The organism is Kitasatospora phosalacinea, from assembly GCF_000717185.1.
GTDB lineage: Bacteria > Actinomycetota > Actinomycetes > Streptomycetales > Streptomycetaceae > Kitasatospora > Kitasatospora phosalacinea_A.
In genome coordinates this window covers 1-56,424 of record NZ_JNYE01000027.1, presented here as the reverse complement: position 1 = coordinate 56,424, position 56,424 = coordinate 1, and the positions used below count along the sequence as shown (strand labels likewise).

Genomic DNA, 56,424 nt, shown 5'->3' with positions numbered 1-56,424 from the left:
GGCGGACCGCAGCCCTCCCACCGGAAGGGTCGCACGGAGCGGCAACCGCGGCGCGGCGAAGGCGAGTTCGACGCTCATCCGACTCGCACCCGGGGGTCGAGCGCGGCGTGCAGGGCGTCGGCGAGGAGGCCCGCGGCGAGGACCACCACGGCGGCGAAGAGGTTGACCGCGGCCACCGAGTTGACGTCCTGTTCGTTGACGGCCTGGATGAACCACTCGCCCATGCCGTGCCAGCCGAAGATGGTCTCGGTGAAGGCGGCGCCGGTGAACAGGCCGAGGAAGGCGTAGGCGAACATGGTGGTCATCGGGATGACGGCGGTACGCAGGCCGTGCTTGAGCAGGGCGCGGCCGCGGGTGAGCCCCTTGGCCTCGGCGGTGCGCAGGTAGTCCGCGCCGAGCACGTCGAGCATGGTGGCGCGCTGGTAGCGGCTGTAGGTGGCGAGGCCGCCGAGGGCGAGCGAGAGGGTGGGCAGCAGCAGGTGCAGCGCCCAGTCGGCGAGGTGGGCGCCGATCCCGCCGGCCAGGTTGGGCGTCTCGTAGCCGGTGAACGGGACGACCTCGTGCCCGGCGGCGTTCTTGGCGGCGATCGCGCCGTTCTTGAGCAGCAGGGCGAACAGGAAGACGGGGGTGGAGAGCAGGACGAAGGAGAGCACGGTCAGCGTCCGGTCGGAGAGCCGGTACTGGCGCACCGCGCTCCAGGCCCCGGCGGCGACGCCGAGCAGCATGCCGAGCAGGCTGCCGACCAGCAGGAGCCGCAGCGAGACCCAGATCCGGCGGCCGAACTCCTCGTTGACGGAGGTGCCGTGGATGGTGCGGCCGAGGTCGCCGTGGAGCAGGCCGTTCGCCCAGGTGCCGAAGCGTTCGACGACGGGGGTGCGGTCGTTGAGGTTGAGCGCGGTCAGCTGCCGGTCGACGGAGGCGGCGGAGGGTCGCGGCTGCTTGGCCTCGAAGTAGGCGCGGGGGCCGAGCGCGGTGCCGGTGAGGGCGTACGAGAGGAACACCGCTGCGGTGAGCAGGGCGGCGTAGTAGCCGAGCCGCCCCGCGAGGTATCGCGTCACGGCCTGCCCCCGGTGTGGTTCGCACACCTTCGGAACATGGTCTTTTGCCTTCGCTAGTACGGGTTTTGACGCACTTTCGCGCAGCAGTTGTACGCCACGCCGGGCGGTCCGTCCAGGGCCCGTCGGGTCGACGGACCCGTCCGGTCCGGCGAACCCGCTGGTCACAGCTGATCAGACGGGTGCGGACGGGGTGTTGCGGCGGTGTTGCGCCGCGTTTCGTTTCGATCAGTTCTGCGCACGACCCCCTGGTGGGTCGGCTGACGGGCTGTTACGTTCGGCCCGCCGGCACCGACTTGGCTGCCCACCATCAAGTGTCGCCACACCCGGCGGCCCCCGACTCTTCGAAATCCGAGGACTCCCCGATGCGCACTCCGCCCGCCACCCGCCGGACCGGCCGCGCCGCCGCCGCGGCCCTCGCCGCCCTCCTCGCCGCGACCGCCTGCAGCTCGGCGGGGGGATCCGGCGGAGACGTGGCCAAGACCGTGGCGCCCACCGTGGACGCCGAGGACAACAACCCGCAGCCGCCGGAGAACGTCAAGGACGGCGGCGAGCTGCGCCTTCCGCTCCAGCAGTGGATCACCCAGTGGAACCCTTACCAGGTCGACGGCCGGTACGGGGACGCGGTGGAGATCATGACCTACACCGAGGCCAAGCTCTTCCGGGTCGACGCCAAGGGCGTCTTCCACCCCGACCCCTCGTACCTGGTCTCCGCCGAGGTCACCTCCACCTCGCCGCAGGTGGTGACGTACAAGCTCAACCCGAAGGCGGTCTGGTCGGACGGCACCCCGATCGGTTACCGCGACTTCGCGGCGGTCTGGAAGTCCTCCAACGGCAAGGACCCGGCCTACAACATCGCCGACCCCTCCGGCTACGAGCAGATCTCCGCCGTCGAGCAGGGCGCGGACGCGAGCGAGGTCAAGGTCACCTTCGCCGATCCGTACGCCGACTGGCAGAACCTGTTCAACCCGCTGCTGCCCGCCTCCGGGCTCTCCACCCCGCAGGACTTCAACGAGGGCTGGGTGGAGAAGACCCCGGTCTTCGGCGGCCCGTTCGTGGTCTCGAACGCCGACAAGACCGCGCAGACCATCACCCTGACGCCCAACCCCCGCTGGTGGGGCCCGAAGCCCAAGCTGGACCGGATCACCTACCGGGTGCTGGACGCCGCCGCGATCACCCAGGCGTTCCTGAACAACGAGATCGACCTGGCCTCGGCGGGCAGCGCCGCCTCGTACGGCCAGCTCAAGGACGCCCCCGACGCGGCGATCCGCACCGGCACCCCGTGGGACGAGGTGCACATCTCCTTCGGCGGCAACGGCCCGCTCGCCGACCAGAAGGTCCGCCAGGCGCTCGGCCGGGCGCTGGACCGCGCCTCGCTGATCAAGATCGCCAACAAGGGCGTCCCGGTGGAGTTCAAGCCGCTGGACAACCACCTGTTCATGACCAACCAGAACGGCTACCGCAACAACTCCGCCGACTGGGCCGGCTACGACCCGGCCACCGCGAAGAAGTGGCTGGACGAGGCCGGGTGGAAGGACGCGGGCGGCAGCCGCAGCAAGGACGGGCAGCCGCTGGAGCTGCACTACGTGCTGAACGACGCCTCCAACCAGGCGCAGGTCGACCTGGCCACCGCCGTGCAGAACATGCTCCAGCAGGTCGGCGTCAAGCTGGTCGTCGACAAGGTGCCCAGCAAGGAGTACTTCACCAAGTACGTCAACCAAGGGAAGTTCGACCTGGCCAGCTGGCGCAACACCGACTCCTTCCCGCTCTCCCAGACGGTGGCGATCTACCGCGCCCCGCAGGGCGACAACGTGTTCGGCAACTACTCGAAGCTCAGCACCCCCGAGATCGACACCCTGCTGCGCAAGGCCGCCGCCACCCTCGACCCGGCGCAGGCCGCCGAGCTGTACAACCAGGCCGACGCGAAGATCTGGGAGCTCGGCCACACCCTGGAGCTCTACCAGCGCCCCAGCATCGTCGCCGTCCGCAAGGGCCTGGCCAACTTCGGCGCCGGCAGCCTGGCCAGCACCGTGATCACCTCGGTCGGCTGGCAGAAGTGACCGCTCCAGCCCCGGCTCCGGCCCCGACCCCGGCCCCCGGAGGGCTCAACGGTGCTTGAACTCCTCCAGGGCCTCCAGCACCGTCCGGCGCGCATAGGCGGCCGGCAGGGCGTACACGTCGCCGTCCCGGACGTGTTCGGGGACGGCGGCCCGGAAGCGGTCCCACGCCTCGGGCCTGAAGGCCGAGACCCGGTGGTGGAGCCAGTCGGTCTCGGCCCGACGGGTGGTGGTGACCGTCTGGAGGACGATCTCGCCGACCCGCTCCGGGGGCTGCTGCGCGTACGCGGGGATCAGCGTGGAGCCCCAGGAGGCGCCGTCCAGCAGCCAGCGTTCGACGCCCAGGTGCACGCGCAGCCGCTCCAGGTCGTCGACCAGGTGCGGACCGGATCGCGCACCGTCCCGACTCGCCCCGCGCGCCCCGCGCGCACCGCGGTCAGTGCCTCAGGCGGCACCCGCCCGCACGTCCGCCGCCGCCCGCACGTCCGCGGTCGCCCAGCGGAAGCCGTCCGGGTCGGTGAACGCCTCCGTGCCCGCGGCGTGGGCCGTCAGCCGGTGCGAGCCGCCGCCCTCCGGGGCCACCCCCAGGTCCTTGGCCAGCGCCTTGCGGCGGTAGAGCGCGAGCTTCACCCGGCCCTCCCCCGCCGCGAACTCGGCGTACACCCGGCCGAAGCCCTTCGCCACGGTGAAGCCCCGCTCGACGTAGTACCGCTTGGTCGCCGCGAAGTCCGCCACCCCGATCAGCAGCACGACCTCCTCGACCTTGCGGGTGGCCGGTCCGGTGCTCTTCTTCGCCGAGGTCGCCAGCTTCCAGATCGCCCCGTCCGGGGCCTGCACCACCGCGCCGTAGCCCCACAGCGACTTGGCGGCGGCCTTGAGCACCTCCGCCCCGGCGGCCACCGCCGAGGCGACGAAGCTGTCCACGTCGGCGGGCTCGGGCACGGTCAGGGCGAGCGTGAAGCCGCGGAACCCCTCGGAGGGCTCGGTCGCGGCCCGCAGCCGCAGCAGGTCCTCGTCGAGGTCGAACGCGTCGGCGTAGAAACGGGCGGCGGCCTCGGGGTCGGCCGCGTCCAGGGTGATGCTCTCGATGTCTGCCATGCCCGCAACGCTAGGCGCCACCGCCCGCCCGGGGCTTCTCGATTCCTGACCGGTGCGGCCGGGGCGCCGCCGTGCTCCCCGCCCGGGGCCGGGCGGCCCGCAGCGCGGGCGCCGGTGGCGGCGCGTGTCAGCGTCGGTGGCGCCACGTCAGGACGGCGTGGGTGGCCAGCCCCAGCAGCAGGCCCCAGAACGGGGCGCCGATGCCGAACAGGGTCATGCCGGAGGCGGTGGCCAGGAAGGTGACCACCGCGCCGTCGCGGCCCCGCTCCTCCGCGACCGCGGTGGCCAGGCTGCCCTGGAAGGAGGCCAGCAGGGCGACACCCGCGATCACCGCGATCAGGGCGTGCGGCAGGCCGGTGAACAGGCTGACCAGGACCCCGCCGAAGCTGCCGACCAGCAGGTAGAGCACCCCCGTGGCCATCCCGGCCACGTACCGTCGGCGGGGGTCGGGGTGGCTCTCGGGGCTGGTGCAGATCGCGGCGGTGATCGCCGCCAGGTTGACGCCGGGCGAGCCGAACGGGGCCAGCAGCACCGACAGGCCGCCGGTCGCGCCGACCAGCAGCCGGTCGTCCGGCCGGTAGCCGGAGGCCCGCATGATGCCGAGCCCGGGGGCGTTCTGCGAGGCCAGCGCAACGATGGTGAGCGGCAGCGCCAGGCCGACGGCGGCCGACCAGGAGAACGCGGGGGTGGTCCAGACGGGGCGGGTGGGGCCGCCGGAGCCGAGGTGCAGCGGGAGTCCGACGGTGGCCGCGGCCAGCAGCGCACCTGCGAGCAGCGCCAGTGGGACGGCGTAGCGCGGCACGAGGCGCTTGGCCAGCAGGAAGACGGCGAAGCTGCCCAGCACCAGGGCGGGGGCGGCGCGCAGTTCGGCGAAGACGCCCGCGCCGAAGGCGAACAGGATCCCGGCCAGCATGGCGTTGACGATGGCGGTCGGGATCGCCCTGATCAGCCGCCCGAACAGGCCGGTGGCGCCGAACAGCATGACGGCGACCGCGCTGAGCAGGAAGGCCCCGACCGCCTCCGGGTAGGGGTACGCGCCGAGGCTGCCGACCAGCAGCGCCGCGCCGGGGGTCGACCAGGCGGTGATCACGGGGGTGCGGGTCCACCAGCTGAGCAGCAGGCAGGACAGTCCGCTGCCGATCGACACCGCCCAGATCCAGGAGGCGGTGTGCGCCCGGTCCAGGTGCCCGGCGGCGGCCGCGGCGAGCACGACGACCAGCGGGCCGGAGAAGGACACGGCGATGCACACCAGGCCGGCCAGCAAGGCGGGCAGCGAGGCGTCCCGCCGCAGCGAGGGCCGGCCCGGCGGCAGGGCGGGGGGCTCGACCGGAGCGAGCCCAACGGACGTGGTGGTCCGATGATCTGACATTGCAGCAGTATCCCGTCCTCCCGGAACCCGACGGCCGGTCCCGCCCGGTGAGCAGGGCGACCGCGCGTGCGCCGCCCACTGGCTCGCTCGCTGGCAGGAATCCGGCAGCACCTGCGACTGCGCTCCTGCGGACCGGGGAGGAGACCTGCTGTCCCCGACGCGTCAACCGCGTCGTGGCCCACGCAGCTCTCCTCGCCGCCCCCCGGCACCCGGCCCGGCACCCGCGGAACCGACCTCCGTCCCCCGGGCCCCGGGCCCTCCGGGGACGCCGCCCCCGACCGACAGCCGCCGAGGCGGTCGGCCGACCTGTCGCCGCGCCCGGGGCGTCCGCTCAGCGCCGGGCCAGGACGCGGGCGCGGCAGGGTGCGCAGGCGTGGACGCCGCGGGGGCCGTAGCGGTTGATCGGGGCGCCGCAGCCCGCGCAGGGGCCGACGTCGGCGACGTGGCAGTCGAGCGCGGCGGCGGCCCGGTGGCGCTGCTCGGGGGTGACGGCCAGGCCGCGGCGGGCCTGGCGGGGGACGGTGAGCAACCGTTCCGGGACGGTGTCGCGGGTGTGCAGGGCGACCGCGTCGGCGTGGCCGTCCCGCGGCCGGGCGCGGCGGCGGGTGCGGGGGCGCGGGTCGTCGTAGGCGAAGTCCTCCTCGCCGTAGCGGCAGACCGGGTCCAGCTCCTCGCCGGAGTAGCTGACGCCCGCGTCCGGGGCGGGGTCGGGAGCGGCGGGGTCGGGTGCGGGGGCGGCAGGGGCCGCGGCGGGCGGGTCGTCCGCGGCGAAGGTCTCCCGCCAGCGGTCCCGGTCCGCGGCCGGGACCCACATCCGGGCGACGGCGGAGGCGTCGGACTGCAACGGCACCCGCATCGGGACGAGTTCCCCGGCCGCGCTCGCCCCCACCAGTTCGTCCACCTCGGTGGGCGGCCGGCTCGGCAGGCACAGCGCGGGCAGGTACCAGCCGGTGTGCAGCCGGCCGCACCAGGAGCCGTTCAGCGGGCAGGCGCGGGCGCTGCCGCGCAGGCACTTCCACTGCTGCAGGTGCCGCACGCCCGCGCGCACCGCCATCGGCGCGCGGGAGGCGATCCGCTGCCACGGCAGGTCGTCGACCCGGGCCCACGGCGCCCGGTCGACCGGTGCGGCCCGCTCGTCGCAGGTCACCCAGAGCGGCACGATGCCGTGCTCGGCGGCGGCCCGCGAGCGGCGGCGCACCGTCTCGGCGGTGACCTGCGCGCACGGGGCCGCCCAGCCGATCCGCAGGCCGCCCGGCCCGGTGACCAGCACGTCGCTGCGGGCCCGGCCGCCGCCGGTGCGGGCACCGACCTCGTACCGGCAGCCGTGCCGGTCGGCGGCGCGGGCGATGCGCTCCTGGAGGGCCTTGCGCCGGTCGTCCTCCCCCGCGGTCGGGGGGCGGCGGGCGGGCAGGTGCGCGGCGACCCAGGTGGTGCGGGTACCGACGGTGCTCCGCCGGACGTGCATCCACGGGGAGCGCTCCCCGCCCTGTTCCTCCGCCCCGCAGCGGCCTTCGCGGTGGTGCTGGAGGCACTGCAGGAGTTCGCGGTCCCGCCGGTCGACCGGTGCGGTGATCTCCGCGAGCAGGCCGGGGCGGTCGGGGTGGCCCAGGTCGGGCCGGGTGAGGTTGATCTCGATGCCATACACGGTGTGGAACACGCCGTTCGCCATGGCACGAGGCTAGGGCGCTTTTCCCCGATTCCGGCCCGGAATCGGGAAAAGGCATTCCACGTTCGACGGAATTGCTTTCCCAAACCTCGGAAATGCAACGAGATCGCGCCATTGTGGGGCCGCCCCGGGCGGGCCGGTACGGTTTCCGGCGCCGCTTTCCGGGGCCGCTTTCCGGGACTGGTTCCGGGACCGGTTCCGGGAGCGCTTTCCGGGCGGGTTCAGTCGCGCGGCGGCGCCTGCCCCAGTGCGGCGCGCAGCCGTCCGCGGGTGGCGGCGGCGGCCTCCCGGGTGACGGGGTCGTCGCTGCCGAGGGCGTCGCCGAGCAGCAGGTCGGCGGCGGCGACCACGGCGGCGGGCAGCACGACCTCGCGCAGGCCGAGCAGTTGGGCGGCGGCCTGGTGTCCGAGCGACGGCGGTCCGGCGGGTCGGCCGTGCGGGTCGGCCGGTTCGGGGACGCGCGGGGGCGCCGCTGCCGGGTGGCCGCCCTGCGGGCGGCGCGGTTCGTTGATCACGGGCATGTTCCGTCCAACGGGTCACGGCCCGCGACGGTTACGCGGGCGGGCCGGTCAGGTGGTCAGGAGGCGTGCCGGTCCCGGACGGCGGCGGGTGCGGGACCGCCGAGGGCGGGACGTTCGGGGCGCGGGGCGAGCGTGCGGACGGCGGCGGGCGGCCGGGCGGGCCCGGCGGTGTGCGCGGCCCGGATCCACCGGGCCAGGGCGTGGGCGAACTCCGGTCCGATCGCGGCGGCGTGCTGCAACTGGTCCAGGTCCCCGGGCCGGAGGGGCACCCCGGCTTCGGAGAGGGCGGCCAGCAGGGGTTGCAGCATCGTCCACTGGAGGCGGACCACGGGCAGCGGGCTGGTATGCGCAGGCTCTGTCACGCCCGGTCCAACTTCCCGCCCCGGCCGGGGTCACGGCCCGCCCGCCCGGTTCCACCGCAGGGTGCAACGGCGCCCCCGCGGGCACCGCCACCAGCCCGGGAGCGGCCCTCCGGCCCGGCGCGGCCCGCCCGTCCAGGCACGGCTCCCGGTCCCGGCGCGGCCCGCCCGTCCAGGCACAGCCCGCCGCCCCGGCACAGCCCTCCACCCCGGCCCGGCCCCGGCTCAGCCGTCGGCCTCGGTGTGCCCCCGGTGCGCCCCCGGCGCGGCCCTCAGCCCAGCCGCAGCCCGGCCAGCCTGCGCAGCGCGAGCGCGTCCAGCAGTGCGGCCCCGGCGGCGAGCAGCGCGGCCGCGAGCGGCTGCGGGCCGCCCGCCCCGGCCCACAGCGCCCCGGCGGCCGTCAGGACGGCGAGCAGGGCGACCGCGGCGACGAGCGGGCGCGGGCGGTGGGCGAGCCGGACGGCCCGCCCGGGCGGGTGGTCGAGCCGCCGGTCCAGCCGGGGGTCGGCCCGGCGCAGGTGGTGCTCGATCTCGGCGAGCAGGACGCGTTCCCGTGGGGTCAGTCGGGTGTCCATCGGGTCTGCCACCTCTCCGGGCGGGGGTACGGCGCACCGCGGATACCCGTCCCTCCCCGTCCGTACCCTTCCCCGTCCGTACCCTTCCCCGTCCGCTTCCCCTTCCCCGTCCGCTTCCCCTTCCCCGTCCGCTTCCCCTTCCCCGTCCGCTTCGTCCTCCCTCCCATCCGTCCCGGGCGCGGCTCCGAATGCCGGTCGTCGTACCCGTGAGCGAAGAAGAGGCCCGGGAGGCCCGGAGGAGGCCCGAGTGATCGAGGTGGTGCGGGAGATGCGGACGGTGCGCCCGGCGGACGGGGTGCTGGAGTACCTGGCGGACTTCGCGCACGCCGCCGAGTGGGACCCGGGCACCGCGGAGTGCGTCCACCTGGGGCCCGGCCCGCGGTGGCGGAACGTGTCGGTGTTCCGGGGGCGGCGCACCGAGCTGGTGTACGAGCTGGTGGCCCGGGAGTCGGACCGGCTGGTGTTCGTCGGGCGCAACCGGACGGTCACCGCCACCGACGAGATCGTGGTGGACCCGGCCCCGGGCGGCACCGGCGCGGTGGTCCGCTACCGGGCCCGGCTGCGCTTCCACGGGTTGGCGCGGCTGGCGGAGCCGTTCCTGCGGCGGGAGTTCGCGCGGCTGGCCGACGCGGTGGAGCAGCGGCTGCCCGCGGTGCTGGACCGGCCCTGACCCGTGAGCGGAGCAGCGGGCCGGGGCCGCGGTCCGGGTCTCCCGTTCGGAGCAATCCGCGCGGACGGCGGCTCCGAATCGGCGGTACGAGGGCCGCCGAGGGCGGCCCGGGAGCAGTGGGGAGGACGCACGTGACGACACTCGACACCGTTTCCACCGGGGGTCCCGTCCCGTCGCCGCCGCACCGCCGGTCGGCGGGAGTGCGGCGGGTGGCCGTGGTGGGGGCCGGGGTGGCGGGGTTGAGCGCGGCGTACGCGTTGGCGCGGGCCGGGGTGGAGGTGGAGCTGTTCGAGGCCGACGGGCGGTTGGGCGGGCACGCGCACACCCAGCGGACCACGGCGGCGGACGGCCGGGAGCTGGCGCTGGACACCGGCTTCCTGGTGCACAACACCCGGACGTATCCGGAACTGGTGGGCCTGTTCGGCGAGTTGGGGGTGCGCACCCAGGACAGCGACATGAGCATGTCGGTGCGCTGCGAGGGCTGCGGGCTGGAGTACGCGGGGTCGCGCGGCCCGGTCGGGCTGCTGGCCACGCCGGGCGCGCTGCTGCGCGGGCGGTACCTGCGGATGCTCGGCGAGGTGCCGCGCTTCCACCGGCTGGCGCGCGCCCTGCTGGCCGATCCGGGGCCGGGCGACCCGAGCCTGCGCGACTTCCTGGAGCAGCACGGCTTCTCGCCGTACTTCGCGGCGCACTTCGTGACGCCGGTGGTGTCCGCGGTCTGGTCCTGCGCGCCGGACCTCGCGGGGGACTACCCGGCCCGCTACCTGTTCGCGTTCCTGGCCAACCACGGCCTGCTGAGCGTCACCGGCTCGCCGACCTGGCGCACCGTGGTCGGCGGCTCGGCCGCGTACGTGGCGCGGATCGCCGAGCACGTCACCGCCCGCGCGGGCACCGTGCACCACTCGGCGCCGGTGCGGGCGGTGCGCCGCCACCCGGACGGCGTCACGGTGGTCACCGAGGACGGGCGGCGGACGAGGGCGGACGCCGTGGTGGTGGCCACCCACGCCGACCAGGCGCTGCGGCTGCTGGCCGACCCGACCCGGGCCGAGCGGGAGGTGCTGGGCGCGTTCGCGTACTCCCGCAACCCGACGGTGCTGCACCGGGACGCCTCGGTGCTGCCCCGGGCGGCCTGGGCGCGCGCCTCCTGGAACTACCGGATGCCGGGCTGCGACGCCCCGTCCGACCGGGTCCGGGTCAGCTACCACCTGAACCGGCTGCTGCGGCTGGGCGGTTCGGAGGACTACCTGGTGACGCTGAACGAGGACGAGCGCTCCCCCGTCCCCGAGGAGCTGGTGGTCTCCCGCACCGTCTACGAGCACCCGGTGTACACCGCCCGCACGGTCGCCGCGCAGCGGCGGCTGCCCGAACTGGCCACCGGCCGCACCGCGTTCGCGGGCGCCTACCACGGCTGGGGGTTCCACGAGGACGGCTGCCGCTCCGGCCTGGCCGCCGCCGACCGGCTGCTCGCGGCGGTCGCCCCGTGAGCCTGAACGACCCCTCCCTCGCTCCGCGGAGCACCCTGCCCGGCCGGTGGGGCGCGCTGCTGTACGAGGCCCGCACCACGCACGTCCGCGCCGAGCCGCGCCGGGTGTTCCGCCACCGCTTCCCGCTCTGGCTGGTCGACCTCGACGCGCTGCCGCAACTGCCGCGGCCGCTGCGCCCGTTGGCCCGCTTCCTGCCCCGCGACCACGTCCTGCGCCCCGGCTCCCCCACCATCCGCCGCGACCTGGAGCGCGAACTCGCCGCGCACGGCCTGCGGCTGGACGGCGGCCGGGTGCTGATGCTCGCCCAGGCCCGCTCGCTCGGGTACGTGTTCAACCCGCTCACGGTGTACTGGTGCCGGGACGCGGCGGGCGCGCCGCTGTGCACCGTCGCCGAGGTCCACAACACCTACGGCGGGCGGCACCGCTACCTGCTGCACCCGGACGCCGCCGGGCTGGCCGGGGCCGCCAAGGCCTTCCACGTCTCGCCGTTCCTGCCGTCCGAGGGCCGCTACCGCCTGCTGCTGCCCGAGCCCGCCCCGGACGGCGCCCGCCTGCACCTGTCGGTGCGCCTGGAGCTGCCCGACGGCCCGGCCCTCACCGCGACCGTCTCCGGCACCGGCCGCCCCGCGGGCCCGGCCGCGCTGCTGCGCACCACCCTGCGGTACCCGCTGGCGACCTTCGCCGTCAGCCTGCGGATCCGCGCCCAGGGCGTCCGGCTGTGGCTGCGCGGCCTGCCCGTCCGTCCCTGCCCGCCCGCCGCGCGGGCCCCCCGCCCGTGACCACCGAACCGCTCCGGAGAGGCCCCGCCCCGATGACCACCGCCGCCACCACCGCCGCCGTCCCGTTCCCGCTGCCCGCCGTCGACCCGCTGCGCTGGCCGGACGTCGCCCGGGTGCCGCACGCCCCGCTGCGGGCCGCGGCGGCCCGGCGGCTGCTGCACCGGGCGGCGGCCCTCCGCGGGCTGCGGGTGGAGCTGCCGGGCGGGCGGGTGCTGCGGCCCGCGCCGCCGGGGGCGCCGGTGCTGCGGCTGCACCGGCCGGAGGCGTTCGCGCACCGGGTCGGCGCGGGCGGCCTGATCGGCTTCGGCGAGTCCTACCAGGCGGGCGACTGGGACAGCCCGGACCTGGTCCGCCTGCTGACCGCGCTGGCCGCCCGCCCGGAGACCCTGGTGCCGCCCGGCACGGCGGCGCTGCGGCGGCTTTACGTGCGCCGGACCCCGGCGGAGGAGCTCTCCACCACCGCCAACGCCCGGCGCAACGTCCACCGGCACTACGACCTGTCGAACGAACTGTTCGCACTGTTCCTCGACCCGACCATGTCGTACTCCTCGGCGCTGTTCTCCGCCCCGTCCCCCGCCACCCCGCGCAGCGCCCTGGTGCCCGCCCAGCACCGCAAGATCGACCGGCTGCTCGACCTGGCCCGGGTCGGCCCCGGCACCCGGCTGCTGGAGGTCGGCACCGGCTGGGGCGAACTCGCCCTGCGCGCCGCCGCCCGCGGCGCCGAGGTGGTCACCGTGACGCTCTCCGCCGAACAGCTCGCCCTGGCCCGCCGCCGGATCGCCGGGGCCGGGCAGTCCGCCCGGGTCGACGTCCGGCTGTGCGACTACCGGGACGTGCGGGGCGAGTTCGACGCCATCGTCAGCGTGGAGATGATCGAGGCCGTCGGACGCCCGTTCTGGCCTGCGTACTTCACCGCCCTGGACCGGCTGCTCGCCCCCGGCGGCCGGGTCGCCCTGCAGGCCATCACCATGCCGCACGAACGGATGCTGGCCAGCAGCGGCACGTACACCTGGATCCTGAAGTACGTGTTCCCCGGCGGGCAGATCCCCTCGCTGCGGGCGATCGCCGACACCGCCGCCGCGCACACCCGGCTGCGGACGGTCGGCGCGGACGCGTACGGGCCGCACTACGCGGAGACGCTGCGGCTGTGGCGGGAGCGGTTCGCCGAGCGCGCGGAGCAGGTCGCGGCGCTGGGCTTCGACGAGGTGTTCCGGCGGACGTGGGAGCTGTACCTGGCGTACTCGGAGGCCGGGTTCCGCGCCGGCTACCTGGACGTCCACCAGGTGCTGCTGAGCCGGGACGGCCTGCGGTGAACGCCGCCGCGTTCGCCACCGGCGCGGCCGCCGCCGCCGCCGCGGTCCTCGCCGTGATGCTGGCCGCCTTCGCGGTCGGGGTGCGCACCGGCCGCCACCGCGGCGTGGACGTCGCCTGGGGCCTGGCCTTCACTGCCGCCGCCCTGACCGGCTGCGCCCTGTCCGCCGGGTACGGCGACGGGGGCCGCCGCGCCCTGGCCACCGCCCTGGTGACGGTCTGGGGCCTGCGCCTGGCCGCCCACCTGTGGTGGCGGGCCCGCGGCCTGCCCGAGGACCCGCGCTACGCCCGGATGCTCGCGAAGGCGCCCGCCGGGGCGCCCCGCACCCGGTACGCGCTGCGGATCGTCTACCTGCTGCAGGCCGCCCTGGTCTGGTTCGTCGCCCTCCCCGTCCTGGCCGCCCAGTACCTCCCCGACCCGCCCGGCCCGACCGCCTGGGCGGGCGCCGCCCTCTGGGCCGTCGGCCTGTTCTTCGAGGCCGTCGGCGACGCCCAGCTCGCCCGCTTCAAGGCCGACCCGGCCCACCGCGGCCGGGTCATGGACCGCGGCCTGTGGCGCTACACCCGCCACCCCAACTACTTCGGCGACGCCTGCGTCTGGTGGGGCCTGTTCCTCCTGGCCGCCGACCACCCGATCGGCTGGGCGTTCGTCGGCAGCCCGCTCCTGATGACCTGGCTGCTCGCCTTCGGCAGCGGCAAACCCATGCTGGAACGCCACCTCACCACCACCCCCCGCCCCGGCTGGCCGGAGTACGCCGCCCGCACCAGCCCGTTCCTCCCCCTCCCGCCCCGCCGCCGCTAGGGCGCCTCCCGCCGCCGACCCCGGGGCCGTCCGGCGCGATCACCGGCACCCACGCCTCACCGGCCTCCCCGGTCCGGCTCTCGCTCTCGTCCAGCCGCGGGGGATGCGGCTCCTCGGCGGTCCCGTCGCACGGCGGGGAGCGGGACGGCTCCGACGCTCTCGCGGAGCCGTCCCGCTCGCCGTCCGTCGACCCGTGGTCCCGGGCCCCGCTCAGCTGAACGGCAGCAGCAGGACCGGCGCGCCGGTCGGGTGCGGGGAGCCGCCCGCCGGTTCGAGGGTGACGCCGACGCCCGCAGCGCCGTCGAGCGGGCCGGTGAGCAGCAGGGTGCCGTTGCCGGTGGGGAGCAGGCCGGCCGGGCGCATGGTGCCCGCGTCGTCGTACCAGAGCTGGTAGGTGCGGCCGGGGCCCGGGGCGGGGAGGCCGGCGGCGAGGAAGCCGGCCCGGCCGCGGGCGGCGGACCAGACGACGGTGCCGGTGCCGCCGCCGGTGGTGGCGGTCGCGGTGCGGGCGTCGGGTGCGGTGAGGAGGGCGGCGACGGTCTCCTGCTGGCGGGCGAGGGCGGCGGCCCGGTCGCGGGCCCGGTCGGCCTCGCGGTGCTGCTGGACGGCGACCGCGCCCGCGCCGAGGGCCAGTGCGAGGCAGGCGGCGAGGGCGAACTTCGGTGCGCTGCGGGCGAGTCGGCGGCGGGGCGGGGCGGCGCGGACCAGTTGCGGGGCCTCCTGCCGGACGGCGGGCAGCGCGGCCAGCACCCGGGCCTTCAGCTCCGGCGGCGGGGTGAGCGCCTCGGCCGCCCCGAGCCGGGCCAGGGTGGCGGCGAACTCGGCGGTCTCCTGCGCGCAGGGCGGGCAGTGCTCCAGGTGGCGTTCGAAGGCATCGTGTTCCTCGGGGTCGAGGGCGTGGGCGGCGTACGCGCCGGTCAGGGTGTGCGGGTCGAGGGCGGTCACGCGCCCACCCCCAGGCAGTCGCGCATCCGGATCAGGGCGTCGCGCATCCGGGTCTTGACGGTGCCGAGCGGCGCGCCGAGCACCTGGGCGACCTCGGGGTAGCTGTAGCCGCGGTAGTACGCGAGCGTCAGCGACTCGCGCTGGAGCTCGGTGAGCGTCCGCAGGCAGCGCCGGACCTGCTCCCGCTCCAACCGGCCCTCGACCTGTTCGGCGACCTCGTCGTACGGGCTGCCGCCGTGCGAGGCGGCCGCGGCCCGCCGGTCGCGGTCGGCGGCGGCCTGCGCGGAGCGGACCCGGTCGACGGCCCGCCGGTGCGCGATGGTCAGCACCCAGGGCAGCACCTCGCCGCGCTCGGCCCGGTAGCGGGCCGCGGTGCGCCACACCTCCAGCAGCACCTCCTGGGCAACCTCCTCGGACTGCGCGGCGTCCCGCACCACCCGTCGCACCAGGCCGAGCACCGGCCCGGCGACGGCGTCGTACAGCGCGGCGAACGCCTCCTGGTCGCCGCGCACCACCCGCGACAGCAGCTCCCGCAGGTCGGGCCCGGGCCGGCGCGGCGGGGCCAGCGACACCACGTGGCTCATCCCGCCGCCCCGCGACGGACGTTCCTGCACTGCACCACCGGCACCGGGGCCTCCCCTACGACGGCCGGAACCCCCGGCCGCGACGAATCGGACAACACGTCTCCACCCCTCTTCGACACGGCCGCCCGCCCGGATTGCCCCACCGGGCCGTGAATTTCACCACCGCCCCGTCCGCAACTCGCACCAATCCGCGGCCCGCGGCCCCCCGAATGCCGGGTGTGAGCAACGAGAACCCCGCGCCGACGCAGCCGACGCAGCCGCAGCGCCGCGTCCTGCCCGCCGGAGCCGCCCTCGGCCCGGCCGCGGCGGTCGCGGCGTCGGGCGCTGCCGACCGGGTCGGCGACCTCGCCGGTGGTGGCGGTGGGCGCGGCGGCCGTGCCCGCGCCGGGCGCGGGCGTGCTGACCCTGCGTCGGCCCGCCGCGGGCGCCGCCGGGCCCGACCTGTGGCGGCAGTGGTCGTACGCCTGGACGGGCGCGACCCCCGGCACCCACCGGATCGTGGTGCGCGCCACCGACGCGACCGGCGCCGTGCAGCCCGGGCGGCGCACCGGTCCCTTCCCCGCGGGGGGGGACGGGCCGGCACAGCACCGTCGTCACCGTGCTCTGAGACCGAACCGATTCCCGTTCCGTACCAACCACTCCAGAAGAGGCACGTCCATGCGCATCTCCCTGCACCGCTCCCGCCCGTTCGCCGCCCTGGTCACCGCGGGCGCCCTCGCGCTGGCCCTGGGCGCGTGCGGCAGTTCCGGCAGCGGCTCCGACACCGCGGCCCCGGCCGCCGCTTCCTCCCCCGCCCCCTCCCCCTCCCCCTCCTCCGCCGCCGCCGCCGAGGGGCCGTTCGGTGCGGCCTGCGCGGCGGTGCCCGCGGACGGGGCGGGGTCGTTCGCCGGGATGGCGTCGGACCCGGTGGCGACCGCGGCCTCGCACAACCCGCTGCTGTCCACCCTGGTCGCGGCCGTCAAGCAGGCCGGGCTGGTCGACACCCTCAACTCCGCGCAGAACGTCACCGTCTTCGCCCCCACCGACGACGCCTTCGCCAAGATCCCCAAGGCCGACCTGGACGCGCTGCTGGCCGACAAGGCCAAGCTCACCAAGGTCCTCACCTACCACGTGTCGCCGGACCGCCTGGCCCCGGCCGCGCTGGCCGGTACGCACCCGTCGCTGGAGGGCGGCGACCTGACCGCCAGCGGTGCGGGCCGGGACTTCACCGTGAACGGCGGCGCCAAGGTGCTGTGCGGGAACGTGCAGACCGCCAACGCCACCGTCTACATCGTCGACACCGTCCTGATGCCCGCCTCCTGACGCCTCACCGGCTCACCGAACCACCGGCTGACCGGCTCACCGCCTCACCGGCTCTCCAGCACGCGGGCGATCAGGCCGTCGACGTCCAGGTGCTCGTGCTCGTGCCCGGCCGGGACGAGCGCGTAGCACTCGACCAGGAAGCCGGTGACGATCTCGGCCGGGACGTTGACCACCGCCGCCCCGGTGCCGCCGTGCAGGGTGACCAGCACCTCGCCGTCGGCGCCGGGGCGGACGGTGACGTCGCCGTGTCCGGCGGGGGCGAGGCGGCCCTCGTTGAGCAGGTCGCGGCCGAAGACCCACTCCACGGCGTCGACCCGGCCGACCGGCGGGAACACCAGCCGCACGGCGTACGGCAGCGAGGTGTCGAAGTGCAGCCCGGCCTCGACGGCGAGGTCGGGGTGCGGGCTGTGCGGGAGGGTGACGGCGGTGGACCAGCAGGTGGCGACGGCCATGTGGGGCGGCCTTCCTTCCAGACGGCGGCGGGCGGTGCCCGGGGGCGGGCGGTACCGGGATGCCCGGGGGCGGGTGGTACCGGGATGCCGACGGTGTCGAAAGCCGGCGGCAGGAGCCCGACTACCCGTCCGGCCGGCGGATCCGCACATCGACGCAGAACCTTCACGGATGCCGTGCGCCCACCACACGAACGGCCGAACCCGCTGTCGGTGGCGCGTGCTGGAGTGGGAGCCCGCGATCGTGACGTGACGGAGGGGCCGGGGTGCGCGTGGACCGGGTGCAGTGGCGGGAGTTCCTGGAGCTGTTGAGCGCCGAGTGGATCACGGTGCAGCGGGCCGGGCCGTCCGGCCGTCCGCTGGATCCGGAGGTGCTGCGGTCGGGCTGGCTCGGCTTCTCCCCGGCGTCCGCGGCGGAGGTCGCCGCCGCCGAGGCCCGGCTGGGCCGCCCGCTGCCGCCCTCGCTGCGGGAGTTCCTGCTGGTCAGCAACGGCTGGCGGGACGTCGGCCTGTTCATCGAACGCCTGGCCGGCACCGAGGAGTTGGCCTGGCTGCGGGACACCCCGGACCGCAGCTGGATCGAGGCCTGGCAGGACCTCGCCGCCGACGAGGCGCTCGGGGACGCGACGGGGGCGGCCGAGGCCCGGGTGCTGGCCCGCTCGCTGCGGCTGTCGCTGGCGGGGGACGCGGCGGTGATGCTGCTCGACCCGGACGACGTCGACGCCGACGGCGAGTGGGCGGCCTACTGGCTGGCGTCCTGGTCCGGCCTCGGGCCGGAGCGCCACGCCTCCTTCGCCGCGCTGGTGCACCACCTGTGGCGGTGCCTGCACGGGATGCGCCGCCCGCCCGGGGCGACCCGCGACCACTGGGACGGCGAGGTGGAGCGCGGCCGCCGGGCCGCGCTCGCGGGCGAACTCGACACCGCCCTGGCCCTGTTGGAGGAGGCCGCGGCGTTCGGACGACCGCGCGCCACGCTGCTGGCGGTGCAGTTGCGGGCCCTGCTACACGGCTGGGAGCGCGAACTGCCCGGCGCCTTCCGGGGGGTGCGGGACCGGGACGTCCTGCTGGCCGAGCCGCTGTTCAGCCGCGAGTTCCTGCCGGTCCTGCTCCGGCACGAGCGGGAGGCGCACCACCACTCGCTGCTCCCGCTGCCCGAGCTGCGGGAGAGCGCCCCGGAGCCGGTCCGGGCGGCGATCGCCGGGTACGAGGCCGCGTCGGCCGAACCGGGTTTCCGGCTCCGCTTCGGGCCGCCGGAGTTCGACGCGGCCGTGCACGCGCTGGTCGAACGGCTGGCCGCGCACCGGGCCGCCGCCCGGGAGGCGCAGCAGCGGCCCGCCGTCCCGACGGCGCAGGGGACGGTGCTGATGTGGTCGAGCCTGACCGAACCGGTCGACGGGCAGCGGCTCCCCGCCCCGGCCCGGGAGCCGCGCTTCCCACCGGAGTTCGCGGAGCGGGCCTGGACGGACCTGCTGGCGGCCCTCCCGCTGTGGCGCCCGCTGGACGGGAACCACCTGGCCCCGCTCTCCCTCCTGGCCGAACCCCTGCTCGCCGAACTGCTCACCCCCGAGCGCGCCCGCGCCCTGCTCGCCCTCCCCCGCGGCTGACCCCTTCCCGTCTCCGCCCCTCCCGCCCTCGCCCCTCCCGCCGGGGCGTCGTGCGTGCCGCCGCTCCGAACGGGCGACTTCCCCGCTGAAAGCGCGTAAGTTCGCTGCTGGGCGGCGTCCAGTGCCGGGCGCCGCCGTTGATCGAGTGAGGACGGGTACCGAAGATGGCTCAGGTTGTCCGGGGTGTGATCGCGCGTGCGAAGGGGGCGCCGGTGGAGGTGGTGCCCGTCGTGGTGCCGGATCCGGGGCCGGGTGAGGCGGTGGTGCGGGTGCAGGCGTGCGGGGTGTGCCACACGGACCTGCACTACCGGGAGGGCGGGATCAACGACGAGTTCCCGTTCCTGCTGGGGCACGAGGCGGCGGGCGTGGTGGAGTCGGTGGGCACGGGCGTGGAGGACCTCTCCCCGGGCGACTTCGTCATCCTGAACTGGCGTGCGGTGTGCGGCCGTTGCCGGGCCTGCAAGCGCGGTCGGCCGTGGTACTGCTTCGCCACCCACAACGCGAAGCAGAAGATGACGCTGGAGGACGGCACCGAGCTGTCCCCGGCGCTGGGCATCGGCGCGTTCGCGGAGAAGACGCTGGTCGCGGCGGGCCAGTGCACCAAGGTCGACCCGGCGGCGTCCCCGGCGGCGGCGGGCCTGCTGGGCTGCGGGGTGATGGCGGGCCTGGGTGCGGCGATCAACACCGGCCAGGTGGGCCGGGGCGACAGCGTCGCGGTGATCGGCTGCGGCGGCGTGGGCAACGCGGCGGTGGTGGGCTCCCGGCTGGCCGGGGCCGGCACGATCATCGCGGTGGACGTGGACGACCGCAAGCTGGCGACCGCGCAGCGCCTGGGCGCCACCCACACCGTCAACTCCCGCGCGGTGGACGCGGTGGAGACGATCCGCAGCCTGACCGGCGGCAACGGGGCGGACGTGGTGATCGAGGCGGTCGGCCGCCCGGAGACGTACCGGCAGGCGTTCTACGCCCGCGACCTGGCGGGCACGGTGGTGCTGGTGGGCGTGCCGACGCCGGAGATGAAGCTGGAGCTGCCGCTGCTGGACGTGTTCGGGCGCGGCGGCGCGCTCAAGTCGTCCTGGTACGGGGACTGCCTGCCGGAGCGGGACTTCCCGATGCTGGTCGACCTGTACCTGCAGGGGCGGCTGGACCTGGACGCGTTCGTCAGCGAGACCGTCCCGCCGGACGGCGTGGAGGAGGCGTTCGCCCGGATGCAGCGCGGCGAGGTGCTGCGCTCGGTGGTGGTGTTCTGATGGCGGCCCGGGTCGAACAGCTGGTCACCTCGGGCGAGTTCTGCCTGGACGGCGGCAGCTGGCAGGTCGACAACAACGTGTGGATCGTCGGTGACGACGCCGAGGCGGTGGTGATCGACGCGGCGCACGACGCGGCGGCGATCCACGCGGCGCTGGGCGGTCGGCGGCTGCTGGCGGTGGTCTCGACCCACGCCCACAACGACCACGTGAACGCGGCGCCCGCCCTGGCCGCCCTGACCGGCGCGCCGGTGCTGCTGCACCCCTCCGACCAGGTGCTGTGGCGGCAGGCCCACCCGGACCGCGAGCCGGACGCCCCGCTCGCCGACGGCCAGCAGCTGTCCGTCGCGGGCACGGTGCTCACCGTCCTGCACACCCCGGGCCACAGCCCCGGCGCGGTCAGCCTGTACGCCCCGGAGCTGGGCACCGTCTTCACCGGCGACACCCTGTTCGCGGGCGGCCCGGGCGCCACCGGCCGGTCGTTCTCGGACTTCCCCACCATCATCGCCTCGATCCGCGAACGCCTGCTGACGCTCCCCCCGGAGACGGTGGTCCGCACCGGCCACGGCGACCCCACCACCATCGGCGCGGAGGCCCCGCACCTGGAGGAGTGGATCACCCGCGGCCACTGAGCCCGGCCGTTCCGACGCCCCGCCGCCCGCGAACCGCCGGAACGGCGCGGGGCCCGCACGACGCGTGTCGTGCGGGCCCCGCGGAGGCGGTGCCGTGGGCGGCGCCGGGCGCTCAGGCCCGTCGTCGCCGTTCGGCGCGCTCCCGGTTGCCGATCTCCCGGACGTCGTCGAAGGCCCGGGCCAGGCCGCGGCGCAGCGCGGCGGAGGCGGGCCGTTCGACCAGGCGGTGGATCAGCCAGGCGAACACCAGCATCGAGACGGTCAGCACGCCGACCAGGGCGTAGGCGTTGTAGCGGCTGTGGAAGTGCCGGATGACCTGCCAGCCGAACTGCTCGTGGACGAGGTACAGGGGGTAGGTGAGCGCGCCCGCGCTGACCAGCCACTTCCACTGGATCCGGTCGAACCAGCCGACCGCGACGCCGATCATCACCAGGAAGGCCAGCGTGACCAGGGCGAAGGCGACGTTGTAGGAGACCTTCTGCCAGTAGTAGTCGGCGACGATGAAGCGGAGCTGGTTCTGCGCCTGCATCCAGCAGAAGCCGATCAGTCCCCACACCAGCAGGTTCCCCCCGTACCGGTGGAGCAGGTAGAGCGCGACGCCCGCGATGAAGAAGGGCGCGTAGCGGGGGAAGAACAGGACGTCGAGGACCTTCCAGCCGGTGGCCGAGGCGAGCAGCGCGAGCAGCAGCCAGCCGCAGCAGAAGGACATCACCTTGCGGTAGGTGACGCCGCCGATCGCCATCAGGCCGAACAGGACGTAGAAGCGCAGTTCGATCCAGAGCGTCCAGTAGACGCCGTCGACGTCCAGCCCGCCGGTGCCTTCCTGCACCATCGTCAGGTTGGTGATGACGTTGGAGTAGGAGCCCTTGAGCAGGTCCTTGTTCCAGGGGACGTGGACGGCGAACGCCAGGGCCGCGAGGAACAGCACGCTGAACCAGTAGGCGGGGAAGAGCCGGGTGATCCGGGAGCTGACGAAGCTGCCGAGCGGGCGGCCCCAGCTGGACATGCAGATGACGAAGCCGCTGATCAGGAAGAACATCTCGACGCCGACCCAGCCGTAGTTGGCCACCCGGTGCAGCGTGGGCATGTAGGTGCCGGCCTTGCCGCCCCAGACCGCGGTGTCCCGTTCGATGCCCGCGTAGTGCCAGCTGAGCACGGCGAGGGCGGCGAGCAGGCGCAGTCCGTCGAGGATGTAGAGGCGGGGGCGCTTGGCGGTCGGCGCGGGGAGCGGGCCCGGCTGCACGGGTATCGCGGTGGTGGCGGCGGCCGTCGGCGTGGCGAGGCTGCTGTCGGGTGGCATGGGCGGTGCTCCCGGGTGGGGTAGGGGGCGGAGTTTCGTCCGCTCGCGTGGTGCTTCCGACCGGCTCGGACCGTAGACCCGTTCGATCGCCTGACGGAGGGTTCGAGCACTTTATCTGACACGGACACCACACTGGTCACCGGGATCCCGGCGCCCGGAACCCGCCCCGCCGGTCAGCCGTCCGTCCCGGTGCCGAAGCGGATCCCGGCCAGCCGTTCGCGGGAGGCGGTGTCGGCGAGCAGCACCGAGCGGGCGCCGGGGAAGGCCGTCCGGCCGTGCCGTTCCAGTGCGGCCAGGAGGCGGGCGGTGCGGCGGACGTGGAGGCGGAAGGTGCGGGGGGCGGCGGTGCGGGCGCGGGCGTGCTGGCCGGCCAGGGCTTCGGCGGGGCGGACGGCGAGCAGCACCACGTGCAGCTCGCGTCCGCTGCGCCGGGCCCAGTGGGCGAGGGCGCGGCGCATCCACCAGCGGCTGCCGCAGTCGTGCACCAGGAGCGGCCCGGGGCGGTGGAAGGCGGCGCGGGTGCGCAGGAAGTGCAGGAGGCGGACGGCGGGCCGGTAGACGGGGTACGGGAGGCGGGCGGGCATCCGGGCCTGGCAGGCGAGGCGGGTGGTGCGCGGGTCGACGAGGGTGGCGGGGGCGGCCCAGCGGCGCAGCAGGGTGGACTTGCCGCTGCCGGGGACGCCGCCGACCAGGACGGCGGCGTCCGGCGGGTAGCGGAGCACCAGCGGTTCGCCGGGGCGGCCGCGCAGGTCGCTGACCTCGCGCGGGGCGTACCCGGTGACCTGCACGTGTTCTCCCCCGTCGTTGCTGCCCTGGCGCCCGGGCAGCCTACCGGGGCGTTCCCTCCTCCAACCGGATCGCCCCTCCCGGGCAGGCGGTGGCGGCGTCGGCGACCTCGCGGGCGAGGGCGGCGGGCGGGCGGGGGTCGAGCAGGAGGACGGTGCCGTCCTCCTCGTGCTGGTCGAACACTTCGGGGGCGGCGAGGACGCACTGCCCGGCGCCGCAGCACCGGTCGGGGTCGACGTGGACGATCACGGGGTTCCTCTCGGGTACGGGGACGTTCACCAGGCGACGGGCAGGGACTCGACGCCGTAGACGGTCATCTCGTGGCGGAAGCGGACCTCTTCGAAGGGGACGGCCAGGCGCAGTCCGGGCAGGCGGCGCAGCAGGGTGTCGAGGGCGATCTCCAGTTCCAGCCGGGCCAGCGGCTGGCCGAGGCACTGGTGGACGCCGAAGCCGAAGGCGAGGTGCTGGCGGGTGTCGCGGGTGAGGTCGAGGGCGTCGCCGTCGGGGTAGCGGCGTTCGTCGCGGTTGGCGGTGTTGATCTGGCAGATGACGCCTTCGCCGGCCCGGATCAGGACGCCGCCGATCTCGGCGTCCTCGGTGGCGACCCGGGTGACGCCGGTCTGCACGATGCTGAGCCAGCGCAGCAGTTCCTCGACGGCGGCGGGGGTGGCCTCGGGGTGGGCGCGCAGGTGGGCGAGCTGTTCGGGGTGCCGGAGCAGGGCGAGGACGGAGAGCGCGGTCATGTTGGCGGTGGTCTCGTGCCCGGCGATGAGCAGCAGGCGGCCCATGGCGCCGATGTCCTCGGTGGGCAGTTCGCCGCGGGCGGCCAGGCGGCTGAGGATGGCGTCGTCGGGTTCGGTGCGCTTGCGCTCGGTGAGGGCGTCGAGGTAGGCGGTGAGTTCGTCCTGCGCGGCGACGACCTCCGCGATCGGGCTGTCGCGGCGCAGCAGGGTGCGGCTGCAGCGCTGGAAGAACTCGTGGTCCTGGTAGGGGACGCCGAGCAGCAGGCAGATCACCAGGGAGGGCAGCGGGAGGGCGAACTCGGCGACCAGGTCGGCGGTGGCGCGGCCGGTGGTCATGGCGTCGAACAGGTCGTCGGCGGCCTGCTGGACGGCGGGGCGCAGGGCGGCGGTGCGGCGGATGGTGAAGTCGCCGGTGAGCATCCGGCGCAGGCGGCCGTGCTCGGGGTCGTCCATCCGGATGAAGGAGGTCTTCCCGGCGCCGATGTGCCGGGCGGCGGCGCTGAGGAAGGGGAAGCCGGGGCGGGCGGCGTCGGCACTGAAGCGGGGGTCGGCGAGCAGGGCGCGGGCCTCCTGGTGGCGGGTGACCAGCCAGCAGGGGGTGCCGTCCCAGAGGGTGACCCTGGTGACGGGGGTGTCCCGGCGGGCCTGCTGGTAGGCGGGCGGGGGCGCGAACGGGCAGGTGCCGCGGGGGGCGGGGTGGGCGGTGGTGGCGGCGGTGGCCATGCTGGGTTCCCTTCCCGGGCCGGGTCGGGCCGTCGCGCGGGTGCCCGGTTCCGGGGGTGGGGACCGGGGTCGGGGCGCGGCGGGGCGGGCCCGGCGATCGAGTGCCTCGCAGTTGAGTGCCTCGGGCAACTAACTCACCGTCACGCTAACTCGCGTTCCGTGTCCAGGAGAAGGACGCCCGGCCGTCGGGCCGCATTCTGTCCGGTTTCCGGTCGGCCCGGCCCGCCCGGCGGTCCACCACTGCCGCCCGCCACCGCCCGCCACCAGGCACGGCCGTGCCGCGGGCCGCCGTTCCCGCCCGTTCGCGGCCGTCCGCACGGTCGGGAACGGGCGAGATCGGGCCACCGGCCGGGCCGTCAGTCGTCGGGGCGGCCCTCCTCGTCCGGGCGGAAGCGGCGGGCCCGGCCCGGTTCGGCGGTGGTGGCGTCGCCCTGCTCCTCGTCGAAGGGCCCGACGGGGCGGGCCTCCTCGCGGCCGTCCGGCTCCGCCCCGGGCTGCTCGACCTCGTGCTCCTCCCCCGCGTCCGGCTCCGGCCCGGTGCTGCGCCCGGCGTCGTGCCGGAAGCGCCAGCCCTCGCTGTGCCGGTCGTGGCGGACGGTCGGCGGACGCCCTTCGCTGCGGTAGTCGTCGCCCGCGTAGTCGGGGTCCGGCACGCCGCCCGCGCCGCCCTGCGGCACCTCGTCCATCTCGTCCATCTCCTCGCTCGCTGCCTTCCGTTCCGGCTCCGCGCGTGCCCGGGGTGAGGCGTCCCACACCTGGTCGGGGGCGGCTTTACGCCCGCTCCGCCCGTCCCCTAGACTCGCCGGTGCGAAGGGGAGTAGTCCCGAAACACCACCGGTCGACACACTGGACGGTTCGCCCGTCCCGGCCCGTGGGTCGCAGCAGGAGACTGCCGCGACGGACGAGACCTTCGGCCCGTGCATGGCCCTGCCGCACCCACCGTGCGGCAGGTCTCGTCGCGCCGGGCCGAGAGGTTCGCCCGTCGCCCGCCCGGTGCCGTTCGAGCCCTGCGGCCCGGCCCCTGCAGAAAGCGCTCCGATGTCCTTCGACCCCCTGGCGATGCTCACCGCCTTCGGGCTGATCTTCCTCGCCGAACTCCCCGACAAGACCATGTTCGCCTCGCTGGCGATGGGCACCCGCATGCGCCCGCTGTACGTGTGGTTCGGCACCTCCGCGGCGTTCGTCGTGCACGTCGCGATCGCGGTCGGCGCGGGCAGCCTGCTGGGCCTGCTGCCCGGCGTCGCGGTCAAGCTGGTCTCCGCCGCGCTGTTCGGCTTCGGCGCGTTCGTGCTGCTGCGCTCGGGCGGCGACGAGGACGGCGAGGAGGGCGGCCCGAGGACGGTCACCGGCTTCTGGCCGGTGTGGGGCACCGCGTTCATGACGGTGTTCATCGGCGAGTGGGGCGACCTGACCCAGATCACCACCGCCAACCTGGCCGCCACCAACGGCTGGCTGCCCACCGCGATCGGCTCCGCGGCCGCCCTGATGTCGGTCTCCGCGCTGGCCCTGCTGGTCGGCCGCTTCATCGCCAAGCGCGTCCCGCTGCGCACCGTGCAGCGCGTCGGCGGCCTGTGCATGGCCGTGCTGGCCACCTGGACGCTGGTCGAGGCCTTCACCGGCTGACCCCGCCGGGGCGCGCGGCCGGATCCCCCGGAAAACCGTTCCGGCCGCGCGCCCGCCGGGTGGCAGACTGCGCCGGTGGACACCGAACAGTCGCCGCCGCACCGATCGTTCGCCGACGCCCGCTCGCTGGCCCCCGTGGTCCGGGAGGTCTTCGGCACCGACCGCCGGATCACCGCCGTCGACCGGCTGCGCGGCGGCACCAAGAAGGGCGTCTACCGGGTCGTCCTGGACGACGCCACCAGCGCGGTCGTCTACCTGTGGAGCCCGGACGAGGACTACTGGAGCGGCCTGCTCCCGGACGGCCACGACGACCCGGCGGACCCGTTCTCGCACGCCTCCGGGCTCGACCTGCTGGAGGGCGCCACCCGCCGCCTGGCGGCCGTCGGCGCCCGCGCCCCGCGCCTGCTGTTCACCGACCGCGGCCGCGGCCTGCACCCGGCCGAGCTCGCCGTCGCCGAGGACGTCCGCGGCGGCACCCTGGAGTCCCTGCTGGACCGCGACCCGGCCGCCGGGCACCGCGCCCTCGCCGCCCTCGCCGCGGTGCTGCGCCGGATGCACGCCCACCGCGCACCGGCCTTCGGCCGGGTCGCCTGGCTCGACTCCGGCGGTGCCCCGTCCGGCGACGGCTGCGAACGGGCGTACCGGGACCGGGCGCTGGTGAACCTCGCCACCGCCGTCGCCCACGACCCGCGCGCCGCCGCGGCCGAGTCCGACCTGGCCGCGAAGCTGCACGCCCTGTACGCCGGGGTCGAGCCGCGCGCCGGGCTCGGCGTGGTGCACGGCGAGCTGGGCCCCGAGCACGTCCTGATCGGGCCGGACGGCGAGCCCGTCCTGATCGACGTCGAGGGCCTGCTGTACGCCGACCCCGAGATCGAGCACTGCTGGACGCGGATGCGCTTCGGCCCGCACTACGCGGCGCTGCGCGACCCGGGCCTGGACCCGCGCCGCGTCGCCTTCTACCGGTACGCCATGCACCTGGACCTGGTCGGCGGCCCGCTGCGGATCGCCGCCGGGGACTTCCCCGACCGGCAGTGGATGCTGGAGACCGCCGACCACCACCTGCGCCAGGCCCTGGCGTACCGGGCCTGACGCCTGGCGGCGCGTCAGGACACGGACACCGCGCTCCAGGCGGCGCCCACCGCCGCGTACTCGGCGGAGCCCGCGCCGTAGAGGTCTCGGGCGGCGTTCAGCGAGGCCGCGCGGGCGCCCTTGTAGTCGGTGGTGGAGGTCATGTAGACGGTCAGCGCCCGGTACCAGATCGCGGCGACCTTCTGGTTGCCGATGCCGGTGACGGTCGAACCGTTGCAGGTCGGCGAGTTGTAGGCGACGCCGTCGAGGGTCTTGGCGCCGCTGCCCTCGCTGGCCAGGTAGAACCAGTGGTTGCCGACGCCGGAGGAGTAGTGGACGTCGAGGCGGGCGACCCGCTTGCTCCAGCAGTCCGCCGAGCCGCCGTCCAGCGAGGGCTGGTCGAAGCGGCGCAGCCACGGCGGGGTGGACTGGTCGCTGAACAGGTAGTCGCCCTTGTCGACCGCGTTGTTCGCGTAGAACTCGACCATGGTGCCGAAGATGTCGCTGGTGGACTCGTTCAGGCCGCCGGACTCGCCGCTGTAGCGGAGGTTGGCGGTGGCGCTGGTGACGCCGTGGGTCATCTCGTGGCCCATGGTGTCGAGGTCGACCTGCTCGGGGTCGACGGTGCCGTTGCCGTCGCCGGTCATCATGCAGAAGCAGGCGTCCGACCACTGGGCGTTGTCCCAGTTGGTGCCGACGTGGACGAAGACGGTGGCGCCCTTGCCGTCGTTCTTGATGCCGCTGCGGCCGAAGGTGTTCTTGTAGTAGTCGTACGTCCAGGCGGTGTTGGCGTGGGCGTCGACGGCGGCGGTGGCCCGGTCGGTGGAGAACTTCCGGCCGTCGCCCCACACGTTGTCGGCGTCGGTGTAGAGCGTCCCAGAGGTGGCCTTGACGCTGCTGGCGGAGAGGTTGTGGGCGTCCCTGGTGGTGTGGCCGCGGACGGGGTCGATCAGCGCGTAGCTGCCGTCCGCCTGCTGGGTGGTGGCGAGCGTGACGTCGCCGGTGTACTCGGAGTGGCCGGTGCCGGTCGCGGAGTGCTCGGCGTCGTAGCTCTCGATCGCCGCGCCGGTGGTGGCGTCGGTGACCACCACCCGGCCGGTGGGCTGGCCCTGCTTGCCGGTGCCGCTGACGGTGGTGCGCCAGGCGAGGCGGGCGGTGCCGTCGGCGGCCCAGACCACCAGCTCGGGCGCCGAGGTGGCGCCGGATATGCCCGGGGCCTGCCCCAGCGCCTCGGCGGCGCTGCGCTGCGCCGGGACGGCCGGGCGGGTGGTGGGGACCTTCGGGTCGTGGCCCCTGGCGCGGGAGGAGTCGGCGAGCCGGCCGCGGGCGTCCTGGTGCACCACCAGGTCGCCGCCGACCACCGGCAGTCCCTGGTAGGTGCGGTCGAAGCGGACGTGCTGGGTGCCGTCCGGGTCGAGCACCACGTCCTTGAGGACGAGTTCCTGGCCGGGGCCGTAGCCGAACAGCGCGGCGTGCTGGGCGACGTTGGCCCGGGCCCGGGCGACGGCGGCGTCCCGGCCGGGGGCGGCGGTGGCGCTGCCGGTGGTGACGCCGGTGAGGAGGAGGGCGGCGGTGGCGGCGAGGGCGGCCGCGCCGAGGGCGCGACGGCGCGCGGAGGAGGGGCTCACGCGGGACTCCAGTCGGGTAGCTGAGGGGTAGCCGACCGAGAGCCTGACCGTGAACAAACAAACAGTTCTATTTAACAGAACGGAACGTGACCCTATCGTTGCCTTCCGTGCGAACGGCTACCCCGCCCGCCCCGGCCGGTAGCCGCGGGCCCACAGCGTCGCCAGCAGGAGCAGCAGCACCACCGTCCCGGCCGTCGGCGACACCGGCAGCAGGGCCAGCAGCAGCGGCAGCAGCACCGCCGGGACGGTGTGCACCAGGACGCCGCGCAGCTGTCCGCGGCCCTCCGGCACCGACAGCACCGCCGCCAGCGCCACCGCGAAGTAGCAGGCCAGCGCCGCGCACAGCAGCCGCCGGGTGTCGTCCGGGAGGGCGCCGTCCGCGTGCTCGACCGCCCGGCCCAGCCCCGCCGCCAGCGCGGCCAGCGCCGCCGAACCCACCGCGTGGCAGAGCATCACCCGGCGCGGGCGCCCGCCCGCGACCAGCTGCGGGAACGCGGCCGCGCCGCGCCGCACGCTCAGCACCGACAGCGAGGCCAGCAGCGTCATCGCGGCCAGCCCGGTCCAGGCCAGCCGGACGTCCCAGTGCTCCTGGTCGGACGCGGCCCGGATCACCTGCACCACGCCCTCGCCCAGCACGATCACCATGAACAGGCCCAGCCGCTCCCCCAGGTGCGCGGCGTCCACCCCCGCCTCCCGCAGCTCCGGCAACGGCCGCCGCGCCCCCGGCCCGCCCCCGCGCCGCTCCCGGCGCGCCGCCCAGCGCGCCGCCACCCGGTCCCGGTCCTCCCGGGCGACGAGCAGCAGCAGCGCGTCCACCAGCAGGCCCGCGCCCCACAGCCAGTACCGCCAGGCCTCCGGCGCGACGGTCGACACCAGCCACGGCACCGCCCCCGCCCCGTACTGCGCGACCGGCCAGTCCGGCACCACCAGCAGGCTCCGCCCCTGCCGCCACAGCCGCCCCGCGTACCAGCGCAGCAGCACGTACGCCAGCGCGAAGGCGTTCGCCCGGGCGTCCTCGTGCACCCCCTCGACGGCCGCCGCCATCACCGCCATCCCGGCCATCGCCAGGAACAGCGCCAGCGAGCTGGTCCGCTCGGCGACCACGTCCCCGTACACCGTGAAGCACGCCCAGCTCAGCCAGAACGCCCCGAACAGCAGCCCGTACAGCCCCGCCGCCGACCAGTCGGGCCCCGAGTGCAGCAGGTGCGCCAACTGCCCGACCCCGGCCACCGCGATCAGGTCGAAGAACAGCTCGTTCCACCCCGCGTGCCGCTCCGGCTCCGCCGCCGCGCTCCCGTTCCCGTTCCCGTTCCCGTTCTCCGCGTCCACCACCCCATGATCGGCACCGCCCCGCCGCGCGCCCCCCGGACGCGCCGCAGCGCCCGGGCGCTCAGGGCCGCACGATCCCCGCCCGGCGGGCGGCCGCCACCCAGCGGGGGAACTCCGACAGCAGGCGGTCGTAGAGCTCCGGGTCCGGGAGGGTGCTGATGTCGTCGACCGCGAAGAAGCCGACGTTGTCGACGCGGCGGCCCGGGAGGGTGCCGAAGTGCTCCAGGACGCCGTAGTCGCCCCGGCCCAGGCCGACGAACTGCCAGAAGACGGGCTCCTCGACGGCGGCGCGCAGCTCGCGCTCGATCTCGGCGTTGCGGTAGACGCCGCCGTCGGAGAAGAACAGCACCAGGGTCGGCGCGTCCGCCGGGTTCTCGCGGACGTGGTCGCGGACCTGCGCGATGACCTTCTGCTCCTCGTTCTGGATGCCGACGGCCTTCATGTCGACCCGCCCGTCCGGCATCGGCGCGCGGACCCGGCGCCGCCCGAACAGCGACATCTCGCCGACCCGCACGTGCAGGCGCAGCCACTCCGGGAGACCGGCCAGCCGCAGGTCGGGGAGGCGGGCGGGCTGGGAGGCGAAGGTCCAGGCCTGCATGGTGCCGTCGTCGTCGAGCTGGGCGGCGACGGCGGCCATCCGCTCGACCACGTCGGCGACCACGCCCCGGTGGTAGAGGGCGCTCATCGAGCCGGAGGCGTCCAGCACCAGGACCACCCGGGCGGTGAGCTGCTGGGCGCCGTGCTTGCGCAGGCTGACCGCGACCTGCTGCTTGCGCAGGGTGAGCCGCTTGCGCATGTCGACGGGCAGCGCCCGCTCCTCCGCCGACTCCGCCACGTCCTGCGGAAGCGGAAGCGGTAGCGGCAGCGGCACGGGCGCGGGTGCGGGCTCCGGCGCGGGCACCGGCACCGGCTCCGGCTCCGGCTCCGCTTCGTGGAGGGTGAACCCGTGCGCGGCGGCGAGACCGGTCAGGCCGTCGGTCCAGCCCTGGCCGACGGCGCGGAACTTCCAGCGGTCGTCGCGCCGGTACAGCTCGCCGCAGACCAGCGCGCTCTCCGCGCCCGCCGCGGGGTCGAAGCGGGCCAGCGCGGCCCCGGTGCGGGCGTCGCCGAGCAGCAGCGACAGCCCGGGGGTGGCGCCGAGGCCGCTCCCGTCCGCGGTGAGGGCCAGCAGCAGCACCCGCTGGACGCCGGGCGGCAGGGCGTCCAGGTCGAGGTCCGTCCCGTCGGGCCGGACCGCGGCGCCGGGGGCGTGCTGGTGTTCGCGCAGCAGTCGGGGGCCGCCGTCCGCGCCGAGCAGCAGCACGGCGGTGCGCACCGCGGGGGTACCGGGCCCGGTGGGCCGGACGAGTTCGGCCCGGACGGCGGCGGCGATCGGCAGGTTGGCGCCCTTGGCGAGCGGGGTGGCAGTCACCTCCCCAGTCTGCCCAACCGCGGCGCCGCCGAGCCCCCTCCCACCCCGATCCGCCCCGGCCGGTCCCGGTCCGCTCCGCTCCGGTCCGGTCCGGTCCGGTCCGGTCCGCGGGACGAACGACCCACCGGGCGGGACCGTTCGGCCCTCGGCCGCCCGCCGGGCACGGGGCAGGGTGGGGGCGTCGGCCTCCCGGCGGCCGTGGGGGTCCGGCCGGGAGCGGGGCCCGCGGGGCCGGGGACGGTGTGGGGCCGTCCCCGGCTCCCCCGGCTCCCCCGACGGCGCGGGCTACCCGCGGACGGCGAGTTCGGCGACCACGGCGCGGTGGTCGCTGCGCGGCAGGGAGTGCTCGGAGACGTCGACGGCGGTCAGTGCGGAGCCGTGCAGGACGTGGTCGATCTGGATCACCGACGGGACGCCGGGGAAGTCCGGGTGGTCCGTCGGCCAGGTCGGGAACAGTCCGGCGCCAAGCTCCTCGTGGGTGTCGGCCAGGCCGGTGTCGACCAGGTCGCGCATCGGCTTGTGGTCGAGGGTGGCGTTGAAGTCGCCGAGCAGGACGGCGTTGCGGGTGCGCCCGGGCGCGGCGGCGGCCAGCCGGTGCAGGCCGTCGGCCCAGCGGCGGGTGTCGCCGAGCGGGTAGTAGGTGTGCACGGCGACCAGTTGCACGGGGTGGCCGGAGACGTCGACGGTCAGGTTGGCGTACGGCCAGGCGGGGTCGGCGGCGGAGCTGACGGGCAGCCGGGTGTAGAGCGCGCTGTCGGTGCCCGCGGGGTGTTCGCGGTACGGGAGCAGGTCGCGGATGCCCGCCGCGTCCAGCGCGTCGGCGGCGGAGTCGCTCTGCTCCTCGACGGCGAGCACGTCGATGCGCTGCTCGCGCACCAGGTCGACCAGGGCCTTCGGCGAGACCTGCCCCATGTAGTTGTTGCTGGTCGCCACCCGCAGCCGGGGCGCCCCGGCCGGGGCGTCCGTCCCGTCCGGGAGGAAGCGGGGCACCAGCCACCACAGCTGCAGCAGCACCAGCACGGCCGCGACCCCGCCGAGCCACTTCTCGCGCAGCGCCGCGGCGGCGCCCAGCAGCAGCACGGACAGCAGCGCGGCGTACGGCAGCCCGGCCATCGGCAGCGCCCACCAGGTGCCGTCGTCCCACCCGAACAGCCGCACCACGGCGAGCAGGCCCGGGCCCGCCAGCAGCACCCCGCAGCCCGCCAGCGCCGCCACCCGCCACCGGCTCCGGTTCCGGCTCCGAGGCCCCGCGGGCGCCCCGTCCTCCGGCGTGCTCTGCGTACCGTCCGTACCGTCCGTCACGGCGCTCCTCCCAGGGCGTCGGCCGACGGCCATGATCACCCGGCCGCCGTCGTGAAGGACAAACGCCCGCCCGCGCGCCGCGGTTCCGCCCCGCACCGCCCCGCACCACCTCCCCGCCTCCCCGCCGTCCCGACCGTGCGTCAGTGCGCGGTCTCGCGGATGTTCGGGACGGCCCGGACGAGGGTGACCACGCCGCCGGCGACCAGGACGACGGCGAGGAGTTCGGGGACGAGCAGCCAGCCGGTGCGGATCGTCTCCTCGAACAGCACCACGCCGAGCAGCAGGCTGACGGCGGCGTCGCCGATGGTCAGGGCGGGCTGCGAGGCGACCAGCGGGCCCGCCTGGAGGGCGTTCTCCAGCAGGAGGACGGCGGCGATGCCGGTGAGGGCGAAGCCGTACGTCTGCCAGGCGGTGAGGAAGCCGGGCAGGCCGCGGTCGGAGAAGGCGCCGGTGGCGGACTTGAGCAGGGCCGCGGTCAGCGCGTTGCCGACCGCGGCGGCGGTGCCGAGGGCCCCGGCGCGGAACACGGGGCTGCGGTGGCGGCCCAGGGCGGCCGCGACGCACAGGGCCATCGTGCCGAGGCAGCCGACCAGGACGGGGGCCCAGCGGCTCATCGGCGCCTGGTCCTCGGCGCCGGAGGGGGCGGCGCAGCCGAGGAACAGCGCGAGGCCGCCGACCACCGCCGCGACGCCCGCCCATCCGGCGGCGGGCATCCGGCGGTGCAGCAGCGGGGCGGCGATCAGCAGGGCGAAGGGCAGTTCCAGCACGAACACCGGCTGCACCAGGGCGAGCGGCCCGAAGGCGAGCGCGAGCGCCTGGAACAGTGCGGCCCCGGCCACCCCGGCGATCCCCGCGACCCACGCCGGGTCGCGGGCCAGCACGAGCAGGAAGCGCAGCCCCCCGCCCCGGTCGAGCCGGGCGGCCGCCTTCCGCTGGAAGGCGGTCCCGGCGGCGTTGGAGGCGGCTCCGAGCACCGCGAACACCACAGCGAGCACGTCCACCCGCCATCGGTTCCCCCGCCCCGGCCCGCGAACCCCCGCTTCCCCCGGTCGGCCCTGCGCCGACCGGGCCCGGGGCGGCCCGGACGCGCCCGCCCCGAACGCGCCCGGCCCGCCGCGGGTGTGCTCTGCGGCGGGCCGGGCGGGGGCGGGGCGGGGGTTACTGCTGGCCGCTCCAGGCGGAGCGGGGCTGGGCCTTGGCGGTGCGGAGGGTGGCCGGGTCGATGTCGACGTCCGCGTAGAAGACGCCGAGGTTGTAGCCGTCGCCCTCGGTGTTGACGGTGACGCTGATGTCGGTGTCGCCGTTGCGCAGGTACGGGGAGACGTCCCAGCGGTTGGCGTCGTAGCCGAAGGTGTTGGGGTAGGCGGGGTTGCGCGGGAAGCGCTGGGCCGGGTCGGCGTTGTCGAGGTTGGAGGTGAAGGCGTCGTTGGCGGGGTGGAGGGCGTCGCTGAAGCGGGTGAGCGGGCCGTTGGTGGACTTCATGTCCATGGTGTCGCCGGTCCACTTGTGGTCGCCGTCGTAGACGACCCAGCCGAGGTGGCCGGTGACGGGGCCGGTGGCCGGGGTCTTGATGCCGTTCAGGACGCCGGTGAGGGCGGGGCTGTTGGGGAGCTCGGGCTGGAAGCCGTCCCAGACGTGCAGGTGGCGCAGGGGCTCGCACTCGCGCTCGTAGGCGACGACGACCGTCCAGCCGCCCCAGCTGTGCGCCTTGACGACGGAGTCCATGTCGGCGGCCTCGTAGGTGCCGGAGCCGTGGTTGCGGACCGCCTCGGTGATGTCGGCGGAGGCCTGGTAGCTGCTCTCCTCGTCGGTGGTGATGTAGCCGATGGAGGGCTGCTGGTTGGCGATGTTGGTGTACTGGGCGTCGCCGGGGAACTTGAAGTAGATCTCGTCGATCTGGCTCTCGGGCAGCACGGTGTCGCCGATGCCGCGGGTGCCGCCCCAGTAGAGGCGGGCGAACTTGACGGTGGCGCCCTCGGGGATCTGCAGGTCGGCGGAGCTGGAGGAGTAGATCGGGTCGCCGAGCGGGCCGAAGTGGCCGGGGCCGTCGATGTTGATGTACTTCATCTGGAAGTTGTTGTTGATCGGGCGGGGCCCGTCGCCGTTGCGGGCCTGCACGCAGGGCGCCTGCGCCGGGTCGACGGGCGGCTGGGTCTCGTCGCAGGTCATCAGGGTGTTGCCGATGTGGGTGATGCCGCCGTGGAAGTCGCCCTCGAACCGGGTGAGGAACGGCAGCCGGTTCTCGGTGATGGTGGTCGCCGCGGTCACCCGGTTGTGGGGCGCGGTGGGGCGGCTGTCGGTGGAGTACGCGGCGGGGACGGCCAGTGCGCTGGCGGCGGCGACGAACGCGGCGGTGACGGTCAGGGTGCGCCGAGTGGGGCGGGGACGGGACAAGACGTGAGCTCCTCTGACGGATGGCCATGTGCCCTGTTGGGAGGGCACGTCCACCTGACCATCCGTCAGACCGTAGATCGGGGTATTGGGCCGAACGACGGCATTCCTGAGTATTTCCTGAGAATTGCGCCGTTCGGCCCGGCCCGGCCCGCGGCGAGGGTGGTGCGGCCCGCCGCGTCTCGGGCCGGAGGTACGCGGCGGGCCGGGCTCAGTGGGGCGTCACGGGTAGGAGACGACGTTGCTGGGGCCGCCGAAGGCGGGGTCGACGGCACGGCCGGTGCCGTTGATCACCGAGTCGATGCCGCCGGAGCCGTTGAGGAAGACGGTCAGCAGGTCGTGGAACCTGACGCCGGGGGTGGTGGGCGCCTGGAAGGCCGTCGAGTTGCGGATGTCGACGCCCTGGTTGAAGTAGGAGTAGCTGCCCATGCCCCAGCCCTCGAAGGTCTTCACCTTCGGGCCGACGGCGAACGCCGGGTAGCCCTTCTGCTCCTTGCTCGCCATCCACGCGGCCTGGTTGGGCACGTCGTAGGGGTTCTCGTTCTGGAAGAACACCACCCGGCCCTGCTCGCCGTTCCACTGCACCTCGGTCTTCTGGAAGTGCTCGACGGCGAGGCCGGTGGCCGTGACGCGGTCGCCGTTGACGACCAGTCCGGTGTCGCTGCGGGCGCTGGTCCAGCTGCCGCCGCCGGTGCCGTGGTCGGCGCGCCAGATCCAGGCGTCGTCGATCAGGGTGTCGTCGCTGTTGACCTCCAGCGCGGTGTCGGCCGCGCCGTTCAGCGCGCCGCCGACCCGGAGGAACACGTCGGAGAGGGCGATCGGGTCGGAGCGGTGCGAGGCCTTGCTGCCGCGGTTGCCGACCTGCATCAGGACCGGCGACTTCTTCTCCCCGGCGTCGATGATCAGACCGGAGACGTTGACGCCGTCCACGTCGTCGACCTTGATCGCGGCGTTGCCGTCGGTCGGGACGAGGGTGGCGAAGCCGAGGCCGACCACCTGGGTGCCGGGGCGGGTGACCTTGATCGCCTCGGGCAGCTCGTACACGCCGGGGGTGAGCAGCAGGTTGCGGCCGGCCCGGAGGGCGGCGTTGATCTGCTGGACGGTGGCGCCGGGGCGGACCACGAAGAAGTCGTCCAGGCCGATCGAGCGGCCGGGGGTGCCGCCGTCCTCCCAGGTGGTACCGCGGGAGTCGTGCTGCGCGGCGGGCACGAAGACCCGGTAGTGGCCCTGGTCGTCCAGGTACAGGTAGGGGGCCTCGCGGGTGACCGGGCAGGTGTCGAGGGTGGTGTAGGGGGAGGCCGCCGGGTCGGTGGAGAAGGACTGGGCGGGGGCGCCCTCGGTGCCGCAGAAGACCTGGTTCCAGACGCCGTTGGTCCAGCCGTCCAGGTTGCTGGTGCGGGTGAAGAACTGCTGCTGGGAGCCGTTGATCACGGTGCCGCCGGTGAACTTGGAGTCGGCGATGAAGCCGCCGCTGGCCCAGGCGGGCGAGCCGGTGCAGTAGTCCATCAGCGTCACGTTGCCGTTCATCTGGACCCGGCGCAGCGGCGCGGCCTGGGAGACCGCCCAGAAGTCGGTGTTGCCGTAGCAGCCGCTCTGGCCCGCGACGTTGACGGTGAGGTTGCTCAGCGAGCGCCAGAAGTTGGTGGTGGCGTAGCACTGCGACTGGTCGCCGCCGACGCACTGGTTGTACACGTTGACGGAGCCGTTGATCACCACGTCGCCGGGGTTCTTGCCGAGGCCCGCGACGCTCTCGTAGAAGCCGACCGGGAAGACCAGCGGGTCGGCGGCGGTGCCGTAGGTGCCGGGCTTGAACAGGATCGCGTAGCGCTCGGGGCCGAACTCGTTGCCCGCCTGGGCCCGGGCGAGGGCGTTCAGGCGGTCCTGGACCTCGGCCTTGGGCATGGCGGGGTCGAGGACGACCACGTTCGCGCCGAGGCTGCCGCCGCCGGGCGGCACGGGGGCCGCGGCGGCCTGGGTGGTGGGGGCGACGAGGGCCGCGACCAGGGCGGTGGCGGCGGCCGCCGCGAGGCCGTAGCGGCGGGACCGGGGAGCTCGGTTCATGGGGGTGCACACCCGTCTGGTGGGATCCGGGGACGGCGGCCGGGCCCGGGGCGGCGTGCTGACCGCACGTCAGCCGCAGACCCCGGCCGCTTACTTCACGCCGAGATTTAACGTATGAGAAAAGTGGGCGTCAAGACCTGCGACAGCTTCCGTCCCGGGCGGGACGCCGCGGGGCCGGACCCCGCCCGGACCCCGCCCGGGCCCCACCCGGGGCCCGACCTCCGTGGAACCGCTGGTCAGCGCCGGTCGACGCGCGTCAGCGCTGGTCCTCCGGCCGCTCCGCCAGGAGGGCGGCCGCCTGCTCGCGCATCTCGACCTTGCGGACCTTGCCGGTGACGGTCATCGGGAACTCCGCGACCACGTGCACGTACCGCGGGATCTTGAAGTGGGCGAGCCGGCCGGTGCAGAATGCGCGCACCGCCTCGGCCGTCAGCGGCGGCGCGCCCTCGCGCATCCGCACCCAGGCCATCAGCTCCTCGCCGTACCGGGCGTCGGGCACCCCGATCACCTGGACGTCGAGCACGTCGGGGTGGGCGTACAGGAACTCCTCGACCTCGCGCGGGTACACGTTCTCGCCGCCGCGGATCACCATGTCCTTGATCCGGCCGGTGATCGACAGGTAGCCGTCCGCGTCCATCACCGCCAGGTCGCCGGTGTGCATCCAGCCGTCCGGGTCGACCGCCTCGGCGGTCCGCTCCGGTTCGGCCCAGTAGCCGAGCATCACCGAGTAGCCGCGGGTGCACAGTTCGCCGGGCTCGCCGCGCGGCAGGGTGCGGCCGGTCTCCGGGTCGACCACCTTCACCTCCAGGTGCGGGCCGACCCGGCCGACGGTGGAGACCCGGCGCTCCACCGGGTCGTCGACCCGGGTCTGGGTGGAGACCGGGGAGGTCTCCGTCATGCCGTAGCAGATCGACACCTCCGCCATCCCCATCCGCTCCATCACGCCCTTCATCACCTCGGTCGGGCACGGGGCGCCCGCCATGATGCCGGTGCGCAGGCTGGACAGGTCGTACCCGTCGAAGCCCGGGTCGGCCAGTTCGGCGATGAACATGGTCGGCACCCCGTACAGCGAGGTGCAGCGCTCCGCGGCCACCGCGGCGAGGGTGGCGGCCGCGTCGAAGGCCGGGGCGGGGATGACCGTGCAGGCGCCGTGCGAGGTGGCCGCGAGGTTGCCCATCACCATGCCGAAGCAGTGGTAGAACGGCACCGGGAGGCAGATCCGGTCGCGCTCGGTGTAGCCGCACAGCTCGCCGACGAAGTAGCCGTTGTTCAGGATGTTGCGGTGCGAGAGGGTCGCACCCTTGGGGAAGCCGGTGGTGCCCGAGGTGTACTGGATGTTGATCGGGTCGTCGGGGCTCAACTCCCCCTGTATCGATTCGAGTTCGCTGCGGTCACCGGCCCTTCCGGCCGCGGTCAGCTCCGGCCAGTCCGGGCCGTCCAGCAGCACCACGTCCAGCAGTTCGGGGCAGCGCGGGCGCACCTCGGCGATCATCGCCGCGTAGTCGGAGCTCTTGAACCGCTCGGCCGCCACCAGCAGTCGCACGCCCGCCTGGCCCAGCACGTACTCCAACTCGTGCGCGCGGTAGGCCGGGTTGATCGTCACCAGCACCGCGCCGATCCGGGCGGTGGCGTACTGGGTGAGCGTCCACTCGGCCCGGTTGGGCGCCCAGATGCCGACCCGGTCGCCCCGGCCGACGCCCCGCGCGCGCAGCCCGAGCGCCACCGCGTCCACGTCGGCGGCGAGTTCGGCGTACGTCCAGCGGCGGCCGGTGGCGCACTCGACCAGCGCCTCCCGCTCCGGGAAGGCGCGCACCGCCCGGTCGAGGTTCGCGCCGATGGTGTCGTCGAGCAGCGGCGTGCCGGTCGGGCCCGAGGCGTGGCTGGGCGGGGGCGTGCCGGTCGGGCCCGAGGCGCGGCTGGGCGGGGGCGTGGCGTGCGACAAGGGGGCCTCCTGGGACCGGACGTACCGACGGGTACCCATGCTGCGCAGCCGCGGCCGGCTTGACCAGCCCCCTTCCGGGATTCGGTCCGGCGCTCAGTCCGACAGCGTGCGGTCGCCGATCACGTCCAGGTTGCGGAAGGTCGGCGGCCCGTCGCACAGGGCGGCGGCGCGGGCCGCGAACTCGGCGGTCTCGGGGCGCTGCGAGTTCTCCATCGCCACCTCGTACGAGGGGAACTCGACGATGTTCAGGTAGGTGTCGGTGCCGTCGCGGTCCCTGGTCTGCAGGGCGCGCACGGCGAGGCGGTGGCCCTCGTTCCTGGCGACCCACTCGTCCAGCAGTTCGTTGAACTCGTCGATCCGCCCGGTCCGGTACTCGATGATCTGGATGAACCTCACCGGTGGCCTCCTCGGTTCGTCGGCTCGCGCGGGCGGGCGCCCGCCCGCTGGGTCAAGCGTCTCCGCGGGGCGGGCGGGCCGCAATGCAAGGCGGTCACCGGGCACTCCCCGAAGGATGATTAGGCTAACCTAACCTAAGTGGGTCGGGGTCCTCCGGCCCGCCGCATCCGCACACCCGGGAGCACCCCCATGCCGTTCACCACCCGCATACCCGCCCCCGCCGCTCCCGGCGCCGCCACCGGCGCCGCCGACCCCGGGAGCGGGGACGGCTTCGCGGGCCGGATCGCCCTGGTCACCGGCGCGGCCCAGGGCATCGGCGCGGCCGTGGCCGCCCTGCTCGCCGCCCGCGGCGCCCGGGTGGTCGGCTGCGACCTGCGCGGCGGGCCGGTCGGCGGGGACGGCGACGGCCGGGGCGGCATCCGGGAGTTGGACGTCACCGACGGCGCCGCCGTCGAGGCGCTGGTGGAGCGCACCGAGCGCGAACTCGGCCCGGTGGACGTCCTGGTGAACGTCGCCGGGGTGCTGCGGGTGGCGCCCGCACTGGAGTTGGCGGACGCCGACTGGCAGCACTCCTTCGACGTCAACACCACCGGCGTCTTCCACACCTGCCGCTCCGTCGGCCGCCGGATGGCCGCGCGCGGCCGGGGCTCCATCGTCACCGTCGGCTCCAACGCCGCGGGCGTCCCGCGCACCGGCATGGCCGCGTACGCCGCGTCCAAGGCCGCCACCACGATGTACATGCGCTGCCTGGGCCTGGAGCTCGCCGCCTCCGGGGTGCGCTGCAACCTGGTCTCCCCCGGCTCCACCGACACCGAGATGCAGCGCTCGCTGTGGACCGACCCCGACGCCGAACGCCGCGTCCTGGAGGGCGACCCCGCCACCTACCGGGTCGGCATCCCGCTCGGCCGGATCGCCGACCCGGTGGACGTCGCCGAGGCCGTCGCCTTCCTCGCCGGCGACCGCGCCCGGCACATCACCATGCACGACCTGTACGTCGACGGCGGCGCGACGCTGCGCGCCTGACGGATCGTCAGTTTCCTTGCTCTGAGCTGCCCTTCCCTGCTCTTCCCTAACCTGCCCTGACCTGCCCGGTGGCGGCCGCCACAGCGCCGCCACGGGCCGCTTCGCCACGCCCTCGTCCGACTCCCCTCGCCTCCCCACCTCCCGCCCTCGCAGTGCCGGTGCGCGCCCGCGCACCGGCGGAACGGAGCAGCAGCATGACCACGGCCCCCGCACTCCGGCCGCCCGCCACCTCCTCCGGCGCCGCGACCGCCGTCACCGGTGCCACCGGCGCCGACCTGTTGGCCGCGTACCGGCCGGGCCCGGACCGGGCCCTGCTCGCCACGCCGACCCGCACCCTGCTCGCCGAGGGCGTGCACCGCAGCGTCGAGGACCCCGCGGAGGCCGGACGGCTGCTCGCCGCGGCCCGGGCCGGCGGCCGGGGCGAAGGCGGGGACGGGGACGGGGACGAGCGCGGGGAGGACGGCGGGCAGCGGTTGCTGGTCGGGGCGATCCCGTTCGCGCCGGGGGCGCCCGCCCGGTTGTTCGTCCCCGAGCGGGTCCGCCTGGCCGGGCCGGTGGCGCCGACGGCTCCCGCTCCTTCGGCCACCGACCTTGCCGGGGAAGGGCGTTGGCGCAGCCGTCCGGTGCCGGAGCCGGAGGGGTACCGGGCGGCGGTCGCGGAGGCGGTGCGGCGGCTGGCCGGCGACTCCCCGCTGGAGAAGGTGGTGCTGGCCCGCACCCTGGAGCTGACCGCGCCCGGCGGGAGCGACCTGGCCGCGATGGCGGCCCGGCTGGTGCAGCGCGACCCGCACGGCTACACCTTCGCGGTACCGGCCGGCGGGGCGGCGACGCTGATCGGCGCCAGCCCGGAGCTGCTGGTGTCGCGGCGCGGCAGCCGGGTGGTGTCCAACCCGCTGGCCGGTTCGGCCGCCCGCAGCGCCGACCCGGTGGAGGACCGGCTGCGCGCCGAGGCGCTGCTGCAGTCCCCGAAGGACCTCGCCGAGCACGCCTTCGTGGTCGACGCCGTCCGGGCCGCGCTCGCCTCGTTCTGCACCGGACTGACCGCCCCGGAACGGCCGACCCTGCTGCGCACCGCCACGATGTGGCACCTGTCCTCCACCGTCACCGGCACCCTGCGCGAACCCGCCACCAGCGCACTGGAGTTGGCCCTGGCCCTGCACCCGACGCCGGCGGTCTGCGGCACCCCGACGGCCCAGGCCCGGGCCGCGATCGGCGAACTGGAGCCCTTCGACCGGGGCCTGTACACGGGCGTGGTCGGCTGGGGCGACGCCTCCGGCGACGGTGAGTGGGTGGTGACCCTGCGCTGCGCCGAGGCGGACGGCGACCTGCTGCGGCTGTTCGCGGGCGCGGGCGTGGTCGCCGCCTCCGACCCGGACCTCGAACTCGCCGAGACCGCCGCCAAGTTCCGCACCTTCCTGCACGCGGTGGGTCTGGCGGACGCCCGGTGAGCCTGCACCCCGCGGGGCCCGAGGCGGGCGGCGGCGCCGTCACCCGCCACTGGAGCGGCCGACTGCTGGACGCGGGCCTGCGCCAGCACACCGCCGAAGCCGCCGAGGCCGCCGAAGCCTCGGAGGCCACCGAGGCCACCGAGGCCGCAGCCTCCGAGGCCACCATGGCCGCGGAAGCGCCTCGCTCCACCGACTCCCCTTCCCCCCAGCCGAGTTGCCCGCCGGAGGACGCCCGATGACCCTGTACCCACCCGAGGCCGCCGCCCGCCACCGCGCCGCCGGGTACTGGACCGGCGAGCTGCTGGACGAGATGGTCCGGCGGCACGCGGCCGCGACGCCGGACCGGATCGCGGTCACCGACCGGGAGCGGCAGTGGAGTTACGCCGAGCTGGACGCCCGGGCCGACCGGCTGGCGGCCGGGATGGCGGCCCGCGGACTGCGCCGGGGCGACCGGGTGGTGCTGCAACTGCCCAACGTGGCCGAGTTCTTCGAGGTGTTCTTCGGCGCGCTGCGGGCCGGGGTGGTGCCGGTGATGGCGCTGCCCGCGCACCGGCGGGCCGAGATCGCGTACTTCTGCGCGTTCGCCGAGGCCCGGGCGCTGTTCGTGCCGGACCGCCACGAGGGCTTCGACCACCGGGAGTTGGCGGCCGAGGTGCGGGCGGCGGTGCCGCAGCTGCTGGAGGTGTTCGTGGTCGGCGACCCGGGGCCGTTCGCCCCGCTGGCCGAACTGCGGTCCCCGGAGGGCGCGTTGCCGCCCGAGCGGCCGGACTCGGGCGACCTGGCGTTCCTCCAGCTGTCGGGCGGTTCGACCGGCCTGCCGAAGCTGATCCCGCGCTGCCACGACGACTACCTGTACAGCGTCCGGGCGTCCGCCGGGATCTGCGAACTCACGCCCGATTCGGTGTACTTGTGCGCGCTCCCGGCCGCGCACAACTTCCCGCTGTCCTCCCCCGGCACGCTGGGGACGTTCTTCGCGGGCGGCCGGGTGGTGCTGGCGCCCGATCCGAGCCCGGCCACCGCGCTGGCCCTGATCGCCCGCGAGCGGGTCACCCTGACCGGGGTGGTGCCGCCGCTGGCGCTGGCCTGGGCGGCCGCCGCCGAGGCGGCCGGGGACGGCGGACCCGACCTGTCCAGCCTGGAGCTGCTCCAGGTCGGCGGGGCCAAGCTGAGCGAGGGGGCCGCGCGGCGGCTGGGCCCGGCGCTCGGCTGCCGGCTGCAGCAGGTGTTCGGCATGGCGGAGGGGCTGGTCAACTACACCCGCCCGGAGGACGACGAGCACACCGTCCTCACCACCCAGGGCCGTCCGATCTCGCCCGACGACGAGGTGCGGGTGGTCGACGACCACGACCGCGACCTGCCCGACGGCACGCCCGGGCACCTGCTCACCCGCGGCCCGTACACCGTCCGCGGCTACTGGCGGGCGCCCGAGCACAACGCCCGCGCGTTCACCGCGGACGGCTTCTACCGCACCGGCGACATCGTCCGGCGCACCGCCACCGGGCACCTGGTGGTGGAGGGGCGGGCGAAGGACCAGATCAACCGGGGCGGTGAGAAGGTGGCCGCCGAGGAGGTGGAGAACGTGCTGCTCGCGCACCCGGCGGTGCACGACGTGTCGGTGGTCGCGGTGCCGGACGAGTTCCTGGGCGAGCGCTCCTGCGCGTACGTGATCCTGCGACCGGACGCGGAGCGGCCGCGGCCGGTCGAGCTGAAGGCGTTCGTGCGGGCCGCCGGGCTGGCCGGGTTCAAGGTGCCGGACCGGGTGGAGTTCGTCGACGCCTTCCCGTCCACCGGCATCGGCAAGGTCAGCAAGAAGGACCTGCGCGCCACCGCGAACTGATCCACCGTCAGAGAGGCTCTCCCCCGTGGCCATTCCCGCCATCGCCCCCTACCCACTGCCCGGCCCCGACGGGCTGCCGCCGCGCCGCGTCCCGTGGCAGGTCGACCCGGCCCGGGCCGCCGTGCTGGTGCACGACCTCCAGCACTACTTCCTGGCCGCGTTCCCGCCCGCCGGGCCGCCGCTGGAACCCGTCCTGGCGCACACCGCGCGGATCCTGGCCGCCGCCCGGGCCGCCGGGGTACCGGTGTTCTACTCGCACCAGCGCGGCGGCCAGAGCCCCGAACAGCGCGGCCTGCAACTGGACTTCTGGGGCCCCGGCCTGCCCGCCGACGAGCACGCCCAGGCGATGCCCGCCGCCGTCGCGCCCGAGCCCGGGGACCGGCTGGTACTGAAGTGGAAGTACAGCGCGTTCGCCCGCACCGACCTCGCCGAGCAGCTCGCCGGACTCGGCCGCGACCAGCTGGTGGTCGTCGGCGTGTACGCCCACATCGGGGTGCAGATGACGGCCGCCGACGCCTGGCAGCGCGACCTGCAGGCCTTCGTGATCGCCGACGCCGTCGCCGACTTCTCCGCCGAGCAGCACCACGAGGCACTGCGCTGGACGGCCGGGAAGTGCGCCGTCGTGCTGGACACCGCGCAGCTGCTGGAGCGGCTGTCCGGGGACGGCGCCGCATGACCCTCCCCGCCCCCGCCGCCCTCCCCGCAACCGTCGCCGTCCCCGTCGCGGTCCGCACCGACTTCCGGGACGCCCGCGCGCTGTACGAGCTGTCGCTGCCGTTCCTGCGCACGGGGGCGCTGCGGGCCCGCACCCCGGCGGACTACCGGCGGGCCGCGGACACCTTCCTGGTGGTCCGCGGCCCGGGCGGCGCGCCGGACGCCTGCGCGGCGCTGCGCGTCCTGGCACCCAGCCCCGGGCACCCGCCGACCGGCGTGCTGCACAACCTGTGCGTGCGGGCCGACCGGCAGGGCCGGGGTCTGGGCGGGCTGCTGGTCGCCGCCGTCCTCGCGCACGCCCGCCGCAGCGCACTGTCCGCCGTCGTCACCGCCACCACCGGCGACGGCGCACTGTTCACCCGGCACGGCTTCGCCCGGCTACCCACCGCGGCCGCCCCGCCGTCCTGGGCCGCCGAGCTGGACCCGTCCCGCGGCTCCCGGGTCTTCCGCCGCCTGCTGTGACCGGCCCCTCGGCGGGCGGCTGCCCGGGCGCGGCAAGTCACTCGGCGGGGGCGGCCTCCGGGGCGGTCGCGGTCAGGGCGGCCGGGGTGGTCAGCGCCCTTCCCAGCAGCGCCTCGCGCTCGGCCTCCGGGATCGCCATCGCCTCGGCGAGGACGGCGGCCAGTGCGTCCACCGGGGTGTTGTCGCCGTCGGGGCGGAAGACCCAGCGGATGCTCTCGTCCCGGGTGATCAGGTCGATCGCCGGGCGCGCGTTCGCGTCCGGCGCGGTCGCCGCCCTGACGTAGCGGACCAGGTCCAGCGGGATGACCTGCCGGATCTCGCCCTGTTCGAGGAACGCGCCCGTCCGGGCGGTGACGATGCGCCGGTCCGTGACGGCGACCAGCGTCCGCGTGGTGCTCTTGTCGATCGCCGCCGCCAGCTTCTCCTTCGCGCCGCCGAGGATCGCCGAGATCGGGCCCAGGGCGTCCAGTTGGTCGGGGAAGGCGAGCACCCGCAGCGTCTCGCCGTCCTCCAGGATCCACCGCAGCAGGCGCAGGTAGGGGTCGGGCTCCAGCGTGCCGGGTGAGCAGAGCACCTCCGGGACGTCCAGTGCCGGGGGTGCCGGGCGCAGGGCGTCCGCGAGCGGCTCGACCGCCTCCAGGAGCCGGGCGGAGGTCTCCCGCGCCGCCTTGGCGTCCTTGCGGCGTCCGGGCAGCGACAGGCCGTCCGGCCCGGGGAGTTCGGCGAGGATGCGCAGCTCCCTGGTCAGCGCGTCGAGCAGGCCCGTCGCCCCGGCGAGCGCCGCGTCCAGCTCGGCCCGGGTGTCGCGGACGACGACCTCCGCGTACCGCGCCTCGTGGGCGTCCTCGCGCCCCGCCTCACTCGCCCGCCCGGCCCGCAGCGCCTGGTAGCCGGTCCACGCCTTCACGGCGGACAGCAGGGCGTTGGCGTCGAAGGCGATCGCCTCGGCGTTCGTCCGCAGGTGGTCGCGGCGCTGCGCACCGGGCCGGTCGAGTTCCCTGACATGGGCCCGGACGTTGCCCCGGTAGAGGTCGAGTTGCTTGCGCAGCAGCGTCTCGCTGCCCGCGAGGCTGCCCCACAGGGACTTCGGGACCGCCCCGACCTCCCGCGCCTGCTCGATCGCACGCTCGATGGTGGTGACCAGGCCCGTCAGTTCGGCCCACTGGTCGTGGCGGATCGCGGTGAGCACCTGGGTGGTCAGCGCGATGTTGGTCCTGACCAGGCCGGTGATCTCGTTCAGCTGCATCTGCAGGGCGATCGAGGCCAGGGCCGGTCCCAGGGTCGCCGCGGCCTGCGCGACGCTCGCCACCGCCCCCGCACCCGTCGCACCCGCCGCGCCCACGGGGACGAACCGGGCCTGCGCGACGATCTTCCCGCCGTTGAACACCGCGCCGAGGTTCGCCCCGTCCTTGACGGCGAGCGTCCCGCCGGCCTTCAGCAGGGCCTGCGTCGCGCCGCTCAACCGGTAGAGCCCCTGCGCCGCGGGCAGCGCCTTCCCGAGCGTGCCCGCGGCCGTTGCCACGCTGCCCACCGAGGCGAGGGTGGTGGCGAGCTGCGCCCGGTCCGCGGTCGACACCAGTCCGAAGTCGACCAGACCGGGGGCGAGTTCCGCCGGGACCTCACCGAAGACCACGGCGATGCCCGGCAGCACCTCCGCGAGCACCGTCGAGGCGGGTATCGCGTCCCGTGCCGCGTCGGCGCCACCGCTCCCCCCGGGCTCGGCGGTTCCGGTCGAGTCCGCGGGGTCGTGCATGCGATGTCCTCCCGAAGGGCACCGACGGCCGGGCGCCGTCGACGTTCACTGCGGCAGTCTAGGGCTCGGCTGCACACCGTTCCGCGGCCGCGGAACGACAGGACGGGGCCGGGGTCAGAGGCGGTGGCGGAGGTACTGCGGGTCGTCAACGGGCCGCGCTCGAAACGGTTCTCGTCCAGCCCGTTGACGATCCGCAGCCGGTCGAGGCCGGCGCGGCGGGGCCGACGGGGCGGGGCCGACGGGGCCGGGGAAGGTGCACTCGACCGCGACCGTGCCCGCCGCGTCGTCCCACCGGCCGCCGACCCACCAGCCCCGCCGGCTGCTCCCCGTGCGCGGCCCGCACCGTAACGGCCGTGCGGCATGATCGTGGGCATGACGGATTCCGTGCGGGAGGCAGCGGCCGCGGAGGTCGGCGAGGTGCGCCGGTTCTGGGGCGGGTTGGGGCTGCCCGGGCTGGTCGACGTGCACACGCACTTCATGCCGGAGCGGGTGCTGCGCAAGGTGTGGGAGTACTTCGACGCCAACGGGCCGCTGATCGGGGCGCGCGGCTGGCCGATCGCCTACCGGCACGGGGAGGCCGAACGGACGGCGCTGCTGCGGGAGTTCGGGGTGTGGGCGTTCACCGCGATGCTGTACCCGCACAAGCCCGGCATGGCGCGCTGGCTGAACGGCTGGGCGGCCGGGTTCGCGGCCCGCACGCCCGACTGCCTGCACACCGCGACGCTGTTCCCGGAGGACGGGGTGGCGGGGTACGTCCGGGAGGCGCTGGACGGCGGGGCGCGGGTGTTCAAGGCGCACGTGCAGGTCGGCGGCTACGACCCGGCGGACCGGCTGCTGGACGCCGCGTGGGGCCTGTTGGCGGAGGCCGGGACGCCCGTGGTGATCCACTGCGGCTCCGGGCCCGCGCCCGGCCGGCACACCGGGCCGGGGCCGGTCGCCCGCGTCCTGGAACGGCATCCGCAACTGCCGCTGGTGATCGCCCACTTGGGGCTGCCCGAGTACCGCGAGTTCCTCGACCTGGCCGACCGCTACGAGCGGGTGCACCTGGACACCACGATGGCGTTCACCGACTTCACCGAGGAGTTCGCGCCCTTCCCCCGCGAGCTGCTGCCCCGGCTCGCCGACCGCGGCGACCGCGTCCTGCTCGGCACCGACTTCCCCAACATCCCCTACCCGTACCTGCACCAGCTCCGCGTCCTGGAGCGGCTGGACCTCGGCGCGGACTGGCTGCGCGCGGTCTGCCACGACAACGCGGCCCGGCTGTTCGGCCTGTGACCGACCTGTGAGACGCCGCGCCGGGCGGGAATGAACGGCGGGGCGCGGGTGCTCGGGGCCGGTATGGATCTCTCGCTGCCCCCGGTCGCCCCCGTCCCCTCGCCGTACGGCGGCCTCTCCCGCCACGGCGTCAGCTACGCGCTGCGCACCGGTTTCCGCCCGCTGCTGCTGGACCTGCACGTGCCGGCCGGGGAGGGGCCGTTCCCGGTGGTGGTGTGGCTGCACGGCGGCGCGTTCCGGGAGGGCGACCGCCGCTACCTGCCGGACACGCTGCGGCCCGGCTCGGTGTTCGAGGCGCTGGTGGCGGCGGGCTTCGCGGTCGCGACGGTCGACTACCGGCTCTCCGGCGAGGCCCGGTACCCGGCCCAACTCGACGACGTGACGGCCGCGTTGCGCTACCTGCGGAAGTACGCCGGGGAGCTCGGCCTGGACGCCGACCGGCTCGGGGTGTGGGGCGAGTCCGCGGGCGGGACGCTGGCCGCGCTCGCCGCGCTGACCACCGACGCGGTCACGGCCGCCGTCTGCTGGTACCCGCCCACCGACCTGGCCGCCCTCGGCCACCACGGGCCGGACTCCCCGGTCACCCAACTGCTGGGCGGCTGCTCGTCCGAGCTCGTCGCGGAGGCCGAGCGGGCCAGCCCGGTCCGGCACGTCTCCCCTGCCGCGCCGCCGTTCCTGCTGGTGCACGGCGTGCAGGACGACCTGGTGCCGCTGTCCCAGTCCGAGGCCCTGCACGGGCGCCTGCTCGCGGCGGGCGTCCGCTCCGTCCTGGTGCCGGTCGAGGGCGCCGGGCACTGCTTCGGCGGGTACCCCGACACCACGGGCCTGATCGCCGACGCGGTGGCCTTCCTCACTGCCGAACTCTCGGACCGTGCCGGGCAGGTGAATTGACGCTTCGTCAGGCCGTGCGGCGCCACTGGCGGGCGATCAGCCAGACCAGGTAGCCGCCGCCGACCACGCCGGTGAGGATGCCGACGGGCAGCTGGGTGGGGGCGAGCAGGCGCTGCGCGGCCAGGTCGGAGAGCGCGAGCAGCAGTGCGCCGAGCAGCGCGGAGCCGAGCAGGTTGGGGCCGGAGGTGCGGGTGAGGCGGCGGACGGCCTGCGGGGCGATCAGGGCGACGAACGGGACGGGCCCGGCGGCGGCGGTCGCGGCGGCGGTCAGCGCGACGCCGGTCAGGACCAGCCGGAGCTGGACCGCCTCGGTGCGCACGCCGAGCGCGGCGGCGGTGTCGTCGCCGAGTTCCAGCATCCGCAGCGGGCGGCCGAGCAGGACCGCGGCCGGGAGCAGCACCAGCAGGGCCAGCGCCATCGGCGTGCAGTGCTCCCAGCCGCGGGCGTTGAGGCTGCCGGTGAGCCAGACGGCGGCGCTCTGCGCGTCGCTGAACGAGGCCCTGGCGATCAGGTAGGCGTTGAGCGAGGAGAGCAGCGAGGAGACGCCGATGCCGACCAGGACGAGCCGGTAGCCCTGGGTGCCGCCGCGCCGGGCGAGCAGGTAGACCAGCAGCGAGGTGGCCAGGCCGCCCGCCACCGCGCCGCCCGCGACGGTGGCCGCACCGCCGCCGATCAGCAGGATGACGGTGAGCGCGCCGGTGGCCGAGCCGACGGTGAACCCGATGACGTCCGGGCTGCCGAGCGGGTTGCGGGCCAGGGTCTGGAACAGCGTCCCGGCGAGGCCGAGCGCGGCGCCGACCAGCAGGGCGGTGAGCAGCCGGGGCAGCCGCACGTCCATGACGATGTACCGGTCGGCACGCCGTCCGCCGCCGCCGAGGACGTCGAGGACGTCCCGGACGGGCAGCGGGTAGTCGCCCGCGGTGAGGGTCCAGGCGGCGGTGCCGAGCAGGGCGAGCAGCAGCAGGCCGCTGACGAGGGCGGCGCGCGGGTGCCAGCGCAGCGAGCGTCCGCCGGGCAGCGGGACCGCCCTGATCGGGAGGACCGCCGGGGCGGGGGCGGTCGCGGGGCCGGGGACGGCCGGGGCGGGGCCGGTGGCGGGGTCGGTGGCGGCCGGGGCGGGGGCAGTGGCGGGGCCGGTCGCGGCCGGGGCGGGGTCGGTGGCGGGGCCGGTCGCGGGGTCGGTGGCGGCGTTCACAGGTGGGCGATCCTCCGGCCGCGCACCAGCGCGATGAAGAGCGGGGCGCCGAGGAAGGCGGTGACCACGCCGACCTGGAGTTCGGCGGGGCGCAGCAGCAGCCGGCCGAGGATGTCGGAGGCGAGCAGCAGGACGGGGGCGAGGGCGGCGGAGAGCAGCATGATCCAGCGCTGGTCGGGGCCGCACAGGTGGCGGGCGAGGTGCGGGACGGCCAGGCCGACGAAGGCGATCGGGCCGACGGCGGCGGTGGCGGCGCCGCACAGCAGGGTGACGGCGAGCAGGCTGAGGGCGCGGGTGCGGGCGGGGTGGGCGCCGAGAGCGTGGCCGGTGTCGTCGCCGAGGGCGAGCGCGTTGAGCGGGCGGCCGAGCAGCAGGGCGAGGACCGCGCCGCACAGCAGGAACGGCAGGACCTGGCCGACGGCGGCGGAGTCGACGCCCGCGAAGGTGCCGATCTGCCAGTAGCGGAAGCGGTTCAGGGTCTGCGGGTCGAGCAGGATCAGGGCGTTGACGAAGGCGGTGAGCACGGCGGTGACGGCGGTGCCCGCGAGGGCGAGCCGGGCGGGGGTGGCGGCGCCGCGGCCGCCGCCGAGGACCTGCACGACGAACGCGGCGACGGCCGCGCCGAGCAGGGCGAACCAGACGAAGGCGTGGAAGGTCCGCAGGTCGAACAGGGCGGTTCCGGCGGCGACGGCGGCCGCGGCGCCGCCGTTGATGCCGAGCAGGCCGGGGTCGGCGAGCGGGTTGCGGGTGAGGGCCTGCATCATCGCGCCGGAGATGCCGAGGGCGGCGCCGACGGTGATGCCGAGCAGGGTGCGCGGGATGCGCGAGTGATGGACGGCGATCCAGTCCTCGCCGGTGGGGTCGCGGTGCAGCAGGACGTGCAGCACCTGCCCGGGGGCGATGGAGCGGGCGCCGACGCCGAGCGAGAGGACGGCGAGGACGGCGAGCAGGGCGAGGGCGCCGAGCAGCCAGGCGGTGCGGCGGGCGGCGGTGCTGCGGGGCTTGACCGTCACGAGGGCCGGGGCGTGCGTGCTCATGAGTGCGGGGTGTGCTCGTCCTCGTGGTGGTCGTGGTTGGCGGTGCCGCGCTTCCAGTAGCCGTCGACGTCGACCTGGTCGCGGGTCAGGCCGCGTTCGGTGCGCAGGTGACGGCGGATCGGGCGGAGGGTGTTGGCCTCTCCGGCGATCCAGGCGAAGCCGGTGCCGGGCGGCAGCTCGGCGGCGCGGACGGCGCGTTCGAGGTGGTCGGTGGTGCCGGGGGCGGCGGTGCCGCGGTGCAGCCAGACCAGGGTGGCGTCGGCGGCGGTGGTGAGCTGCTGCTCGTCCTCGGGGCCGGCGACCTCGGCGAAGGCGAGCACCCGGACCCCGGCGGGCAGTGCCTCCAGCCAGCGGGCGAGCGCGGGCAGGGCGGTCTCGTCGGCGCCGAGCAGGTACCAGTCGTGGACGAGGTCGATCTCCTCGGAGCCGCGCGGCCCGAACACGCCGAGCTTCATGCCGGGTCGGGCGGCGGCCGCCCAGTTGGAGCCGACGCCGCCCGCGTGCAGGACCATGTCGATGTCCAGTTCGCGGGCCTCGCGCCGGTAGTGGCGGATCGTGTAGTCCCGGGTGACGGGCTCCTCGGGGGCGTCCATCCAGGTGTCGTTCTCGACCACGGGCTCGACCGGGAGGTCTCGGCCGGGTTCGGCGAAGCAGAGCTTGACGTGGTCGGTGGGGGCCTGTTCGCAGAAGCCCTCCAGGGCGTCCCCGGCGAAGGTGACCCTGACCGTGCCGGGGGTGATCCGCCGGACCCGCTTGACGTCCAGCAGGCGGTACTTGAGCGGGTGGCGGACGATCCGCATCCGCGGCAGCTGCGCGGTCGGGCGCGGCTCGGTCGGGGTGGTGGTCATCGGTCAACCCATTCGATCGGTGGTGGCCGGGTCGGGCGGCGGGGCGCTGCTCGGCCGTGCGGAGCGCTGCTCGGTTGTACGGGGCACTGCTCGGCCGTACGAGGACCTGCACGGCCGCACAGGGATCTGCACGGCCGTGCGGACTCCCGGACGGTCGTGCGGACTCCCGGACGGCCGAGCAGGCTCCCGGACGGGTGAGCAGCGCCCCACCGGCACGTGTAGCTTAGGCTAGCCTAACCTTTTCTTCGCGCAAAGGGCGGCCCGTCCCTGAACCCTCGTCAGCGACCACCCGGCCCCCCGCCAGCCGCACCACCCGGGGCAGCCGGGCGATGGTCGCGGGGCGGTGCGCGATGACGATCAGCGTGCAGTCGGCGTGCAGCTCGTCCAGGGCGTCCTCCAGCCGGGCCGCGGTGGCCGGGTCGATGTCGGCGGTGGCCTCGTCCAGCACCAGCACCGCCGGATCGGCCAGCACCGCGCGCACCACGCCCAGGATCTGCCGCTCCCCCGCCGACAGCCGGGCCCCGCGCTGCCCGACCTCCGCGTCCAGGCCGCCCAGGCCCGCCAGCCAGCCCGTCAGGCCCAGCCGCGCCACGGCCCGTTCGACCGCCGCCCGGTCCGGCGCGCCCCGCACCAGTGCCAGGTTCTCCGCGACGGTGCCGGTCACCAGCCGCACCTCCTGCGGGACGAGCACCACCCGGCCGCGCAGCTGCCGCTCGGGCAGCTCGGACAGCGGGACGCCCGCGAAGGTCACCCGGCCCGCGTCCGGCGCGTACAGGCCGCACAGCAGCTTGGAGAGCGTCGTCTTCCCGGAGCCGGTCTCGCCGACCACGCCGGTGCGGCTGCCGGACGGGAACGCCAGCGTGACGCCGTGCAGCTCGCGGCCGTCCGTGCGGTAGCCGAAGTCGACGTCCTCGCAGCGCAGTTCACCGCGGGCGGGGAGGGCGTCGACGTCCGCGCGGGCGTCCCGCGGCCGTGTGGCCGACAGCAGGTCGAGCAGCCGGGCCAGGCCGGTGCGGGCGGTGGCGACCTCGCCGACCAGCTGCGACAGGTCGGTGAACGAGTCGAACAGGTTGCGGCTGGCCACCACGAACACCACCACGGTGCCGACGCCCAGCGCGTCCCGGGTGACCAGCCAGCCGCCGACGCCGAGCAGCGCGACCAGCGCCAGGCCCTCGATCAGGCTGACCAGGTCGATCCGGTTCTCCACCCGCAGGGCGCGCCGGGCGGCCCGCACCGCCTGCCGGTTCTCCGCGTCGAAGCGCCGCGTCCAGCCGGGCAGGCCGCGCGAGGTCTGCAGCGCCTCGCGGGCCGTCAGCGTCTCGGTGAAGGTCGCCGCGACGCCCGCCTCCGCGCTCGCCTTGCCGCCGAACGCGGCCGCCGCGTCCCGCTGGAACCAGCGGGTGACCATCAGCGTCGGCGGCAGGAACACCACGAGCTGGACCAGCAGCAGCTGCCAGGAGTACCCGGTCAGCACGGCGAGCGTGAAACCGAGGGTGGCCAGCGCCGAGACCAGGTTGCGCAGGTGCAGCCGGACGAACGCGGCCAGCGCGGCCACCTCGCCGGTGGCGCGGCGCAGCAGGTCGCCGCTGCGGTGGGCCTCCAGGAAGCGCAGCGGGGCGGTGGCGAGGTTCTCCACGGCCTGCTCGCGCAGGGTGCGCACCACGTCCTCGCCGCTGCGGATCAGCAGCAGCTCGCCGACCCGGGCCAGGACGAGTTGTGCGACGGCGAGCACGGCCAGCAGTGCGACGGCCAGGCCGAGGCGGCCCCGGTCGCCGTCCAGCAGCGCGTCGGTGGCCAGGCCGACCAGCGGGGCGACGGCCACCAGTGCGGCGGAGTCGGCCAGTCCGACGCCGAGCGCGACGGCGAGCCGGGCCCGGTGCGGGCGCAGGTAGGGCAGGGCGCGGCGCAGCACGCCGCGCTCGTCGGCCTCCTCGCGCAGCGGCGGCTGGTCAGCCACGGGTGGCCTCCACGAGGGTCGGGGACAGCGGGTCGGCACGGAGCGGGTCGACATGGGGGGCCCGCAGTTCGACCGCCCGGTCGGCGGCCTTCAGCACGGCGGCGCGGTGGGTGGCGAACAGCAGGGTGCGGCGGCCGTCGGCCCAGGCGCGCAGGCGCTCCAGGACGAGGGCCTCGGTGGCGGTGTCGAGCGCGGAGGTCGCGTCGTCGAGCAGCAGCACGGCGGGGTCGCCGAGCAGGGCGCGGGCGATCGCCAGCCGCTGGACCTGGCCGCCGGAGAGCGCGGTGCCGCCCTCGCCGAGCTCGGTGGCGTAGCCGTCGGGCATCGCGGCCAGCTGCTCGTGCAGCCCGGCGGTGCGGCAGGCGTCCTCCAGCGCGGACTGCGGGAGGTCGCGGCCCAGGCGCAGGTTGTCGGCGACGGTGCCGGAGAGCAGCACGGGCCGCTGGGCGACGTACGCGACCCGGGCCCGGACCTCGTCCAGCCGGGCGGCGCGCAGGTCGGTGCCGCCGTAGCGGACGGCGCCCCCGTCGGGGTCGTCGAGGCGGACGCCGAGCCGCAGCAGGGTGCTCTTGCCCGCGCCGGTGGCGCCGTGCAGGGCGACGAACTCGCCTGCTCCGACGGTCAGTTCGACGGGGCCGAGGACGGCCTTGCCGTCCCGCCGGGCCCGTACGCCCGCGAACTCCAGCGTGCCCGCCGCGGGCAGCTCCACCGGCTCGGGCGGGTCGGCGACGGTCGCGGCGAGGGACAGCACCTCGTCGATCCGGGCGGCGGCGACGTCGGCCTGGCCGCGTTCGAGCAGCCGGTCGACCAGGACGCGGGTGGCGAGGGTGACGATCGCCATCCAGGAGGTGAAGGCGACCAGGCCGCCGACGGTGAGGTGCCCGTCCAGCACGGCGAGGCCGCCGAGGCCGACCCCGGCGGCGACGGCCAGCCGCGGGACGAGCGGGGCGACGGCGGCCCAGCCGGCCTCGATCCGGGCGGCGGTGACGGTGCGGGCGGTGACCTCGGCGCTGGCGGTGTGGTGCCGGTCCACCAGCGGGCGGTGGCCGCCGGTGCCGCGCAGGCCGGTGCCGAGTTGCAGCAGGTCGGCGACGGCGTCGGCGCGGCGGCCGTGGGCGGCGGCCAGGTCGGCGGAGGCGGCGGCGAAGCGGCGCGGGTAGTGCAGGTTGACCCAGACCAGGAACGGCAGGGTGGCCAGCGTGACCAGCAGCAGGCTGAGGTCCAGGGCGCCGATCGCGGGCAGCACGGTCAGGAAGGTCGTGCCGAGCACCACCCAGATCGCCAGGCCGTGCACCCACTCGCGGACCAGGTCGGTGTCCCGGGTCGCCCGCATCGCCAGGTCGCCGTGGCCGCGCGCGGCCAGCGCGGCCCGGTCCAGGCCGCCCAGGTGCCGCAGCAGCCGTCCGCGCAGGTCGGCGCCGACCTTGGCGTCCGCGTACCCGGCCCAGTACTGCCAGCCGTACAGCCCGGCGAACTGCACCAGCGCGGCCAGCGCGGTCGCGCCCGCCCACCCCAGCAGGGCGGCGCCGTCGTGCTGCTGCAACCCGTCGTCCAGCGCCTTCTGCACGCACCAGGGGACGGCGAGCAGGGCGAGCTGGCGGACCGCGGCGGCCGTCATCGCGGCGGCGACGGTGGCCCGGTGCGGCCGCAGCGAGGCGCGCAGCAGCGCCTTGGCGCGGCGGCGGCGCTCGGCGGGGAGAGCGGAGGGGGGGAGGTCCTCGTCGGCGAAGTCGGCGTCGGCGAAGTCGACGTCGGCGGGGTCGGCGTCAGCGGGGTCGGCGTCAGCGGGGTCGGCGTCGGTGTCGGCGGCCGTGTCCGGGGCCTCGGCGGCGGGGGCTGGCTGGTGGGTGCTCACGGCGTTGGCCATCCGTCGGGGTAGCAGCGGGACGAGGGGGCGGCCCGGCGGGCGGGCCGCCCCCTCCCGGTGGGCGGGGAGGTCAGGCGGTGCGGGCGACCAGGCTGGCGGGGCGCAGGTCGGTCCAGTTGGCGTCGATGTACGCGGTGGCGCCCTCGCGGGTGTCCTCGCCGTGGACGGTCCGCCAGCCGGCCGGGACCTCGGCGAAGGCGGGCCACAGCGAGTGCTGGTTCTCGTCGTTGACCAGCACCAGGTAGCGGGCGTCGTCGTCCTCGAACGGGTTGGTGGAAGCCATCGGGTGTTCTCCTCTTCGGGCGGGGCTAGCGGGAGCGGGGTCGGCGGGGGTCAGGCGGAGCAGGAGGGCGGGTCGCCGAGGGCGGCGTCCACCAGGCGGTCGACCAGGAACTCGGCGAGGGCCGAGACGGTGGGTCGGGCCAGCAGGTCGGGCAGGCGGAGGTCCCCTTCGAAGTCGGCGCGCAGGCGCTGGAGCAGTTCCATCGCGAGCAGCGAGTGGCCGCCGAGGTCGAAGAAGTTCTCCTCGATGCCGACGGCGGGCAGCCCGAGCACCTCGGTGAACGCCGCGTGCACCACCCGTTCGCTCGGGTAGCGCGGGGCGCGCCGTTCGCCGCCGGTGGTGAAGTCCTCGGCGCGGGGCGCGGGCAGCGCCTTGCGGTCGAGCTTGCCGTTGACGGTCAGCGGCAGGGCGTCCAGGGCCACGAAGGCCGCGGGCACCATGTGTTCGGGCAGCCGGACGGCCAGCGTGCGACGGATCGCAGCGGCCGAGATAAGGGTACCCTCACTTGGCACCAGGTAGGCAGCCAGGCGCTTGACGCCGGGGGTGTCCTCGCGGACCACGACGGCGGCCTGGGCGACGTCCGGGTGGGCGGTCAACGCGTCCTCGATCTCGCCGGGTTCGA

At 75.6% G+C, this 56,424-nt stretch carries 52 protein-coding genes and 1 pseudogene; 20 read left to right on the top strand and 33 right to left on the bottom strand.

Annotation, left to right across the window (positions count from 1 at the left end):
* Positions 1 to 74: 74 nt before the first annotated feature.
* Positions 75 to 1,058, bottom strand: a complete 984-nt coding sequence (locus tag OO57_RS14155) for an ABC transporter permease (RefSeq protein WP_033252768.1) — start codon at positions 1,056 to 1,058, stop codon at positions 75 to 77.
* A 362-nt stretch (positions 1,059 to 1,420) separates the two neighbouring features.
* On the opposite strand from OO57_RS14155, the gene OO57_RS14150 reads away from it, so the two are divergent.
* Positions 1,421 to 3,115, top strand: a complete 1,695-nt coding sequence (locus OO57_RS14150) for an ABC transporter family substrate-binding protein (protein ID WP_033252767.1) — start codon at positions 1,421 to 1,423, stop codon at positions 3,113 to 3,115.
* Positions 3,116 to 3,199: 84 nt separating this feature from the next.
* Here the strand turns inward: OO57_RS14150 and OO57_RS14145 are convergent.
* The 7 genes and pseudogenes from OO57_RS14145 to OO57_RS39430 all read right to left on the bottom strand — a co-directional run.
* Positions 3,200 to 3,493, bottom strand: a pseudogene (locus OO57_RS14145) (alpha/beta fold hydrolase); the annotation flags it as partial.
* A 63-nt stretch (positions 3,494 to 3,556) separates the two neighbouring features.
* Positions 3,557 to 4,210: a VOC family protein gene (locus OO57_RS14140; RefSeq protein WP_033252766.1), complete on the bottom strand. Its 654-nt coding sequence runs from the start codon at positions 4,208 to 4,210 to the stop codon at positions 3,557 to 3,559.
* Positions 4,211 to 4,337: 127 nt separating this feature from the next.
* Positions 4,338 to 5,579, bottom strand: a complete 1,242-nt coding sequence (locus OO57_RS14135; RefSeq protein WP_051777546.1) for a benzoate/H(+) symporter BenE family transporter — start codon at positions 5,577 to 5,579, stop codon at positions 4,338 to 4,340.
* 331 nt (positions 5,580 to 5,910) lie between these two features.
* Positions 5,911 to 7,248 (bottom strand): hypothetical protein, encoded by a 1,338-nt coding sequence (locus OO57_RS42525; protein ID WP_051777544.1) that lies wholly within the window; start codon positions 7,246 to 7,248, stop codon positions 5,911 to 5,913.
* A 218-nt stretch (positions 7,249 to 7,466) separates the two neighbouring features.
* The gene (locus tag OO57_RS14125; RefSeq protein WP_033252765.1) at positions 7,467 to 7,760 is read right to left on the bottom strand and encodes a hypothetical protein; all 294 of its coding nucleotides are present in this window, start codon (positions 7,758 to 7,760) and stop codon (positions 7,467 to 7,469) included.
* A gap of 62 nt (positions 7,761 to 7,822) precedes the next feature.
* Positions 7,823 to 8,128, bottom strand: a complete 306-nt coding sequence (locus OO57_RS14120) for a hypothetical protein (protein WP_158715116.1) — start codon at positions 8,126 to 8,128, stop codon at positions 7,823 to 7,825.
* 269 nt (positions 8,129 to 8,397) lie between these two features.
* Positions 8,398 to 8,700 (bottom strand): DUF3040 domain-containing protein, encoded by a 303-nt coding sequence (locus tag OO57_RS39430; RefSeq protein ID WP_033252763.1) that lies wholly within the window; start codon positions 8,698 to 8,700, stop codon positions 8,398 to 8,400.
* Positions 8,701 to 8,947: 247 nt separating this feature from the next.
* On the opposite strand from OO57_RS39430, the gene OO57_RS14110 reads away from it, so the two are divergent.
* The 5 genes from OO57_RS14110 to OO57_RS14090 all read left to right on the top strand — a co-directional run bounded on the left by OO57_RS14110 (position 8,948) and on the right by OO57_RS14090 (position 13,746).
* A complete protein-coding gene (locus tag OO57_RS14110) occupies positions 8,948 to 9,370 on the top strand; it encodes an SRPBCC family protein (protein WP_033252762.1) in 423 nt (140 codons plus the stop codon).
* A 209-nt stretch (positions 9,371 to 9,579) separates the two neighbouring features.
* A complete protein-coding gene (locus OO57_RS14105) occupies positions 9,580 to 10,854 on the top strand; it encodes an NAD(P)/FAD-dependent oxidoreductase (protein ID WP_081973669.1) in 1,275 nt (424 codons plus the stop codon).
* A 2-nt stretch (positions 10,855 to 10,856) separates the two neighbouring features.
* Positions 10,857 to 11,633: a DUF1365 domain-containing protein gene (locus OO57_RS14100; protein WP_418909886.1), complete on the top strand. Its 777-nt coding sequence runs from the start codon at positions 10,857 to 10,859 to the stop codon at positions 11,631 to 11,633.
* Between the two features lie 32 nt (positions 11,634 to 11,665).
* The gene (locus OO57_RS14095; protein ID WP_033252836.1) at positions 11,666 to 12,946 is read left to right on the top strand and encodes a class I SAM-dependent methyltransferase; all 1,281 of its coding nucleotides are present in this window, start codon (positions 11,666 to 11,668) and stop codon (positions 12,944 to 12,946) included.
* 56 nt (positions 12,947 to 13,002) lie between these two features.
* Positions 13,003 to 13,746, top strand: a complete 744-nt coding sequence (locus OO57_RS14090; protein ID WP_234337345.1) for a DUF1295 domain-containing protein — start codon at positions 13,003 to 13,005, stop codon at positions 13,744 to 13,746.
* Positions 13,747 to 13,956: 210 nt separating this feature from the next.
* Here OO57_RS14090 and OO57_RS14085 read toward each other — a convergent pair whose 3' ends face one another.
* Together OO57_RS14085 and sigK are read right to left on the bottom strand one after the other, a co-directional pair.
* Positions 13,957 to 14,691: an anti-sigma factor gene (locus OO57_RS14085; RefSeq protein ID WP_033252759.1), complete on the bottom strand. Its 735-nt coding sequence runs from the start codon at positions 14,689 to 14,691 to the stop codon at positions 13,957 to 13,959.
* Positions 14,688 to 15,275: an ECF RNA polymerase sigma factor SigK gene (gene sigK / locus OO57_RS14080; RefSeq protein WP_033252758.1), complete on the bottom strand. Its 588-nt coding sequence runs from the start codon at positions 15,273 to 15,275 to the stop codon at positions 14,688 to 14,690. Before sigK ends, OO57_RS14085 begins: the two co-directional genes overlap by 4 nt.
* A 657-nt stretch (positions 15,276 to 15,932) precedes the next feature.
* On the opposite strand from sigK, the gene OO57_RS14075 reads away from it, so the two are divergent.
* On the top strand, positions 15,933 to 16,577 hold the full coding sequence (locus tag OO57_RS14075; protein ID WP_051777542.1) for a fasciclin domain-containing protein: 645 nt from the start codon (positions 15,933 to 15,935) through the stop codon (positions 16,575 to 16,577).
* Between the two features lie 44 nt (positions 16,578 to 16,621).
* Here OO57_RS14075 and OO57_RS14070 read toward each other — a convergent pair whose 3' ends face one another.
* On the bottom strand, positions 16,622 to 17,029 hold the full coding sequence (locus OO57_RS14070; protein ID WP_051777540.1) for an SsgA family sporulation/cell division regulator: 408 nt from the start codon (positions 17,027 to 17,029) through the stop codon (positions 16,622 to 16,624).
* Between the two features lie 263 nt (positions 17,030 to 17,292).
* Between OO57_RS14070 and OO57_RS14065 the strand changes: the two genes are divergently transcribed.
* The 3 genes from OO57_RS14065 (at position 17,293) to OO57_RS14055 (ending at position 20,509) form a co-directional block, all read left to right on the top strand.
* Positions 17,293 to 18,630, top strand: a complete 1,338-nt coding sequence (locus OO57_RS14065) for an SMI1/KNR4 family protein (protein WP_033252757.1) — start codon at positions 17,293 to 17,295, stop codon at positions 18,628 to 18,630.
* A 164-nt stretch (positions 18,631 to 18,794) separates the two neighbouring features.
* On the top strand, positions 18,795 to 19,880 hold the full coding sequence (locus OO57_RS14060) for an S-(hydroxymethyl)mycothiol dehydrogenase (RefSeq protein ID WP_033252756.1): 1,086 nt from the start codon (positions 18,795 to 18,797) through the stop codon (positions 19,878 to 19,880).
* Complete coding sequence (locus tag OO57_RS14055; RefSeq protein ID WP_033252755.1) at positions 19,880 to 20,509, top strand: MBL fold metallo-hydrolase; 630 nt, start codon at positions 19,880 to 19,882, stop codon at positions 20,507 to 20,509. The genes OO57_RS14060 and OO57_RS14055 overlap by 1 nt, the downstream gene beginning before the upstream one ends.
* Positions 20,510 to 20,621: 112 nt before the next feature.
* On the opposite strand, the gene OO57_RS14050 is transcribed toward OO57_RS14055, so the two are convergent.
* From OO57_RS14050 to OO57_RS14030, 5 genes are all read right to left on the bottom strand, one after another.
* A complete protein-coding gene (locus OO57_RS14050; RefSeq protein WP_051777538.1) occupies positions 20,622 to 21,809 on the bottom strand; it encodes an acyltransferase family protein in 1,188 nt (395 codons plus the stop codon).
* Positions 21,810 to 21,982: 173 nt separating this feature from the next.
* Positions 21,983 to 22,597 (bottom strand): AAA family ATPase, encoded by a 615-nt coding sequence (locus OO57_RS14045; protein ID WP_051777536.1) that lies wholly within the window; start codon positions 22,595 to 22,597, stop codon positions 21,983 to 21,985.
* A gap of 40 nt (positions 22,598 to 22,637) precedes the next feature.
* Positions 22,638 to 22,844, bottom strand: coding sequence for a ferredoxin (locus OO57_RS14040; protein WP_033252754.1), 207 nt, complete (start codon positions 22,842 to 22,844; stop codon positions 22,638 to 22,640).
* Positions 22,845 to 22,870: 26 nt separating this feature from the next.
* Positions 22,871 to 24,061 carry a cytochrome P450 gene (locus OO57_RS14035; RefSeq protein ID WP_033252753.1) on the bottom strand — a complete coding sequence of 397 codons (1,191 nt, stop codon included), beginning with the start codon at positions 24,059 to 24,061 and terminating at the stop codon, positions 22,871 to 22,873.
* Between the two features lie 356 nt (positions 24,062 to 24,417).
* A complete protein-coding gene (locus OO57_RS14030) occupies positions 24,418 to 24,756 on the bottom strand; it encodes a hypothetical protein (RefSeq protein WP_033252752.1) in 339 nt (112 codons plus the stop codon).
* A gap of 343 nt (positions 24,757 to 25,099) precedes the next feature.
* Between OO57_RS14030 and OO57_RS14025 the strand changes: the two genes are divergently transcribed.
* Both OO57_RS14025 and OO57_RS14020 read left to right on the top strand, forming a co-directional pair.
* Entirely contained in the window at positions 25,100 to 25,684 is a 585-nt protein-coding gene (locus tag OO57_RS14025; RefSeq protein WP_033252751.1) for a TMEM165/GDT1 family protein, read from the top strand.
* Between the two features lie 75 nt (positions 25,685 to 25,759).
* Entirely contained in the window at positions 25,760 to 26,773 is a 1,014-nt protein-coding gene (locus tag OO57_RS14020) for a phosphotransferase (protein ID WP_081973667.1), read from the top strand.
* Positions 26,774 to 26,787: 14 nt separating this feature from the next.
* Here OO57_RS14020 and OO57_RS14015 read toward each other — a convergent pair whose 3' ends face one another.
* The 9 genes from OO57_RS14015 to OO57_RS13975 all read right to left on the bottom strand — a co-directional run bounded on the left by OO57_RS14015 (position 26,788) and on the right by OO57_RS13975 (position 39,212).
* Positions 26,788 to 28,380: a M4 family metallopeptidase gene (locus OO57_RS14015; RefSeq protein ID WP_033252750.1), complete on the bottom strand. Its 1,593-nt coding sequence runs from the start codon at positions 28,378 to 28,380 to the stop codon at positions 26,788 to 26,790.
* Positions 28,381 to 28,497: 117 nt separating this feature from the next.
* On the bottom strand, positions 28,498 to 29,709 hold the full coding sequence (locus OO57_RS14010; protein ID WP_051777597.1) for a low temperature requirement protein A: 1,212 nt from the start codon (positions 29,707 to 29,709) through the stop codon (positions 28,498 to 28,500).
* Positions 29,710 to 29,770: 61 nt separating this feature from the next.
* Positions 29,771 to 31,120, bottom strand: a complete 1,350-nt coding sequence (locus tag OO57_RS14005; RefSeq protein ID WP_033252749.1) for a vWA domain-containing protein — start codon at positions 31,118 to 31,120, stop codon at positions 29,771 to 29,773.
* Positions 31,121 to 31,405: 285 nt separating this feature from the next.
* Positions 31,406 to 32,335, bottom strand: coding sequence for an endonuclease/exonuclease/phosphatase family protein (locus OO57_RS14000; RefSeq protein WP_234337336.1), 930 nt, complete (start codon positions 32,333 to 32,335; stop codon positions 31,406 to 31,408).
* A gap of 227 nt (positions 32,336 to 32,562) precedes the next feature.
* Positions 32,563 to 33,423: a DMT family transporter gene (locus OO57_RS13995; RefSeq protein ID WP_033252748.1), complete on the bottom strand. Its 861-nt coding sequence runs from the start codon at positions 33,421 to 33,423 to the stop codon at positions 32,563 to 32,565.
* Positions 33,424 to 33,580: 157 nt separating this feature from the next.
* Positions 33,581 to 34,816, bottom strand: a complete 1,236-nt coding sequence (locus OO57_RS13990) for a hypothetical protein (RefSeq protein WP_033252747.1) — start codon at positions 34,814 to 34,816, stop codon at positions 33,581 to 33,583.
* A gap of 219 nt (positions 34,817 to 35,035) precedes the next feature.
* Complete coding sequence (locus tag OO57_RS13985; RefSeq protein WP_033252746.1) at positions 35,036 to 36,874, bottom strand: hypothetical protein; 1,839 nt, start codon at positions 36,872 to 36,874, stop codon at positions 35,036 to 35,038.
* Positions 36,875 to 37,130: 256 nt separating this feature from the next.
* The gene (locus OO57_RS13980) at positions 37,131 to 38,855 is read right to left on the bottom strand and encodes an AMP-binding protein (RefSeq protein WP_033252745.1); all 1,725 of its coding nucleotides are present in this window, start codon (positions 38,853 to 38,855) and stop codon (positions 37,131 to 37,133) included.
* Positions 38,856 to 38,909: 54 nt separating this feature from the next.
* Positions 38,910 to 39,212 (bottom strand): hypothetical protein, encoded by a 303-nt coding sequence (locus OO57_RS13975; RefSeq protein ID WP_033252744.1) that lies wholly within the window; start codon positions 39,210 to 39,212, stop codon positions 38,910 to 38,912.
* Between the two features lie 189 nt (positions 39,213 to 39,401).
* Here OO57_RS13975 and dhbA point away from each other — a divergent pair, with 189 nt between their 5' ends.
* The 6 genes from dhbA (at position 39,402) to OO57_RS13945 (ending at position 44,696) form a co-directional block, all read left to right on the top strand.
* The gene (gene dhbA / locus OO57_RS13970; RefSeq protein WP_051777531.1) at positions 39,402 to 40,235 is read left to right on the top strand and encodes a 2,3-dihydro-2,3-dihydroxybenzoate dehydrogenase; all 834 of its coding nucleotides are present in this window, start codon (positions 39,402 to 39,404) and stop codon (positions 40,233 to 40,235) included.
* Between the two features lie 194 nt (positions 40,236 to 40,429).
* Complete coding sequence (locus OO57_RS13965; protein ID WP_033252743.1) at positions 40,430 to 41,683, top strand: isochorismate synthase; 1,254 nt, start codon at positions 40,430 to 40,432, stop codon at positions 41,681 to 41,683.
* Positions 41,680 to 41,922: a hypothetical protein gene (locus OO57_RS44705; protein WP_033252742.1), complete on the top strand. Its 243-nt coding sequence runs from the start codon at positions 41,680 to 41,682 to the stop codon at positions 41,920 to 41,922. Before OO57_RS13965 ends, OO57_RS44705 begins: the two co-directional genes overlap by 4 nt.
* The gene (locus tag OO57_RS13955; RefSeq protein ID WP_033252741.1) at positions 41,919 to 43,520 is read left to right on the top strand and encodes a (2,3-dihydroxybenzoyl)adenylate synthase; all 1,602 of its coding nucleotides are present in this window, start codon (positions 41,919 to 41,921) and stop codon (positions 43,518 to 43,520) included. Before OO57_RS44705 ends, OO57_RS13955 begins: the two co-directional genes overlap by 4 nt.
* Before the next feature lie 25 nt (positions 43,521 to 43,545).
* Positions 43,546 to 44,196, top strand: a complete 651-nt coding sequence (locus tag OO57_RS13950; protein WP_033252740.1) for an isochorismatase family protein — start codon at positions 43,546 to 43,548, stop codon at positions 44,194 to 44,196.
* Positions 44,193 to 44,696, top strand: a complete 504-nt coding sequence (locus OO57_RS13945; protein ID WP_033252739.1) for a GNAT family N-acetyltransferase — start codon at positions 44,193 to 44,195, stop codon at positions 44,694 to 44,696. Before OO57_RS13950 ends, OO57_RS13945 begins: the two co-directional genes overlap by 4 nt.
* A 37-nt stretch (positions 44,697 to 44,733) precedes the next feature.
* On the opposite strand, the gene OO57_RS13940 is transcribed toward OO57_RS13945, so the two are convergent.
* Positions 44,734 to 46,449, bottom strand: a complete 1,716-nt coding sequence (locus OO57_RS13940) for a hypothetical protein (protein ID WP_051777529.1) — start codon at positions 46,447 to 46,449, stop codon at positions 44,734 to 44,736.
* 372 nt (positions 46,450 to 46,821) lie between these two features.
* Here OO57_RS13940 and OO57_RS13935 point away from each other — a divergent pair, with 372 nt between their 5' ends.
* Both OO57_RS13935 and OO57_RS13930 read left to right on the top strand, forming a co-directional pair.
* Positions 46,822 to 47,724 (top strand): amidohydrolase family protein, encoded by a 903-nt coding sequence (locus OO57_RS13935; protein ID WP_033252738.1) that lies wholly within the window; start codon positions 46,822 to 46,824, stop codon positions 47,722 to 47,724.
* A 63-nt stretch (positions 47,725 to 47,787) separates the two neighbouring features.
* Positions 47,788 to 48,615 carry an alpha/beta hydrolase gene (locus OO57_RS13930; protein WP_063737559.1) on the top strand — a complete coding sequence of 276 codons (828 nt, stop codon included), beginning with the start codon at positions 47,788 to 47,790 and terminating at the stop codon, positions 48,613 to 48,615.
* A gap of 7 nt (positions 48,616 to 48,622) precedes the next feature.
* Here OO57_RS13930 and OO57_RS13925 read toward each other — a convergent pair whose 3' ends face one another.
* The 7 genes from OO57_RS13925 to OO57_RS13895 form a co-directional block, all read right to left on the bottom strand.
* Positions 48,623 to 49,810: a FecCD family ABC transporter permease gene (locus tag OO57_RS13925; RefSeq protein ID WP_234337335.1), complete on the bottom strand. Its 1,188-nt coding sequence runs from the start codon at positions 49,808 to 49,810 to the stop codon at positions 48,623 to 48,625.
* Positions 49,807 to 50,847 carry a FecCD family ABC transporter permease gene (locus OO57_RS13920; protein ID WP_033252737.1) on the bottom strand — a complete coding sequence of 347 codons (1,041 nt, stop codon included), beginning with the start codon at positions 50,845 to 50,847 and terminating at the stop codon, positions 49,807 to 49,809. The genes OO57_RS13925 and OO57_RS13920 overlap by 4 nt, the downstream gene beginning before the upstream one ends.
* Positions 50,844 to 51,695 carry a siderophore-interacting protein gene (locus tag OO57_RS13915; protein ID WP_081973664.1) on the bottom strand — a complete coding sequence of 284 codons (852 nt, stop codon included), beginning with the start codon at positions 51,693 to 51,695 and terminating at the stop codon, positions 50,844 to 50,846. Before OO57_RS13915 ends, OO57_RS13920 begins: the two co-directional genes overlap by 4 nt.
* Positions 51,696 to 51,918: 223 nt before the next feature.
* Positions 51,919 to 53,652, bottom strand: coding sequence for an ABC transporter ATP-binding protein (locus tag OO57_RS13910; RefSeq protein WP_051777525.1), 1,734 nt, complete (start codon positions 53,650 to 53,652; stop codon positions 51,919 to 51,921).
* Positions 53,645 to 55,507: an ABC transporter ATP-binding protein gene (locus OO57_RS13905; protein WP_158715115.1), complete on the bottom strand. Its 1,863-nt coding sequence runs from the start codon at positions 55,505 to 55,507 to the stop codon at positions 53,645 to 53,647. The genes OO57_RS13910 and OO57_RS13905 overlap by 8 nt, the downstream gene beginning before the upstream one ends.
* A gap of 82 nt (positions 55,508 to 55,589) precedes the next feature.
* Positions 55,590 to 55,802 (bottom strand): MbtH family protein, encoded by a 213-nt coding sequence (locus tag OO57_RS13900; protein ID WP_033252736.1) that lies wholly within the window; start codon positions 55,800 to 55,802, stop codon positions 55,590 to 55,592.
* A 50-nt stretch (positions 55,803 to 55,852) separates the two neighbouring features.
* Positions 55,853 to 56,424: AMP-binding enzyme (locus OO57_RS13895; protein ID WP_033252735.1), on the bottom strand; the 572-nt coding region annotated here is incomplete at its 5' end.

Coding starts and splice junctions, on each gene's coding strand:
- OO57_RS14150 (WP_033252767.1), top strand. CDS start 1,421: ATGCGCACTCCGCCCGCCACCCGCCGGACCGGCCGCGCCGCCGCCGCG.
- OO57_RS14140 (WP_033252766.1), bottom strand. CDS start 4,210: ATGGCAGACATCGAGAGCATCACCCTGGACGCGGCCGACCCCGAGGCC.
- OO57_RS14135 (WP_051777546.1), bottom strand. CDS start 5,579: ATGTCAGATCATCGGACCACCACGTCCGTTGGGCTCGCTCCGGTCGAG.
- OO57_RS42525 (WP_051777544.1), bottom strand. CDS start 7,248: ATGGCGAACGGCGTGTTCCACACCGTGTATGGCATCGAGATCAACCTC.
- OO57_RS39430 (WP_033252763.1), bottom strand. CDS start 8,700: ATGGACACCCGACTGACCCCACGGGAACGCGTCCTGCTCGCCGAGATC.
- OO57_RS14095 (WP_033252836.1), top strand. CDS start 11,666: ATGACCACCGCCGCCACCACCGCCGCCGTCCCGTTCCCGCTGCCCGCC.
- OO57_RS14090 (WP_234337345.1), top strand. CDS start 13,003: ATGCTGGCCGCCTTCGCGGTCGGGGTGCGCACCGGCCGCCACCGCGGC.
- sigK (WP_033252758.1), bottom strand. CDS start 15,275: ATGAGCCACGTGGTGTCGCTGGCCCCGCCGCGCCGGCCCGGGCCCGAC.
- OO57_RS14075 (WP_051777542.1), top strand. CDS start 15,933: ATGCGCATCTCCCTGCACCGCTCCCGCCCGTTCGCCGCCCTGGTCACC.
- OO57_RS14070 (WP_051777540.1), bottom strand. CDS start 17,029: ATGGCCGTCGCCACCTGCTGGTCCACCGCCGTCACCCTCCCGCACAGC.
- OO57_RS14060 (WP_033252756.1), top strand. CDS start 18,795: ATGGCTCAGGTTGTCCGGGGTGTGATCGCGCGTGCGAAGGGGGCGCCG.
- OO57_RS14055 (WP_033252755.1), top strand. CDS start 19,880: ATGGCGGCCCGGGTCGAACAGCTGGTCACCTCGGGCGAGTTCTGCCTG.
- OO57_RS14050 (WP_051777538.1), bottom strand. CDS start 21,809: ATGCCACCCGACAGCAGCCTCGCCACGCCGACGGCCGCCGCCACCACC.
- OO57_RS14035 (WP_033252753.1), bottom strand. CDS start 24,061: ATGGCCACCGCCGCCACCACCGCCCACCCCGCCCCCCGCGGCACCTGC.
- OO57_RS14030 (WP_033252752.1), bottom strand. CDS start 24,756: ATGGACGAGATGGACGAGGTGCCGCAGGGCGGCGCGGGCGGCGTGCCG.
- OO57_RS14025 (WP_033252751.1), top strand. CDS start 25,100: ATGTCCTTCGACCCCCTGGCGATGCTCACCGCCTTCGGGCTGATCTTC.
- OO57_RS13985 (WP_033252746.1), bottom strand. CDS start 36,874: ATGAACCGAGCTCCCCGGTCCCGCCGCTACGGCCTCGCGGCGGCCGCC.
- OO57_RS13980 (WP_033252745.1), bottom strand. CDS start 38,855: ATGGGTACCCGTCGGTACGTCCGGTCCCAGGAGGCCCCCTTGTCGCAC.
- dhbA (WP_051777531.1), top strand. CDS start 39,402: ATGCCGTTCACCACCCGCATACCCGCCCCCGCCGCTCCCGGCGCCGCC.
- OO57_RS13965 (WP_033252743.1), top strand. CDS start 40,430: ATGACCACGGCCCCCGCACTCCGGCCGCCCGCCACCTCCTCCGGCGCC.
- OO57_RS13955 (WP_033252741.1), top strand. CDS start 41,919: ATGACCCTGTACCCACCCGAGGCCGCCGCCCGCCACCGCGCCGCCGGG.
- OO57_RS13945 (WP_033252739.1), top strand. CDS start 44,193: ATGACCCTCCCCGCCCCCGCCGCCCTCCCCGCAACCGTCGCCGTCCCC.
- OO57_RS13940 (WP_051777529.1), bottom strand. CDS start 46,449: ATGCACGACCCCGCGGACTCGACCGGAACCGCCGAGCCCGGGGGGAGC.
- OO57_RS13935 (WP_033252738.1), top strand. CDS start 46,822: ATGACGGATTCCGTGCGGGAGGCAGCGGCCGCGGAGGTCGGCGAGGTG.
- OO57_RS13930 (WP_063737559.1), top strand. CDS start 47,788: ATGGATCTCTCGCTGCCCCCGGTCGCCCCCGTCCCCTCGCCGTACGGC.
- OO57_RS13920 (WP_033252737.1), bottom strand. CDS start 50,847: ATGAGCACGCACGCCCCGGCCCTCGTGACGGTCAAGCCCCGCAGCACC.
- OO57_RS13915 (WP_081973664.1), bottom strand. CDS start 51,695: ATGACCACCACCCCGACCGAGCCGCGCCCGACCGCGCAGCTGCCGCGG.
- OO57_RS13900 (WP_033252736.1), bottom strand. CDS start 55,802: ATGGCTTCCACCAACCCGTTCGAGGACGACGACGCCCGCTACCTGGTG.